Raw genomic sequence first — 56,690 nt, forward strand, 5'->3', positions numbered from 1 at the left:
GCTGGGTGGTCATCCCGTCGCCTGATTGAGGCCTATCACTTTGAGCCGGGCCCGCAATCTCGCGCTGTCACCCGCACGTAGCGCTCTGTGTTGCGGGCCCGGCTCAAAGTGATTTGACGGCCTCAGGCGACGGGATGACCACCCAGCTCCTTTACTGGGACAAGCGTCCGCGCGCCGGGACCGCCGTCAACAACGTGAACAGCACCGCTGCCAGCTGCACCAACAGGAGCAAGTTGCGCTCGGTGCCCGGGTACTCCACCGTCACCTCCGATGACGCCGGGGGCACCGATACCGCCACCTGGTGGCCCCAGGCCGGCACGATCGGGACCGGTTTGCCCGCCACCGTGGCTTTCCAGCCCGCTTCCTGCTCCGCTGCCAGCACCAGCAAGCGCCCCGTCGGGCCGTCGGACACCCGGACCCGGACGTCCGGGAGGTCCGCGCGGACCGGGGCCACGCCCGGGGCGTTGCCTGGTGCGGCGCCGCCCGTGACCGCTGCCTTGGCTTGCTCCGGGGAGATCAAGATCACCTGGCCCGCCGGGGGGAGCAGGCGCAGCACTCCGCGGCCGTCCGAAGTCGGGGCAGCCACCGAAAGGAGGTCCTTTGCCAGGGGCAGGTACGCCTGCGGGTCCACGCCGGGTGGGAGCACCACGTACTCCACGCCCGCCGCCGCCGCTGCGGCCACCGTGTGCTGGACCGCTGCCGTGTTGCCCTGGCCCAGGTCGTGGCGCCACGCCGCCAGGCGGGCCGGGGTGGCCGGGGGCGGGGCCAGCTCGTCGTCGCCGTAGTGCGGGAGGCGGCCGCCGATCTGGCGGGTGGCGTCCGGGGCCACGTCGAGCACCGACCGGCCGGACACCGCCAGCTCGGCCGCGACCTCCGGGGCCAGCGACGGCCGGTCGCCCGCCCGCAGCTGCCCCTGCGAGCCGACGATCACCGCGCCGGCCGCCAAGGCCAGGAACACCGCCACCCCGGCGACCGCGAACACCCGCGGCAGCCAGGTCGCCGGGACGCCGGCCGAGCCGTCGCGCTGCCACGAGCCGAGCACCACCCACAGCAGGCCCGCGCCGACGATCAGCAGCGGCACCCCCGCGTAGCCGTGCGCCGGGGCGCCGCCCTGCAGCGGTACCGCGGTGACCACCCGCACCAGCACCAGGCCGCCGCCGCCCAGCGCCGCCAGCGCGAGGCCGCCCGCCGCGAGCTTCGTCGGCCGGACGACCACGGCCACCAGCGCCGCGGCGATCACCGCGACGCCGATGGGCCAGGCACCCGGGCCGCCCGGGTCAAGGCCGGCGAGGTCGGTGCCGGACACCGCCGGCGCCGCCCCGCCGAGGCCCTGCACGAGCAGTTCCGGGTGCCGGAGCAGCACGGTCGGCCACGGCAGCAGCAACGCCAGCGGCAGCAGCACCACAATGCCGACCGACGCGATCCGGCGCGCCAGCCCGGTCGGCGCCGGCAGCACCACGAACCCGATCAGCAGCCCGGCGAGCGCGAGACCGTGCGCGAGCGGCGAGAACGCGCCGAGCAGCGCCATCCCTATCGCTGATAGAGCGGACACGTGCAGCCAGCGCGTGTCCGCGCGGACCAGCAGCCCGGCGATGCCCGCGGCCACCAGCGGCAGCACCAGGTGCACCACGACGACGTCGAGGCGGCCCTGCGCCACTCCGGCGGTCGCGGCCGGCAGGAGTGCGTATCCCGCGGCGACGACGGCACGCACCCAGCGTCGCACGCGCAGCTTCCGCGTTGCGGCGTACGCCCCTATCGCTGATAGAGGGATATCCCCGATCAGCAGGACGGCGACCAGTGCAGCCGGGCCACCGAGCGGGGCGAACACCGCGCCGAGCGTCCCTATCACCGGTAGGGACGCCGAGGCCGGTGCACCCGTGCCGCCCGCGATCGCGTGCCACGGCGACAGGTACGTCGACCACAGCTCCCCCAGCCCGGCGACGGGCAGCAGCTTGCCGCCGAAGACGTCGAGGCCGAGCCGGGCCCGGTTGACGACCAGGCCGAGCGCCGTCATCACGACGAGCAGCACCACCGGCGGCGCGAAGATCGTCGCCGCGAGCACGCGGCGGCGGTTCACCTCGACGAAGACGAGTTCCGGTTCCGGCTCCCCGGCTTCGGAGGTGTCCTCGGCCACCGGTGCCGGGGTTTCCGGCAGCGCGACGGCGACGAGCGTGCCCGGACGCCGCAGCCCGGACCCGCGTGCGCTGACGCCGCGCAGCGCGCCCGCGGGCAGCGCGTCGGGGCCGACCGGGCGGCTCTCGCGGGCGTCGAGCGCTTCCGGCGTCACCCACGCCGATTCGGTTTCGACGGTCTCGGGCACCCGCCCGAGCGCGACTTCGTTCTCGACGCCACGGCGCACCAGGCCGACGACGCCGGCGCGGACGGCGTTGCGCAGCCGGGTCCAGCGGCCGGTGAAGAGCCCGCGAACCGTGCCGGGCCGCGGATTCCGCCGTCGGTGGTCGCGGGCGGCGCGCAATCCGCCGCGTCCACTGAGGAGGTACGCGGCGGCGGCGAACTCGGCGCGCGCTTCGCCGGTGCGGCGCAGCAGCGCGAAGGCGAGCGCGCGCAGCACCGAAAGGAGCGGGAGCCGGATCATGCCGAGCCAGAAGGAAAACGGCGAGCAGTTCACCAGGAACACGCGCAGCCCGTGGGCGCGGTTCGCGGCGGGCAGCGGGCCGGGGAGCGCGTCCGCCGTCCGCCGCCCGGTGGTGACGGCGCGGGCGTGCCGCACCCGCGCGAGCGGCACGGACAGGACCACGCCGCCGGCGGCGTTCGCGCGCCAGCCGAAGTCGAGATCCTCGCGCAGCAGCGGGAAATCCGGGTCGAAGCCGCCGAGGGTGTCCCAGGCGTCGCGGCGGACGAGCGAGCCCGCGCTGGGCACCGCGAGCACCTCCACCGGGTCCTCGCCGGTCGCGGCGACCTGCTGGCGGTGGCCGGAGGCGTCGGTGGACAGGCCGGCTTCGACGATCAGCCGCGGGTCGGTCCAATCGAGACCGAGCGAGCCGAGCACGGTGGCCGACGGTTCCTTCGTCGCCGTCTGGAGCAGCTGTTCGAGGCAGTCGGGTTCGGGCGCGCAGTCGTCGTGCAGCAGCCAGAGCCAGGAACCGGGATCGCCCCAGCGTTCGGTGGCGTGCGCGACGGCTTCGGCGACGGCGGCCGCGAAGCCGGTTTCACGCGGCAGTGTGATGACGCCGGAGAGCACGGGAGAAGAATCCGGCCCGGGATCCTCGGCCGCTTCGGCCAGCAGCCGCGGGGTGGCGTCGGTGGAGCCGGTGTCCACGGCGAGCACGTGCCGGGGCCGGACGGTGCTGCGGCGCAGGGCGGAAAGCGCCAGCGGCAGCCAGTTTTCGCCGTCGTGACAGACCACAATGGCCAGAACGGGCGCGGTGCGCGGGACGGGCGGCACGGCGGTGCGGGGCAACGAACGCTCCAGATCAGGCGGGGAGTCGGTGCGGCCACCCTACGGCCCCGGTCCGTCACCCGATGGTGAACCCACGCCGGGCTCCCCGAAGAGAAATCACCGGCGACGCAACGCATCACCGGTGATTCCCGCGGTTCCACTGGGTGGACGCAACGCCGGGAGCGCGAGGCGGTTCGCGAACACACCCTCCCTCGCGCGCTCCCTACACGGCGCGTTTCTTCAGCTTGCGGCGCTCCCGCTCGGACAGACCGCCCCAGATGCCGAAGCGCTCGTCGTGGGCCAGTGCGTACTCAAGGCACTCGTCCTTGACCTCGCAGCCCAGGCAGATCCGCTTGGCTTCCCTGGTGGAGCCGCCCTTCTCGGGGAAGAACGCCTCCGGGTCCGTCTGCGCGCACAGGGCGCGTTCCTGCCAATCCTGCTCTTCTTCGGTGGCATCGATGAGCTCGGTGAGATCTCCCAGAGCCTGCTCCGGGATCTCGCCCCAACTCATGACGTGCCCCCATTCCTTCCCATCGGCTTCCAACCGCACGTCCGCCTCCTCGCTCCCTAGCACTCCCCAGGCTGGCGGTGGTGAAACGACACTCGCCGTCCCCTCTCGGCGGCGAATGACATCACTGTGATTACACCCGTGTAGTGCGGTCAGGTCAAGCGGAGTAGCGAGTTCGGGGGACGTTCCGGCCCGATCGCGCAAGGGGACACGCCGGTAACTTCACACCGGGCATACGGAAGACTGGAGCACGTGCAGAAGTCAGCAGTGCGCCCCAGCCCGGTCTTCCTCGGCATCCTCGCGCTCACCGTCGCCGGTGGCGTGATGGCCGCGTTCGGAGACGTCGACACCGTTTTCGCCCGCGACCGCGACCCGCTGCTCATCGCCGGTGTGGTGATCTTCGTCGCCGCCGGCTGGGTGGCGTCGCTGACGCTGCACGAGTTCGGGCACGCGATGGTCGCCTACCGCGGCGGTGACTACAGCGTCGCCCACAAGGGTTACCTGACGCTGGACGTGCGGAAGTACACCGATCCCGTCCTGTCGATCATCCTGCCGCTGGTCTTCCTGATCATCGGCGGCATCCCGCTGCCCGGCGGCGCGGTCTGGATCAACCGCGGGGCGCTGCGCTCGCGCGGGACGTCGTCGTGGGTGTCGCTGGCCGGCCCGCTGAGCAACCTCGCGGTCGGGGCGGCGCTGGCCCTGGTGGTCGCGGTGGTGCCGATGGCGGGCGGCCTGGCCATCGCGATCTCCTACCTGACCCTCCTGCAGGTCCTGACGTTCCTGTTGAACATCCTCCCCATTCCCGGCCTCGACGGCTGGGGTGCGCTCGAGCCGTACCTGCCGCCCCGAGCTCGTGAACTGGGCGCGCAGGTCCGCCCGTGGGCGCCGATCATCCTGTTCGCCGTCCTGTGGTTCTTCGACCCGGCGCGAGACGCCCTCTGGGCCGGCGCGGACTGGATCTTCGACGCGTTCGGCGGCTCCCGGCGGCTGGCCGTCTTCGGCAACTCGGTCTTCCAGTTCTGGCGCTGAGGTTTGAACCCGGCACCGCGCGGGAAGGATCAGCGCGGTGCCGTGGCGGGTGGCGCGTGCTCGGTCAGCCAGCCGTGCGCGCGCTTCCACACCACCCGCAGGCCCGACCGCTCCCCGAGGTAGTCGCCCGCCGCGCCGACGACCGGGAGCATGCCGAGCGCCCGGTGGAAGAGGTTGCCACGCGGGCGCTTCTCCAGTTCGCCCGTGATGCCGAGGAGGCCGCGGCCGAGCCGCCAGAGCGTGCGGCCCGCCGCCTTGACCGTCGCCTTGCCGTGCTTCTTCTCCGACTCCCGCAGTTCTTCGGTCAGCTTCGCCGCTTCGTTCGCCTCCGCGGCTTCGTCGTGCTCCGCGTGCCTGCCCGCCGCGAGGTCCGCGTCGATCTCGCGCTCGAACAGCACCCAAGCGATGAGGCGCACGCGCGTGCCCACGTCCGTGACGCCGTACTCGCCCGCGATCGCGCAGAGCAGCAGCCCCTGCGACGCCGCACCCAGCGCGTCCTGCACCGGGAGCCGATCCGCCAGGGCACCGCCCAGCCCGGGGATCGACGTCAGCAGCGCCGTGAAGCGGCCGACGCGGTTCATCCACCAGCTCGACCGGTCGTAGCCCGTCATCCGCGCCCACGCCGCCGTGCCGGGGACCTTCACCGACGTGACGCCGTGGATCAGCTTCGCCTTGAGCCCGGACTCGACCCCGGCGAGGTCGTCGGCCGCCCGCGCCTGCAGCCCGAACGGATCGGATTCGCGCAGCGCGTCGAGCATCGGCCCGCAGGCCCGCACGAACGGCCGCAGCACCGCCACGACCTGCCGGTCGGAGATCGCCTCAGCCACGTCCCGGTCTCCTTCCTGCCCGGCCCGGCCCGCCGCCGAGCACCATCGCGCCCGGCAGCGCACTCGCCCCGAGCAGCAGCAACGCCCGCCAGTCCTGGATCAGCACCAGGTCCCCGCCCGGGCCCAGCAGGCCGAACCCGAACACGACGAGCACCCACACCGCGAGGGGTACCCAGGAAAGGCCGGGCCGCACCAGCTTCGCCGTGGCCCACACCAGCCACGGCGTGGTGACGGCGCCCACGAGGACGGTCACCGGCACCGGGACCACGCCGATCCGCAGCGGCAGGAAGAACAGCTCCAGCAGGGCGAGCAGCACCGTGTCGAGGGCGAGCAGCGCGAGCAGCAGGCCCTGCCCGGGCGTCAGCCGCTCGTCCACGGTCACAGCCCGCCGAACAGGTCGTGCCCGGCGCCCTCGGCCGGGCCGTGGGCGAGCACGAAGCAGTCCCGCGCGAGGATCGGCTGGGCGAGCTCGTTCGTCAGCGCGAAGTAGGGGACGTCGCCGTCGACCACGGCCAGCTGCGTCGCGTGCGCGCGCAGCGCCGCCAGTTTCGCCGGCACGTACTCGGCGACGTCGAGCACCGTGGTGATCTCTTCGTCGGGCGTCGTGGGCAGTGCGTCGTCGGCCGGCACGTCGAACACCGGGTCGCCGGCCCGCAACGCGGCCAGCCCGGCACGCACCGCGGTCCGCGGCGCGACCGTGTGGAAGACCCGCTGCACCGAGGGTGCCTTGGGCGCCGCGGCCATCGTGATGTCGTGGACCCGGATGTGGTCGGGGTGGCCGTAGCCCCCGAAGGCGTCGTAGGTGACGACGACCTGAGGTTGCACCTCGGCCAGGATCTCCGCCAGCTGCGCCGCCTGCTCGTCGGCGGAACCGCCGGTGAACGCCCGCGGGTGCGCCGCCGACGGCGTGCCCGCCATGCCCGAATCACGCCACCGGCCGAGCCCGCCCAGATAACGGTGCCGGGACACCCCCAGCGCGGCGCACGCCGCCCTCAGTTCGGTGACGCGGTAGCCGCCCAGCTGGTCGGCGGTGTGGGCGCGCAGCCCCTCCAGCTCCCCGAGGCCGGCCATGACCTCGCCCTCTTCACCCAGCGTGCAGGTCACCACGGTCACGTCGGCGCCTTCGGCGGCGTATCGTGCGATCGAGGCGCCGGTGGTGATGCTTTCGTCGTCGGGATGGGCGTGGACGAACAGCAGCCTGCGCGATACCGGGGAGATCACGGGTTGAGCGTAATTCCCGTGCTCCGACCTTCGTCGGGGACACCCTCGGTTATCCTCGCGCGAGTCGCGACCGCCGCGTCGTGACGGTCTGTACCCCCACGAAGGGCATCTGGTGAGCACTGAAGCAACTTCGGCGGACGTCGCCGGCGTGTCAGGATCGGTCCTGTCCATCTCCGACCTCAGCGTGTCGTTCCAGACCGAGGACGGCGTCGTGGACGCCGTCAAGGGCATCGGGTTCGACGTGCAGCCCGGCGAGATCGTCGCCGTGGTCGGGGAGTCCGGGTCCGGCAAGTCCGTCACGTCGATGTCGGTGCTGGGCCTGCTGCCCAAGACCAGCCGGATCGCCGGCGAGCTGCGCCTCGGCGAGCGCAACCTGGCGGATCTCAAAGAGAAGGACATGCAGAAGATCCGCGGCAACCAGGTCGCGATGATCTTCCAGGAGCCGATGACGGCGCTGAACCCGGTCTACACGGTCGGCTGGCAGCTGCGCGAGGCCCTGCGGTCCCACCTCGACCTCGCCAAGGACGCCGCCGACAAGCGGGCGGTCGAGCTGCTCGACATGGTCGGCATCCCGAACCCCGAGCTGCGGTTCAAGCAGTATCCGCACCAGCTCTCGGGCGGCCTGCGCCAGCGCGTCGTCATCGCCATGGCGATCGCCTGCGACCCGAAGGTCATCATCGCCGACGAGCCGACCACGGCGCTCGACGTCACGGTCCAGGCGGAGATCCTGGGCCTGCTGCGCAAGCTGCGGGACACCCTCGACACGGCGATCGTGCTGATCACCCACGACATGGGCGTCGTCGCCGACATGGCCGACCGCGTGATCGTGATGTACCAGGGCGAGATCGTCGAAGAGGCGCCGGTGCGCGAGCTGTTCGCGTCGCCGAAGGAGGACTACACCCGGCGGCTGCTCGCCGCGGTGCCGGTGCTCGGCCAGCGCCCCGAGGGCCGTCGCCTGCTCGACGACGCGGGCATCGACGCCGACAGCACCGAGGCGGCCAAGATCGCCGAGGAGATCCGGCTGGCCGACGAAGAGCTCGAGGCCGTGATCGAAGAGGCCGCGCCGGCCCTGGAGATCAAGAACCTCGTGCTCGAGTACCCGGGCCGCCGTGGCCAGGCCAAGAACCGCGCGGTCGACGACGTCTCGCTGACCATCGCCAAGGGCGAGATCGTCGGCCTGGTGGGCGAGTCGGGCTCCGGCAAGTCGACGGTCGGCCGCTGCGCGGTCGGCCTGCTGCGCGCGACCGAGGGCACGATCGCGATCGCGGGCAAGGACATCACGAAGATGTCGGCGAAGGAGCTTCGCCCGCTTCGCCGGTTCTTCTCGATCGTGTTCCAGGACCCGGCGTCGACGCTGGACCCGAAGATGACGATCGGCGAGTCGATCGCCGAGCCGATGGTGCTGCACAAGGTGCTGTCCGGCAAGGCGCTGTCGGCGCGCGTGCGGTCGCTGCTCGACAAGGTCGAGCTGGGCGGCCACTACATGAACCGCTACCCGCACGAGCTCTCGGGCGGCCAGCGCCAGCGCGTGGCGATCGCCCGGGCGCTGTCGCTCGACCCGGCCCTGCTCATCGCGGACGAGCCGACGTCGGCGCTGGACGTGTCGGTGCAGGCGCGCGTGCTGGACCTGTTCCTGGACCTGCAGCAGTCGCTGCAGTTCGCCTGCCTGTTCATCAGCCACGACCTGGCGGTGGTCGACCTGCTCGCCGACCGCGTCGCGGTGATGCAGCACGGCAAGCTGGTCGAGGTCGGCACCCGCGACCAGGTGCTGCACTCGCCGCAGCAGGAGTACACGAAGCGCCTGCTGTCGGCGGCCCCGGTCGCGGACCCGATCCTGCAGGCCGAGCGCCGCGCGGCCTGGGAGGCCGGCCGGCTGGCCCCGGTGGCCGACTGACGCTCTGAAGACGCGGAAGGCCGCCACCCGGCTCGGGTGGCGGCCTTCCGGCGTTTCACGAGTGGTACGGCCGGTCGAAGGCCGGGTCCTCCTCATCCGGCTGTTCCGGGGCGTACTGGCGCAGTTCGCCGTCGCGGAACATCCAGACCCGGAAGAACAGCTGCTCCTGGTCCATCAGGAAGAGCTGGACGGCGTTCGGGGCCTGCCACGGGAGCGTCCGCACCCGATCCAGCACGGCCGCCAGGTCGGCGTGGTTGAGCGCGCCGGCCCAGACCGCGCACTCCGGGTACTTCCACCCACCCCAGGGCGGCTCCTCGCCGTCGGTCATCCTGCGGAGGAAGCCGCAGCCGCGCGCGGCGGGGTTGTGGCGGAGCGGCGCTTCGGTGCGCAGCCACTCGCTCAGGGTTTCGGCGGCTTTCCAGTCCTCCATGGCGGTGGACAGCATCAGGTTCGTCACCCAGCTCACCGCGTGAGTGTGCCCGGTCGCCGCCGGGCCGGGCCACGGGTTTCAGCCGACGCGGATGCGGGGGTCCAGGATGCCGTACAGGAGGTCGGCGACCAGGTTCGCGATGACCACGCTGGCCGCGATCACCACCAGCCAGCCCATCAGGACCTGCGGGTCGTTCTTGTTGACCGCCTCCACCAGCAGCGTGCCCATGCCGTGCCAGTTGAACACCGTCTCCGTGATGATCGCGCCCGTCACCGTGGCGCCGAAGTTGACCGAGAACAGCGTCATCACCGGGATCAGCGCGTTGCGGAACGCGTGGCGCCAGATCACGCGGCTGTTCGAGACGCCCTTGGCGCGCGCTGTGCGCACGTAATCGGCGCCCAGGACCTCCAGCATCGACGCCCGCTGGAACCGGCTGTACGCGGCGAACGTGATCGCCATGATCGACAGCGTCGGCAGCAGGAACGCGCCGACGTACTTCGCGAGCGCGTCGCCCACGCCGGTGGCCGAGAGGCTCTCCGGGCTCGTCGTGCGCAGCCACGGGTCGCCGAGGACGTCGGACAGGCCCAGGTCGCGGACCCAGATGTTGGCGCGGATCGCGTAGCCCTTGAGGACGATCGCCACGCAGAAGATCGGCATCGAGAACATCAGGAACGCCACGGTCGTCGCCAGGTAGTCCCAGATCGAGTACTGCTTGACCGCGGCGAGGACACCCACCAGCACCCCGAAGACCAGGGCCAGCACGGACGCCGTCAGCACCAGCTCCAGCGTCACCCGGAACGCCGCCATCACCTTCGGCTGGACCGGGGCGAACGCGTTGCCCTGGGCGATCGAGATGCCCCAGTCGCCGGTCAGGAAGTGGCCCAGCCAGCTGAAGTAGCGGGCGACGACGCTCTGGTCGAGGCCGAGCTTGTGCTCGGTCTCGGCGATGGCCGCGGCGCTGATTCCCGGTTTGCTGCGGATTTCGCCGAGCGGGTCGCCGGTGTTGGCCACCATGACGAAGCACAGGAACGTGCCCACCAGCAGGACCGGGATGGAGATGGCCAGCCGGCGGAACACGTAGAGCACGAGATTCATCCGAAACCCCCAGGTCCGGCGATCCCCGCGCGAAAAACGGACGCGGGGGCGACCGGAACCGGTCACCCCCGCGTCGCGCGTTCAGGCCTTCATTCTCCGCTGGCGCGGGTCGAAGGCGTCGCGGAGACCGTCACCGATGAAGTTGATCGTCAGTGAAATCAGCACGAGCACGACGAACGGACCGAAGAACAGCGCCGGCCGCGTCTGCAGCTGGGCGTAGTTCTCCAGGATGACGCGGCCGAGCGAGGTGTCCGGCAGCTGGACACCGAGGCCGATGAACGACAGCGCGGCTTCCGCCAGCACGGCCTGCGCGACCGCGAGGGTCGCGTTGACCGTGATGCTGCCGACCATGTTCGGCACCAGGTGCTTGAAGATGATCCGGAACGTTCCGGCGCCCGAGGCGCGGGCCGCGTCGACGAACTCGCGCTGGGACAGGGACATCGCCTCGGCGCGGGTGATCCGGGCGATCTGCATCCAGCCGAACGCCGCCAGCACCAGCGCGACGATGTACCAGGAACCGCCGCCGAACACCTTGGCGAGGATGGCCGCCGCGGCGATCTGCGGGATGATCAGGAACAGGTCCGTCACCCGGGAGATCGCCGAGTCGGAGAACCCGCGCAGGTAACCGGCGACCGCGCCGAACACGACACCGATCACGGTGGCCAGGATCGACACCGTGAGCGCGATCAGCAGCGAGTACTGCGTACCGCGCAGCACCTGCGACACCATGTCCTTGCCGACCTGCGTGGTCCCGAGCGGGAACTCGCCGCTGGGCTTGGCGAACGACGGGAACGAGCTGTCCTGGTAGCTGTGCTTCCAGAAGATCGGCAGCAGGATGCTGACCAGCACGATCAGGAGCAGCACGGCCGACGACGCCATCGCCAGCTTGTGGTGCAGGAACTTCCGCAGGACCAGCTTGCCCTGGCTGCGCGGTTCCGGCAGCGCCTCCGGGGGCAGCGTGCCTTCGACGGCAGCGGTTTCGCTCGCGAGAAGAGAGTTCAAGTCAGCCAACGCGAATCCTCGGGTCCAGGATGCCGTACATCAGGTCGGCGATCAGGTTGGCGACGATGACACTGCTGGCGATCACCACGAGCCAACCCATCATCACCTGAGTGTCGTTCTTCGTGACGGCTTCCACCAGCAATGTGCCCATACCGTGCCAGTTGAACACCGTCTCGGTGATGATCGCGCCGGCGAGCACCGAACCGAAGTTGACCGAGAACAGCGTCGACACCGGGATCAGGGCGTTGCGGAACGCGTGCCGGAAGATGACCCGGCCGTTGCCGAGGCCCTTGGCGCGCGCGGTGCGCACGTAGTCCGAGCCCATCACCTCGAGCATCGAGGCGCGCTGGAACCGGCTGTACGCGGCGAAGCTGATCGCCATGATGGACAGCGTCGGCAGCAGGTACGCGCCGATCGTGCTGGTGATGAAGTCGCCGACGCCGTCGGTCTTCAGCTGCTCCGGGCTGGTCGTGCGCAGCCACGGGTTGCCCAGGACGTCGGACAGGCCGAGGTCGCGGACCCAGCCGTTGATCTCGATCGCGTAGCGCTTCAGCACGATCGCGACGCAGAAGATCGGCATCGAGAAGAGCAGGAAGGCGAGGGTGGTCGCGAGGTAGTCGATGATCGAGTACTGCTTCACCGCGGCCAGCACGCCGACGATGATGCCGATGATCAGCGCGAGGATCTCGGCGCCGACGACCAGCTTCAGGGTGACGCCGAAGGCGGCCATCACCTTGGGGGCCACCGGCGCGAGGGCGTTGCCCTGCGCGATGGAGATGCCCCAGTTCCCGCTCAGGAAGTCACCGAGCCACGTGAAGTAGCGGGGGACGATGCCCTGGTCGAGACCGAGCTTGGCGGCCGTGGCGGCCAGCGCTTCCTTGCTGATCGTCGGGTTCTGGCGCAGCTCGCCCAGCGGGTCGCCGGTGCCGGCGACCATGACGAAACACAGGAAAGTCCCGACCAGCAGGACGGGAATCGATATCGCCAGACGGCGAAGGATGTAGATCACCAGGTTCAACGAACTGCTCCTCATCCGGGCCTGGTCGTCAGAAGTGCGCTGGACCGCTACCCGGTTGTCTACCGTAGTGGCGGTAACCCTACGGTCAACAGCTACTTCCGGTGGGTACCGGGGCCCGGCTCGTGGCCGGACCCCGGTACCCCCCAGGTCATTGGGAACGAGGGGATGGAAGAGGCGGGGCGAGCCCTACTTCTTCTGCTCCCACTCGCCGGCGTTCCACAGGACACCGTCGTACGACTGCATGTAGACGCGGTCGATGCCCTTGAACGCCCACATGCTCGGCGTCTGGAACAGCGGCAGGGTCGCGTAGTCGTCGGCGATGGCCTTGTCGGCCTCCTGGTACTTCTGCAGCTTGACCTGCTCGTCGGTCGCCTTCACCGCAGCGTTGTAGGCGTCGTCGATCTTCGGGTCGCACAGCGACTGGTAGTTCTGCTCGCCGCCCTTGTCCGGGCAGATGTAGATCGAGCGGGACTCCGCCTTGAACGGCTGGGCCGACCAGCCGAACAGCGCGACGTCGTAGTCACCGGTCGAAACGCGGCCACCCTTGAGGAAGTTGGCGTCGGTCTCGTCCTTGACCTCGATGCCGGCCGCCTTGGCCTGCGAGATGATGATCTCGACGGTCTGGCTGCGGCGCGCGTTCTGGTTGTGCGTGATCTTGAACGAAGCGCGCGTGCCGCCCTTGGCGAAGATGCCGTCGGCGCCCTTGGTCCAGCCGGCGTCGGTCAGCGTCTTGGCCGCCGCGTCGGCGCCCAGGCCGGCCTTGCTGCTGTACAGGTCGGTGTAGCCCTCTTCACCCTGGAAGAAGACGACGCTGTTCAGCGGCTCCGCGTCCGCCTGGACCTCCTTGAGCAGCTTGTCCGTGATCTCCTTGCGGTTGATCGACTCGATGAAGGCCTTGCGAAGGTCCTTGTCGGCGAACATGCGCTTGAAGTTCAGGTCGAGGTGCTCGTAGGTCAGCTGCGGGGCCGAACCGTAGACCACACCCTGGGCCGCGAGGCCCTTCATCGTCTGGGCCGCGGTGGCGTCCGGCTGGGTCGACGCGGCCACGTCGATCTCACCGTTCTGCAGCGCGGTCGCCATGGCCTTGGTGTCTTCCATGGCCTTGACGACGATCTTCGACGGGCCACCCTTGCCGCCGGCCCACATGGGGTTCTTCTCGAGGGTGACGGCCTTCTGGTTGGCGTCGAACGCCGTGAGCTTGTACGGGCCGGAAGCGGGCATGATGTCCGCCTTGAAGCCCTTCCACTCGTTCGTCCAGAAGTCACCGGCGGCCTTGATCTGGGCCGGGTCGCCGGTCGGGGCCAGCTTGGTGATGTCCGCGATGCCGGTCTTGGCCTCGAGGATGTGCGCGGGCATGATCGCCGGCGCGTTGAACAGGCCCTTGTAGTCCAGGTAGGGCTCGCTGTAGTCGGTGACGAAGGTCAGCGCGTCCTTGCAGGTGGCCTGCTTGATCAGCGAGTACCCGGTGGTCGAAGCCGAGTTGAACGGGTTCTTGCCGTCCGGGCCCTTCGCGAAGCCGCTCTGCGACAGCCACGCGAGGTACATGTCCTTGCAGTCGTACGGCTGGCCGTCCGACCACTTGATGTTCGGCTTGATCTTGTAGGTGACCTGCTGCGGGTCCTTCTGCGTGATGTCCCACGACTCGAAGATGTCGTTGTTCAGCAGCACCTTGTTGTTGCCGTCGAGCTTCAACGTACCGGAGAGCACCGCGGCCAGGACGTAGTTGTTGTACGAGCTGTTGGTGTCCGGGGTCTGGTTGTTGTACCCCGAGTACCCGTCGTCGATACCGATCGTGACGGTACCGTCGTAAGGCTTCGTGTCCGCGAGCTTGAACAGGTCGCCGGTCTCGGCCTTGCCGACAGCCATCGCCTTGACGTCGGTCGACGATCCGTTCTGGTCGGTGTTGCCCGAGCCCGAATCACCGCCACTGCAGGCGCTCAGCAACAGCGAAGCGCCGGCGACGAGCGACAAAGCGGAGACTGCTTTGGATCTCCTCATGAAGTGTGCCCTCCTAGCACTGAGCCCTTGAATATCGGGACAAGGGCCCACACCGCTCCGGTTTGGATGGGCCGGAGCCTACGACACGCCAAGCGACACTCAACTGGCGCACTGCGGGAGCACGCTAGAAAGGAAAAGCACCGACAGTCACCAGTTCAGGGTCGATCGTGACCAAAGGGTGACTTCCAGTCGACATCCAGAAATACGGCGGTTACCTCATGGATTCACCACGTCCCACTCGAACGCGTTGGTGAAGATCACCCGGTAGTACTGAATGCGTAGCCAAGCGATTACTTCGGGCCGCGGGTCCAGTTCACCGCCGACCCGAACGGGCCCACCATCGGGGGACCGGGGGTGACGCCCGAGATGCCCGATCCGATCGCCAGGGTGTCAGCCAATTGGAACAACGGGATTACCACGTTCTGACGCCAAAGTTCAGGCTCAAGGGTGGTGAGCGCCTCGGCGATCGGGGTCGATCCGGACAGCGCCGCGTCGATCGACGGCTGCAGCGCCGGGTCGCAGAAACCGGCCGAATTGCCCGGGACGACCGGCTTGGTCTTGTCCGCACCCGCGGCGGTCTGCTCCGGGCGGCAGCCGAAGGTCGAGGCGAGCACCGACGCGGTGTCGCCGCCGACCGCCTGCGGGACGACGGCGATGTCGACCCCGACGTTGCCCGCCGAGTCGCCGGTCGGCTGCTGGACCCCGCTGACGACCGGCATCGCGAGCAGCCCGCTGAACAGGTCGCGCGGCTGCGGCGCGATCGTGCTGACCTCGATGCCCTGCGCGGTGAGCTCGGCGGCGAGCTCCTTGGCGATGGTCGCGTACGGCTCCTGGGGGCCGGGCGAGGCGATGACCAGCGAAAGGGCCTTGCCGTTCTTGCGCCAGGTGCCCGCGGTCTTGCTGTAGCCGGCCGCCTTCAGGGACTCCTCGGCCTTGGCGACGTCGGGCGCGGTCGGCGGACCGGGCGGGATGGTCGCCGCGTAGCCCTTCACCGACGGCGCCGTCACCTGGGCGTCGGCGTGCAGCGCCGACGACGGACCCCCGTTGACCCCCTCGGTGATCAGCTTGGCGCGGTCGACCAGCGCGGCGACCCCGGCGCGGACCTGGGTGTCCTGCAGGGTCGCGCTGACCGGGCGCAGCAGCACGCCGGCCACGAGCGGCCGGGCCACCGTGTGCAGCTTGACGGCCGGGCCGAGTTCGCCGAGCAGCTTGAGCTCGTCGCCGGTCGTCCTGGCCAGCGCGAACTGGTCGTTGCCGCTGCGCAGCGCGGCCAGCAGGGTGCTCTGGTCCGACCGGCGGAGCACGATCCGGTCGATCGCGGCGGGCTTCTCCCAGTAGCGCTCGTTGCGCTCGAGGATCACTTCGCCGCGGGCGGTGTCGAGGCTCTTGATCGAAAACGGGCCGGCGACGGCCGGGAAGTTCGACGCGAGCGCGCCGCGCCAGCCGTCGGGCGCGTCCTTGAGCAGGTGCGCGGGCAGCAGGTCGGAAAACAGCGTCTGCCAGCCCGGGTACGGCTTGGCGAAGGTGACCTCGACGCGCTTGCCGCCCTCGCGGGACTGCAGGTCGGTGATCTGCCGGTACCCGGCCGGCTCGATCACGCCGGGCTGGTCGCGCAGCTGGGTCCGCAGGTAGTCGAAGTCCTCGGCGGCGATGGGCGCGCCGTCGGACCAGGACGCGTCCGGCCGGATGTCGTAGGCCACCACGAACGGCTGCTGCGAGATCACCGCGGCGGACTTCATCAGGTTCTTGTCGAGCTGGGTGGTGCCGTCGTCCTTCTGCCGGAACACCGAGGGCAGCAGCAGCTGCGAGAGGGCCGAAGTCACCTGGGAGGAGTCCGCCAGGTTGTGCGGGTTGTACCCGCCCAGCACGTCGTCGACGCCGACGACGATCTGCGACGGCGTCTTGCCGGTGGTCGAGACCGGCGCGACCGAGGACGACACGACCGGGGGCGGCGGGGTGTTCGAGCAGGCGGTGAGCAGCACGGCCGCGAGTGCCAGTACCGGCACCGCCTTGCGATTCACCCGCACGCCCCGTTCCTCCCAGAATCCACCGATCGGGTCAGCCATGCTCCCACGACCGCCTTCGCCGCCGGAACCGAGATTCCCATACCCGGATCGGCCGGGTCCGCCACCCCGTGGTGCCGCTACGGGGAAGGACGCGCGGACCGCCGTCCGGGTTCCCGGACCGTTCCGGAACGGCGGAACGAACACGGGCCGGACACGGAAAAGGTTCACCTCGGTGGCCGGCGCCAGGCGATGAGGCCGTCGGAACCCCTATAAAGATATAAGGAGAAGAACGGCGGAATTCGTGACGATGGGTTCGGGTCCGGCCGACCCAGCGTAAGGGAACGGACACGGAAAAACCTCCCGGCGGCACGCGCCGGGAGGTTTTTCCGAAGCAGCGGATCAGCTGTTGTCGCGGCTCTTCGCGCGCGAACGCTCCTTCGCGCGGGTGTTCACGTCCAGAATCACCTTCCGGACCCGGACGACCTCGGGCGCGACCTCGACGCATTCGTCGACGGAACAGAACTCGAGCGCTTCTTCCAGGCCCATCTTGCGCGGCCGGGCGAGGGTCTCCATCACGTCGGCGGAGGACTGACGCATGTTCGTCAGCTTCTTCTCCTTGGTGATGTTGATGTCGAGGTCCTCGAAGCGCGGGTTCTCGCCCACGACCATGCCCTCGTACACCTCGGCGCCCGGCTCGACGAAGAAGGTGCCGCGGTCGGCGAGCTGGATCATCGCGTACGCGGTGACCGGGCCGGTGCGGTCGGCGACCAGGGAGCCGCTGTGCCGGGTGCGGATCTCGCCCGCCCACGGGAAGTAGCCCTCGAACACGTGGTTCGCGATGCCGGTGCCGCGGGTCTCGGTGAGGAAGTCGGTGCGGAAGCTGATCAGGCCGCGCGACGGGAGCACGTACTCGAGCTTGATCCGGCCGGTGCCGTTGCCGCTCATGTCCTCCATGCGGCCCTTGCGGGCGGCCAGGAGCTGGGTGATCGCGCCGAGGTGCTCCTCCGGCGAGTCGATGTAGAGGCGCTCGAACGGCTCGTGCAGCTTGCCGTCGATCGTGCGCAGGACCACCTGCGGCTTGCCGACGGTCAGCTCGAAGCCTTCACGGCGCATCTGCTCGACGAGGATGGCCAGCGCCAGCTCGCCACGGCCCTGGACCTCCCAGGTGTCGGGGCGCTCGGTCGGCAGCACGCGGATCGAGACGTTACCGATCAGCTCCTGGTCGAGGCGGGCCTTGACCAGCCGCGCGGTGACCTTGTCACCGCCGTTGCGCCCGGCCAGCGGCGAGGTGTTGACGCCGATGGTCATCGAGATCGCGGGCTCGTCGACGGTGATCCGCGGCAGCGCCACCGGGTTCTCGGAGTCGGCGAGGGTGTCGCCGATGGTGATGTCCGGGATGCCCGCGATGGCGACGAGCTCGCCCGCGCTGGCCTCGGTCGCCGGGACGCGGGTCAGCGCCTCGGTGACCAGCAGCTCGGAGATGCGGACGTTCTGCGTCGTGCCGTCCGCGCGCATCCAGGCCACGGTCTGGCCCTTGCGCAGCTTGCCGGCGTGGATGCGGATCAGCGCGATGCGGCCGAGGAAGTTGGACGCGTCGAGGTTGGTGACCAGCGCCTGCAGCGGCGCGTCGAGGTCGGCCGCGGGCGGCGGCACGTGCCGGAGCAGCGTGTCGAACAGCGGGTCGAGGTTCTCGCTCTCGGGGACCTCGCCGTCGGCGGGCTGCTCCAGGCTCGCCTTGCCGGCGCGCGCGGAGGCGTAGACGACCGGGAGGTCGAGGATCGCGTCGTGGTCGGCGTCCTCGATGTCGCTGGCCAGCTCGAGCAGCAGGTCGTGGGTCTCCTCGACGACCTCGGCGATCCGGGCGTCCGGCCGGTCGGTCTTGTTGACCAGCAGGATCACCGGGAGGCCGGCTTCGAGGGTCTTGCGCAGCACGAACCGGGTCTGCGGGAGCGGGCCCTCGGACGCGTCGACCAGCAGCACGACGCCGTCGACCATGGCCAGGCCGCGCTCGACCTCGCCGCCGAAGTCGGCGTGGCCGGGGGTGTCGATGACGTTGATCGTCACCTGGCCCTCGGGCGTCTGGCGGTGGATCGAGGTGTTCTTCGCGAGGATCGTGATGCCCTTTTCGCGCTCCAGCTCGCCCGAGTCCATCACGCGGTCGACGACCTCGGCGCGCTCGGCGAAGGCGCCGGACTGGCGGAGCATCGCGTCCACCAGCGTGGTCTTGCCGTGGTCGACGTGGGCGACGATCGCGACGTTGCGCAGGTCGGGCCGGGTCTTACCGGTCGGCCGGCCGGTTTCGACGGTAGCGCTGGCTGCGGGCACGCGAGAACTCCTGAACTTCAAGGGTTGGATGGCCGCGCACGCCGCTCAGGCATCCCGTGACCGGCTCTGGTCACACGCGGACCTCACCCAGGATACCTGCCGCCCTGGTGTGAGCGGCCCCACGCCCCCTGACGGTTAGGTTGACCTAACGTGGGAACCCGGTGAACGTCGCCGATCCGGAAGGTGCGTGCGCGTGGGCAAGAAGCCGAAGGACCCGCGGAAGGTCGTGCGCAAGCTCATGAAGGCCGGCAAGGTCAAGAAGAAGTGCTGCCGGTCCAAGCCGCGCTGCAAGAAGTGCCCGGTATTGGCTCTGCAGAAGGCGAAGGAGGACTTGGCCGCTTAGTGCGGCACAGCCTCGTTGAGCAGCCGCAGTTCGGGTGCGGTCTTCGTCGGCGAGAACTCGATGACCTCGTACTGCGCGAGGTGCTTCACGCAGAACGGGTCGGACGCGAGGATCGCGTCGAGCTTCCCCCGGGCCATCGGCCGCGTGATGATCACGCCGCCGGTGCGCGGGTTCCGCCGCCCGGACGCCAGGAAGTGGCCGTGCTCGTACTGCTTGTTCAGCCACTCGGCGTGGTCCGGGAGCGCGTAGTCGATTTCCTCGATCGGTGCCGTGTAGTTCAGCAGGACGACATACATGGTTAAGACGGTAGACCCGTGCGGCCGATCCCGCGTCCGGACGATACCGAGTGGTGACGGTGGTCGGCTATGCTCGGTGTATGCACGCGCAGACGTCCAGCTGGTGGCCGCCCCCGGCGGCCGTCCCAGTCCTGCGCTGATCACCAGCGGCCGCCCCGGACGGGCGGCCTTTTTCGTGCCTTCTCCGGGGTGGCCCCACCCCGGGAGGAACCCACCATGAGCAAGCTGTCCGGCATCACCCCCTCCGGTCACGTCCACCTCGGCAACTACCTCGGGGCCGTCCGCCGCTGGGCGCGCGAGGGCGGCGCGGACGACCTGTACTTCGTCGCCGACCTGCACGGCATGACGACGCCGCACAACCCGGCGAAACTCCGGTCACTGGCCCGGGAGCAGCTGGCGGTGCTGATCGCCGCCGGCATCGATCCCGAGCGGGTGTTCGTCCAGTCCGACCTGGCCCGCGAGCTGGGCGCGCTGACCTGGGTCCTGGAGTGCACCTGCAACTACGGCGAGGCCGCGCGGATGATCCAGTTCAAGGAGAAATCCAAAGGACAGGCCGGGGTCAGGTTGTCGCTGCTGACGTACCCGGCGCTGATGGCCGCGGACATCCTGCTGCAGGGCGCGGACGAGGTGCCGGTCGGCGAGGACCAGCGCCAGCACGTCGAGCTGACGCGCACGCTGGCCAAGCGCTTCAACGGCACGTACGGCGACGTGTTCACCGTCCCGCGCGCGGTGCTGCCGCCGGCCGGCGCGCGGGTGAAGGACCTCGCCGACCCGACGCGCAAGATGTCGAAGTCGGCGCGGGACGCGGTGGGCGTGGTGTTCGCCCTCGACGAGCCCGACCAGATCCGCCGCAAGATCCGCCGCGCGGTCACCGACGGCGGTTCGGTGCCGGTCCACGCGCCGGAGACGCGGCCGGGGATGGCGAACCTCCTGGAGATCCTGGCCGCCTGCCGGGGCGGGTCGCCGAGCGACCTGGCCGACGAGTTCACGTCGTACGGCGCGGTGAAGGACGCCGTCGCCGACGCCGTGGTCGAGGAGCTGCGGCCGCTGCGTGAACGAGCGTTGACGCTGCTCGGGGACGTCGCGGAGCTGGACCGCGTGCGGAAAGCGGGTGCGGAACGCGCCCGGGAGCGCGGCTCCCACCGGCTCGACGCGGCCCTGCGGATGATCGGCGCTAACTGAGCAGCGCACGGAAGGCGGGGAGCAGGATCCGGTCCGCGGGCAGCCAGTCGACGTCGTCGAGGTCGTCGGGCCCGAGCCACTGCACGGCTCGGTGCTCGACGGCCCGCGGCTCTTCCCCCGGCGAAACGAGCGTCGCGGCGTAGATGCGCAGGACCTTCCCGCCCGGCAGCGGGACGTCCTCGCCGACGCGGCCACCGACCTCGATGACGACGTCGAGTTCCTCACTGCACTCGCGGGCCAGCGCGAACGCTTCGGACTCCCCCTCTTCGACCCGGCCGCCGGGCAGTTCCCACTGCCCCGCGTGCTTCGGCGGCCAGGCCCGCTGCTGGGCCAGCAGCTTGCCGTCCCGCACCAGGGCGGCTCCCACGATCACAGCGTTCACAGTCCCGGAACTTACCCGGAAGCCCCACCTCCGGCCGCACACCGGCGCCGGCCTGCCCCCGGGCTCGTCAGGCGGCCGGGACCGCGCGCCAGACGACCACGAACCGCGCGCCGCCGTCCGGGGAGTCGGTCACCTGGACCCGGCCGCCGCGGCGGCGGACCGTTTCCGCCACCATCGCCAGGCCCAGCCCCGTGCCGCCGGACGAGCGGGCCCGGTCGTCCGCGATCCGGTAGAACCGGTCGAACACCTTCTCGCGGTGCTCCGGGGCGATCCCCGGGCCGTCGTCGTCGACCACCACCCGCACCGAAGACCGGGACGCCAGCACCGACACCACGATCTGTCCCCGCGCGTAGCGGCACGCGTTGCGCAGCAGGTTGTCCAGCACCAGCTCCACCTCCGCGTGCGCCGAAGACGCCCATGCCTGCGCGACCGCGGTGCTCACCCGCGTCTCGGGCGCGCCCGGAGGCAGCCGCGCGACCGCCGACCGCACCTCGCTGACCAGCTCGACCGGCGAAGCGGGCGGCACCTCCCCCGCGTCCGAGCGGGCCAGCGACAACAGCCCGTCCAGCAGCGACGAGAGCCGCTCGGCCTCGGTCAGGATGTCCGACAGCGTCTCCTGCGCCAGTTCCGGATCCGGGTTGGTCACCGCCACCTCGGCCTGCACCCGGATCGACGCGACCGGCGAGCGCAGCTCGTGCGCCGCGTCGCCCGTGAAGCGCCGGAGCCGTTCGCTCGCCTGCTCCTGCCGTTCCAGGAGCGCGTTGAACTCCTCGGCCAGGGCCCGCAGCTCGTCGTGGGAGTCCGGCAGCGCCAGCCGCGCCCCCGGCGGCAGCGACCGCACCGAGCCCCGCATGCGCGCGACCGGCCGCAGCGACAGCCGCACCACCAGCCACGTCGCGAAGCCCGCCACCAGCGCGCCGACCGAGGCGACGACCACCAGCCACACGCCGCCGTAGTGCACCGCCGCCGCGAACCCGACGAGGCCGGCGCCCGCCACGACCAGGCGCTGCGACCCGTCCGGCGCGCTCACGACCGTGCCCAGGTAGCGCGCGCCGTCGCGCTGGACCGGCTGGCCTGCCTTGAGCGTCGAGACGTCCGCCGGGGAAAGCCCGGCCGGGGTGCCGCCGTCGACCGGGGTGCCCGCGATGTCCAGCACCCGCAGCGTCACCGGGGCCGCACCGGACAGCGGCCGGCCGGCGCTCACCTCGGCGCCGGCCGGGCCGAGGGCGCCGGACAGCTCGCGGTCGACCGAGCCGATGAGCAGCGGCGAAAGGTTCGCCGCGGCCAGTGCCGCCAGCCCGAGCAGGCAGGCCAGGGTGATCGTCGCGGCCAGCACGGTGATCCGGGCCTGCAGGGACCGGCCCCGCCACCACGACGTCACGGGGTGATGACCTCGTCGAGCTGCGCGTCGGAGGCCAGGTAGCCGTGGCCGCGCACGGTCCGCAGCAACGCGCCCGCGCCGACCGCGTCCAGCTTGCGCCGCACGTACCCGACGTAGACCTCGACGAGGTTGCGCGTCACGGCCTGCTCCTCGCCCCAGACCGCGCGCAGCAGCTCGTCCTTGGTGACGACCGTGCCCGCGCGCCCGACCAGCACCTCGAGCAGCGCGAACTCCCGCGGGCTCAGCCCGACCTCCTCGTCGTTCCAGTGCACCTGCCGCAGCCCGCGGTCGACGGCCAGCGCGCCGAGCCGCAGCGTGCCGCGGCCCGCCTCCGGCCCCGCCCGGCGCAGCACCGCGCGGACCTGCGCGACCAGCACCACGAAGGAGAACGGCTTGACGAGGTAGCCGTCGGCGCCGAGGTCGAGGCCGTCGGCCTGGTCGACCTCGCCGTCCTTGGCCGAGACGAGCAGCACCGGCGTGGTGACGCCGTCCTTGCGCAGCCGCTCCAGCACGCGGTAGCCGGACAGGCCCGGCAGCATGATGTCGAGCAGCACGACGTCGAACGAACCGGTACTCGCCAGCTGCAGCCCGGTGGGGCCGTCCGCGGCGGTGACCACGTCCATCCCCTCCGCGCGCAGCCCGCGCTGCAGCGCCTTCCGCACGCCCGGTTCGTCGTCGACCACCAGCACCCGAGGTTTCACGAGACTCATCATGGCCGGTTTTCGCAGGTCGCGTCTCGGTTCTCAGCGCGATCTCAGCCTGGGAGGGAGAACCTTCAGGGGTATCTCAGCCTCGAGAGGGAAGCGTCGGTGCCAGGGAGCCGGGCACACTCGAGCCCGGGAACACCACAGGGAGAGACGCATGAAACCGAAGACGAAGGGCATCACCGCCGCGGTGCTCGGCACGGCGCTCGGCGCCGGCGGGCTCGCGTTCGTCGCGATGCCGGCCAGTGCCGACGACAAGCCGGCGCTGCCGCAGGTGAGCGCCGAGGACCTGGTGCAGTCGGTGGTCAAGGCGAAGCCGGGGGCGTTCGACGGCACGGTGAAGGTCAGCAACGACCTGGGCCTGCCCGCGGTGGGGAACGCGGTGCCCGGTGCGTCGGCGCTGAACATGGACTCGGCGCACATCTTCAGCGACGGCGCGGGCAAGAGCCGGCTCGCCGTCACGCAGGGGGCCAGCCAGCAGACCGTGGTCCACGACGGCACCACCGTCTGGGACTACAGCTCCAAGACCAACACCGCGACCAAGGTGACCATCCCGGCCGACGTCGCCAAGCAGAAGGGCGCGGGCAGCGACAAGACGCCCGACCCGCTGACCGCTTCGACGGAGCTGCTGGCGAAGGTCCGCGAGAGCAGCACGGTGTCCGTCGACGGCACGGCGACCGTCGCCGACCGGCCGGCCTACGAGCTGGTGCTGACGCCGAAGCCGACCGAGCGGACGCTGCTGCGCGAGATCCGCGTGGCGGTCGATTCACAGACGCGGATGCCGCTGCGGGTGTCGGTGCTGAGCAACGGCACGGCGACGCCGGCGCTGCAGGTCGCGTTCACCGAGATCGAGTTCACCCAGCAGCCGGCCGACCTGTTCACCTTCACCCCGCCGAAGGGCGCGAAGGTGCAGGAGAAGACGCCGACGATCGACCAGCAGCACAAGGACCTCGCCGAGCAGGCCAAGCAGGACGTCAAGATCGTCGGCGACGGCTGGGACACCGTCGTCACCGGCAAGGTCCCGGCGGACGCGCTGAACGCGACGCCGAAGCAGTCCGGCCGCGAAGGCCGTGACGGCCGCAACGCCGACCCGAAGGCGCTGCTCGAGCGGTTCGCCAAGAAGGTCAGCGGCACCTGGGGCAGCGGCTACCTCGTCACCACGAAGGTGGGCACCGCGGTGCTGACCGACGACGGCCGGTTCGCCGCCGGTGCGGTGCCGGAGCAGGTCCTGTACGAAGCGCTGGGCCAGAAGTGACCAGCACGGCTGTCCAGTCCGGGGCGGATGTCTCTTCGGAGGCGTCCGCCCCGGCGGTCCCGCTCGCCGCGCGCACCCGGGGCCTGCGCAAGGTGTACGGCAGCACAGTCGCGGTGGACCACGTCGACCTCGACATCCCGCAGGGGGCGGTGGTCGGGATGCTCGGGCCGAACGGCTCGGGCAAGACGACGACCATCCGGATGCTGCTCGGCCTGGTCCGGCCGACCGAGGGCGAGGTCGAGCTGCTCGGCCGCCCGATGCCGGACGCGGCCGCGCACGCGCTGCCGGACGTCGGCGCGCTGGTCGAGGGGCCGGGTTTCCACCCGTTCCTGTCCGGGCGCGACAACCTGCTGCGCTTCGCCGCGGCGGAACCGCGGCTGTCCTCGGCCGGGATTCCGTCCGCTGTGGACTCCGCGCTGGAGCGCGTCGGGCTGACCGGGGCCGCGCGACGGCGGTACAAGGGGTACTCGCTCGGCATGAAGCAGCGGCTCGGGCTCGCTTCGGCGTTGCTGGTGCCGCGGAAGATGGTCGTGCTCGACGAGCCGACCAACGGCCTCGACCCTGCGGGTACCAGGGAGATCCGCAGGATCGTCGCCGAGCTGCACGCCGAGGGCGTCACCGTGCTGGTGTCGTCGCACCTGCTGGCCGAGGTCGAAGCGACCTGCACGCACGTGGCCGTGCTGCAGAGCGGGAACGTCGTCGCGCAGGGCGAGCTGGCGGAGCTGCTGGAGTCCGGGAACGCGGCCCTGCTGGTCCGCACGCCGGACGCGGAACAGGCGATGGAAGTGCTGCGGGAGCACCGGATCGGGGCCCGGCTCACGCCGGACGGCGTCCGGGCCGACCTCACCGCGGCGGAAGCGCCGCGGGTGCTGCAGGTCCTGGTGGGCGCGGGGGTCGCGGTCCACGAGGCGACGCGGGCGCGCACCGGCCTGGAAGACCTGTTCGCGCGGCTGACCGAATCCACCGGGGAGGGATCGGAATGACGGCGGTTCTCGAAGCACCGGCGGCCCGCACGGGCCACGACACGGTGCCGCTGCCCCGGCTGCTGGCCGCGGAGCTGCGCTGGATCTTCCGGCGGCCGCGGACGCTGGCCGTCCTCGGCCTGCTCGCGCTGATCCCGGTGGTGATCGGGATCGGCCTGACGCTGGTCAACGACCCGACGGACAACGGCGGCGGCCCGGACAACGGCGGCGGGGCGCTGCTGGCGTCCGCGGTCAACAACGCGTTCGTGCTGCCCATCGCGGCGATCGTGATGTCGCTGGCGCTGCTGCTCCCGCTGGCCTCGGCCATGGCGGGTGCGGACGCGATCGCGGGCGAGACCGCGCACGGCACGCTGCGCGGCTGGCTGATCGCGCCGGTCGGCCGGGGCCGGCTGCTGGCGGTGAAGGCGTTCGGCGTCGCGACCGTGTCGGTGGCCGCGGTGCTGGCGATGTGCGTGACGGGCGTGGTGACCGGGCTGATCATCAACGGCACGGATTCGCTGTTCACGCTGTCGGGCACGACGTTGTCGCTGGGTGGCGCGCTGGCGCGGATCCTGCTGGTGGCGGGCTGGGTGGTGCTCCAGATGTGGGCGGTCGGCGCGGTGGCGCTGGCGCTGTCCAGCTGGACCGAGCACCCGATGCTGGTGGTGGCGTCCGTGCTGGCGGCGGACATCGTGTTCACCATCCTCGGGTTCCTGTCCTCACTGGACTGGCTGCACCCGTTCCTGCTGACGCAGAACTGGTCGGTGGCGCCGGCGGAGGTGCTGCAGGACCCGATGGGCACGCAGCTGCTCGGCGAAGGAGCCCTCCGGGCCGTCTGCTACATCGTGATCGGGCTTTCGCTGGCGTACGCCCGGCTGTCCACCCGGGACGGTTGAGATCAGCGGTTCCCGTCGGCGGGTGCGATGTCACGGACACTGCGCACCCGCCGGTCGGCGACTGCTTCCTGGAACAGGGACAACGCCTGCCTCGCGGCGACGTTGAACAGGCCCATGGTGGTGTCCCGCTCGCCGAGCACGACCAGCAGGATGCCCTCCTTCGTGGGGAAAACGCCGACGTGGCCGTCCGCGCCTTCGAAGATGGCCGCCCGCGGCGCACCGACTCCGGCCCGGCCGGTGAACTGGACGGCCAGGCCCACCGCGGAGGCCGCCATCGCGGCCACGCTGTCGTCCTCGATGTCGCGGGTGTCGCTGCACAGCAGCAGCCCGTCCCGGCTGGCCGCCAGCAGTCCCTTGACGTTCTTCCAGTCGATCCGGCCGCGGATGTCCCGCAGCGCCGCGCTCGTCCTGGCCGCATCCTCGGGGGAAACCGCCGACGCCACCCGCCGCGCGTCCGGCCAGACCGGCGTGCTCCCGCGTTTGGGCAGCGCGGCACGTTCCGCGTGAGCTTCGCTCATACGACCAGATCGGCTTCGATGCGCTTGAGCTGCAGCCGCGCCATGGCCAGGTTCGCCCGGTCCCGGTCCAGCACGAGGTACAGGAACAGCGTCGATGTGTCCCGTTTGGACGGATCCATCAGCCGGATCACGTGGTACTGGCGGCGCAGGGTGATCAGGATGTCCTCGATGTCGTCGTTGAGCTGCAACGCGGCCATCACCCGCAGCTTCGAGCGGACGACCTCGGTGTTGCCCGCGGCGGCGACGTCCAGGTCCAGCCAGTCACCACCGCCCAGCGAGCCCAGCGACATCCCGCTGTCGTAGTCGACCACCGCGGCGCCCACCGCGCCGGCAATCGTCATCGCTTCTTTCAGCGCCGTGTCGATGTTCATCCAGAGGGCTCCTCGTTGATCAGCGTCCGGCCACTCTAGGCCGCGATCAGGAAGAGAACAGGCCCCGTTCGGAGTAAAAAAGCGCTTTCAGCCCACCAGCGCGACACCGTCCGCGTCGAACGCCAGCCGCACCGCGTCCCCGGCGCGCAGGTCCGCCGTGGCCGGGGCCACCGCGTCCACAGTGGAGTTTTCCAGCCGGACCACCAGCCGCACGTGCGCCCGCCGGTGCACCGCCGCCACGACCTCACCGGGAGTACCTTCGGCGGCCACCCGGAGCGCGTGGGGCCGCAGCCCCAGCCGCACCGGGCCGTCGCCGGCGTCCGGCAGCGTGACGTCTCCCAGCGCAGTGCGCACCTGCCCGCCCGCGGCGACGCCGTCGGCGAACGTCGTCACGCCGAGGAAGCGGGCCACGTCGTCGTCGGCCGGGTTGCGCCACACGCGCCGGACCGCGCCCTCCTGCCGGATCTCGCCGGTGTCGAGCACCGCGACCCGGTCCGCGAGGGTGAACGCCTCCTCCTGGTCGTGCGTGACCAGCAGCGTCGTGATCTTGCTGCGGCGCAACAGGTCGGCCAGGTCGATGGCCAGCTGTTCGCGCAGTCCGGCGTCCAAACCGGACAGTGGCTCGTCGAGCAGCAGCAGCCGCGGCTCCGGCGCCAGCGCGCGGGCCAGCGCGACCCGCTGCGCCTGGCCGCCGGACAGCTCGGTCACCCGCCTCTTCTCGAACCCGGACAGGCCGACCAGCGCCAGCAGCTCGGCGACCCGCGGCGCCCAGTCGCCGCGCGGGACGCCGTGCATCCGCAGGCCGAACGCGATGTTCGCGGCGACGTCGCGATGGGCGAACAGCTGGCCGTCCTGGAACACCAGCCCGAAGCCGCGCCGGTGCACCGGCACCGCGCCGAGGTCCTCGCCGTCCCAGCTCACCGCACCGCGCGCCGACGGCTCGAGGCCGGTGATCGCGCGCAGCAGCGTCGACTTGCCCGAGCCCGACGGGCCGAGCAGGGCCAGCACCTCGCCGTCGGCGATGTCCAGCCGGACGTCCCGCACCGCGGTGAACGATCCGTAGCGGACGGTCAGGTCCCGCACCGACAGCGCCATCAGAACTCCCCCACCCGGCCGCGGGCGGCCCCGAGCCGGTCGATCAGCGCGACGGCCAGCACCGTCACGAGCATCAGCAGCGCGCACGCCGCGTACGCCATCTGGTTGTTCAGCTCGCCCGGGCGTGCCATCAGCGTCGCGACGGCGACCGGCAGCGTCGGCGCGGCCGGGCGGGCGAGGAAGCTCGTCGCGCCGAACTCGCCCAGCGCCACGACGAACCCGAACCCGGCCGCGGCGACCAGCGGTCGCAGGGTGAGCGGCAGGTCGATCTCACGCCAGACGCGCAGCGGGCTCGCGCCGAGCGTCGACGCGGCCTGCCGCAGCCGGACGTCGACCGAGCGCAGCACCGGCAGCACCATCCGGACGATCAACGGGATGATCACCAGCGCCTGGGCCAGCGGCACCAGGTACGGCGAGGTCCGGAGGTCGCCGGGCAGCGCGTCGAGCGTGACGAGGTAGCCGAACCCGACGGTGACCGCCGAGACCCCGAGCGGCAGCATCAGCACGGCGTCCATCGTCTCGCCCAGCCCGCGCGCGGCTCTGGCCGGCGAGCGCCGCAACGCCACCAGGACGACGGACGCGAGCACGCCGACGACCATCGCGAGCAGGGTCGCGTCGATCGCCACCTTCAGCGAGTTCAGCGCGGCGTCCCAGCCGGACACCTGCAGCGCCCCCTTCTCACCGGTGCTCGTGAGGGCGCGGTACCCGGCGAAGCTCCATCCGTCCTCTGTGGACAGGGACTCGGCGAGCAGCGCGACGATCGGCGTCACCAGCGTGGCCAGCACGACACCCGCGGCACCGACGACCCACCACTCGCCACCCCGGGGGCGCCGCGCCGGGCCCGAGCCGGTCCGGGCGCCCTCCTTCCGCCGCCGCGCCAGCCCGCCGAGCACCAGCGCGGCGACCACGGCCGCGAACTGGATCAGCGACAGCGCCGCCGCCCCGGAAAGGTCCAGCAGGTCGACGGTCCGCAGGTAGATCTCGGTTTCCAGGGTCCGGTACCGGGCCCCGCCGAGGATGAGGACGACCCCGAAACTGGTGGCGCAGAACAGGAACACGACGGCCGCGGCGGACGCGATCGCGGGAGCCAGCGCGGGCAGCGTCACCGACCGGAAGGCCCGCCACGGCGAGGCACCGAGCGCGCGGGCGGCATCGGTCGTCCGCGCGTCCAGCCGCGCCCACAGCCCGGCGACGGTCCGCGCGACGACGGCGACGTTGAAGAACGCGTTGGCCAGCACGATCGGCAGCACGCCGCCGTCCGGCCACAGCGCGCGGAACGCCAGCCCGACGACCACGGTCGGCAGGACGAACGGCACCAGCACCAGCGTCCGCACCAGGCCGACGCCGGGCAGCCGCACCCGGGCCAGCAGGAACGCCACCGGCAGCCCGGCCAGCACCGCGACGGCCGTCGACGCGGCCGCGCTGCCGAGGGTGAACGCGGCCAGCTGCCAGGTCCGTGGATCACCGAGCACGACGTCGAGGCCGCCGTCGGCGAACCCGCGGCCGACGATCGCGACGACCGGCCAGGCGAAGAACACCACCAGGAACCCGATGGGGGCGAGCCCGAGCAGCGCCAAGCCGAACCCGCGGGACGTCCGGGGCGGGGCCACTGCCGCTGTCCGGGGGCTCCGGGTGGCGGAGCCCCCGGAGGTCACTGCTGCACGAGCGTGCGCCATTCGCCGATCCACTTCTCGCGGCCCGCCTGCACCTGGTCCGCGGGCAGCGTCTGCGGCTTCTGCGGCAGCGGCGCGACCTGCGCCCAGCCCGCGGGCAGGTCGACGCCCTGGCGGGCCGGGTAGACGTACATGTTGGCGGCGACCGTCGCCTGGAACTGCTGGGAGAGCAGGAAGTCGACGACCTTGTGCGCGTTGTCGGCCTGCTTGCCGTTCGCCAGCACGCCGGCGTACTCGACCTGCCGGTAGCAGGTGTCGAGCAGCGCCTTGGTGCGCGGCTTGCCGTCGTCGCCGACCTCGGCGGCGGGCGACGACGCGTACGAGACGACGATCGGCCGCGGGCCCTTGCCGGACGAGCCGGAGAACTGCTTGGTGTAGGCCTCTTCCCAGCCGCTGACCACCTTGACGCCGTTGGCCTTCAGCTTCGCCCAGTAGTCCTTCCAGCCGGATTCGCCGTACTTGGCGATGGTCCCGAGCAGGAACGCCAGGCCGGGCGACGCCGTGGCGGGGTCCTCGGCGACCAGCAGGTCCTTGTACTTCGGGTCGGCCAGGTCGTCGTAGGTCGACGGCGCCGGGATCCCCTTGGCGGTGAAGTAGTTCGTGTCGACGTTGACGCAGACGTCGCCGACGTCGACCGCGGACAGCCGGTGTTCCGGGTCGACGGCGTAGCGCTGCGGCCCGCGGTCGGCCTCCGGGCTGGTGTAGGGCTCGAAGACGCCCTCGCTGAGCGCGCGCGAGGCGAAGGTGGAGTCGACGCCGTACGCGACGTCGCCGATCGGGTTGGCCTTCGTCAGCACGAGCTTGTTGGTCAGCGAGCCGGCGTCACCCTGCTTGAGCACGGAGATCTTGATGCCCGACTGCTTCTGGAAGGCGTCGAGCACCTCCTGCGGCGCCAGGAAGGAATCGTGCGTCACGAGGGTGACGGTGGGCGTCTGCTGCGTGCCACCGGACCCGTCCGACAGCGAGCACGCCGCGGCGACGGCACTGACGGCGGCGATGGCCGTCGCGGCGCGCACAGCCCTGCGTTTCATCTACCCTCCTGCACTTCGCCGGACGAGGAGGGCAGCCCTCCCTTCGCCGGCATGATCCGGTCAGGTGCGAACGGTCGCGGGTGACCCGCCTCTCAGCCCGGCTCACCGGACTCCCGTGGCAACCGTGCAGCGTAGTCCAGGACGCAGGACGATGGAGACATGACGGAAATCTTGAGCGACTCCGAGGCCGACCGGCGGCTGGGCTTCCGCGCAGGCTGGGTCCGCACCGGCGCGGTGATCTCCCGCGAGGTGGAGCTGGAAAGCTTCCCCCGGGCGATCGAGGTGGTGAACCGGGTGGCGGAGCTCGCCGAGGCCGCCGACCACCACCCGGACATCGACATCCGCTGGCGGACGCTGACGTTCCGGCTCTCCACGCACTCGGCGGGCGGCCTGACGGCGAAGGACTTCGACCTGGCCGAACAGATCGACGCGGTGCTGTGATCCTGGCTACGCTGAGTGCACCATGAAGCCGCTCCGGCGTCTCCCGGTTACCGCAACCTTCGGGAGGGAGACACAGATGACTCAGGCAATCGTGGTCGGCACGGCGGCGTTCGCGACGATGGTGGCGGCGGCCGGCGGGGTGCTCTGGTTCACCGCCCGCCACCGCCGTCACCTGGACGGCTGAGAGTTCGATCACAGCCGCTAACGCGGGGCATGATCGGCGCGAGGTTCCTGCGGAAGCATTCGGTTCGCCCGTAGGGAACGCCCATGAACACCGCCCCCACCGCCGCTCAGCGCGCCTGGATCAACGCCCTCGCCCCCGCGGTGGTGCTGATCGCGATCGCCCTGCTGGGCCTGCTCGGCTAGCGGATCCGCCCGGGCGGCGGGAACTCGGCGGGCGGCTCGTCGGCCGTCGTCCAGTACTCGAGGCACGACAACCGGCCGTCGTCGACGAACACGATGAGCCCGCCGCCGGGTGCGTCGGCTTCGATCGCGACCGGGTCGTCGGCGACCGCCGCGACCGGCAGCGTCCGGTCGACCTGCAGGTTGATGCTCGGGCACCCGCAGCCGCACCGCCCGGTCACCCGGGCGGTGGCGGCCTGCGCCCGCAGTTCCGCGGCACCTGGGAAGTCCTTCGCGAGCAGCGTGTCCAGCGTCGTCCGCTCGGTGGCGGTCAGCGGGCGGGGCGCCATCAGTACCGCGACATGTTCGGGATCGTCTTCTCGGCGACCCCGATCAGGTCCTCGACCTTCGCCACATCGGCCGTCACGTCCGCGGCGGTCACCGAAGGCGCCTCGGACGACCGGTAGGCGACTTCGTTGCGCCGGATCCGCATCCGGTTGAAGGGACGCAGCAGCGGCCCCAGCGGCGGATCGAGCTGCGCGAGAACCGCTTCGTAGACGGCGATGTGGCCACCCCGGCTCGTCGCGCGCAGACCTTGGTTCTGGAGGACGGCCGCCAACGCGCGGCGCGCGCCGTCGTACGCCAGCGTGTAGGCGCCTTCCGGATCCGAGCCCAGCAGCTGCCGCGCCGAAGCGACGTGCGTGCGGGCCCTGGCGATCTCCGCCTCCGCGGCCTCCCGCGACGCCGGGACGCGTTCGAGGGAGCCGCGGGCGATGAGCGCGTCGACCGTGGCGCGCCCCTGGTTCCACCGGGTCATCGGGCCTCCTGGTCGAGGAGCAACGGGGCCAGCGGACGCTCACGCACGCTGGTGACGAACGGGTCCGTGCTGCTGGCCGCCCACGACTCGGGCGAGATCCGGTGGACGCTGACCTCGCGGCCCAGCCGCCGCGACACGTCCTCGGCCAGGTCGAAGAGCGTGTCCGGATCGGGCGAGCCGACGACGAGGACGTCGACGTCCCCGGGCGGCGGCCCCGGTTCACCGAGGTAGCGCGCAGCCCATGACCCGTAGATGTAGGCCTCGCGCACGCCCTGCAGACCGGAAAGGGCCTCGGCAAGCAGCGGCAGCGGCCCGAAGGTGACCGCCATGAGCTCGCTCAGCGGCCGGTAGAGCGGGGTGTCGGTCCGGGCCTTGACGAGCCGGCTCCGCCCGACCCGCCGGTCTTCCAGGATGCCGCCCTCGACGAGCCGTTCGACCTCCCGCAGGACGGCCGTCGGCGAGACTCCGCAGGCTTCGGCGAGCTCGGTGATGCTGTACTCGCGCTCCGGGTGCAGCAGGAGGATCGCGAGCAGCTCACCCTGCATGCGCGAACGCAGGAGCGGCAGGAGACTCGGCGAAGCTTTCATTGGACGCAGTATATCCTGCGCCCAATGAAAACAACAATCAGTAGTTGACCGTTACACGTTGAAGCGGAACTCGACCACGTCGCCGTCGGCCATGACGTAGTCCTTGCCCTCCATGCGGACCTTGCCCGCGGCCCTCGCCGCCGCCATCGAGCCCGCCTCCATCAGGTCGTCGTACGAGACGATCTCCGCCTTGATGAAGCCGCGCTCGAAGTCCGTGTGGATGACGCCCGCCGCCTGGGGGGCCGTGGCGCCCTGCGGGATCGTCCACGCGCGGGATTCCTTCGGGCCCGCCGTCAGGTACGTCTGCAGGCCGAGCGTGTGGAAGCCCGCGCGGGCCAGCGAATAGAGGCCCGGCTCCGGCTGGCCCACCGACTCGAGCAGCTCGCGGACCGACTCCTCGTCGTCCAGCTCCAGCAGCTCCGCCTCGACCTTCGCGTCGAGGAACACCGCGTCCGCCGGCGCGACCAGCTTCGTCAGCTCCTCGCGGCGGGCGTCGTCGGTCAGCACCGATTCGTCCGCATTGAAGACGTACAGGAACGGCTTCGTCGTCAGCAGGCTCAGCTCGCGCAGCGCGTCGAAGTCGACTTCCTTCTGCGCCTGGAACAGCGTGCGGCCGGCGTCGAGGATTTCCTTCGCCTTCTGGGCGTTGTCGAGCGCGGGCTTGTTCTCCTTCTTCGTCCGCGCTTCCTTCTCCAGCCGCGGCAGGGCCTTGTCGAGGGTCTGCAGGTCGGCGAGGATCAGCTCGGTGTTGATCGTCTCGATGTCGCTCGACGGGTCGATCCGGCCGTCGACGTGCACCACGTCGGGGTCGTCGAACACGCGGATGACCTGGCAGATCGCGTTGGCCTCACGGATGTTCGCCAGGAACTTGTTGCCCAGCCCGGCGCCCTCGGACGCGCCCTTCACGATGCCCGCGATGTCCACAAAGGACACCACGGCCGGCACCGTCTTCTCCGACTTGTACAGCTCGGCCAGCTTGTCCAGCCGGGGGTCCGGCAGCGGCACGACCCCGACGTTCGGCTCGATCGTCGCGAACGGGTAGTTCGCGGCGAGCACGTCGTTGCGGGTCAGCGCGTTGAACAGGGTGGACTTGCCGACGTTGGGCAGGCCGACGATACCGAGGGTGAGGCTCACGACCCCGCAGTCTACGTGGCGGCCCCGGTCCCGCCCCACGCACCCAACGCCGTGGCGGATTTCCGCCAGCGACGGCGCTGACCTGCTGGCATGCTCGGAGCAATGGTCACCGAAACCCTCTGGCGCGACGCCGAACGCTGCTACCGCGTGGTCACCGCCCGCGACTCGCGCTTCGACGGCCAGTTCATCATGGCCGTCCGCACCACCGGGATCTACTGCCGCCCGTCGTGCCCGGCGTCGACGCCGAAGGTGCAGAACGTCCGCTTCTTCCCGACGTCGGCGGCCGCGCAGGCCAACGGCTTCCGCGCCTGCCGGCGCTGCCTGCCGGACGCGGTCCCCGGCTCGCCGGACTGGAACGTGCGCGCCGACCTGGCCGCGCGGGCGATGCGCCTGATCTCCGACGGGACCGTCGAGCGCGAAGGCGTCCCCGGCCTCGCCCGGCGGCTCGGCTACTCGGAACGCCAGCTCGGCCGGGTGCTCACCGCCGAGCTGGGCGCGGGCCCGCTGGCCCTGGCCCGGGCGCACCGCGCGCACTCGGCGCGGTTGCTCATCGAGATGTCCGGGCTGCCGCTGACGGACGTCGCCTTCGCGGCGGGCTTCTCCAGCGTGCGGCAGTTCAACGAGACGATCCGCGAGGTGTTCGCGACGACGCCTTCGCAGCTTCGCGCCTTCGCTGCTTCACGACGGGGACGGCAGAGCGACGTGACCGGGACGCGGCTCAGCCTGCGGCTGCCGTTCCGGCCGCCCTTCGACGCTTCGGGGTTGCTTCGCTTCTTCGCGGACAACGCGATTCCGGACGTCGAGGAAGTCACTTCGGAGTCCTACGCGCGCACCCTGCGGCTCGCGCACGGCACCGGCGTGGTGCGCCTGACGCCGTCGCCGGACCACGTGCGCTGCGAGCTGATGCTCACCGACCTGCGCGACCTCGGCAGCGCCGTCAGCCGGGTGCGCCGGCTGCTCGACCTCGACGCCGACCCCGTGGCCGTCACCCGCGTCCTCGGCGGCGACCCGGTTCTGGCTCCGCTGGTCGCGGCCATGCCGGGAGTCCGGGTGCCGGGAGCGGTGGACGGCGAGGAGGTGCTGCTTCGCGCCCTGCTGCGTGAAGTGCCTCTGGGCGAGGAGGTGCCGGGCGAGTGGGGCGTGACCCGGCTCTTCCCGACCGCGGCCCAGATCGCGAAGGCCGGGCTCGGCGAGACCGTCACCGGCGTCGCCGCCGCTCTGGCCGAAGGGCGCCTGGACGTCCACGTCGGCCGGGAGGCGGCCGAACTGCGGGCGGAGCTGCTGGCGTACGTCGACGCGTCGACGGCGGACCACGTGCTGATGCGCGTCCTGGGTGCCCCGGACGTCCTGCTCACCGGCGACCCCGAGGTCCGCCGCGGCGCCGAGGCGCTGGGCCTCGCGCCGGACACGCTCGGCGAACGGGCTCGGGCGTGGACACCGTGGTGTTCCTACGCCGGGAGGTACCTAGCCTTGTTTTCCTTGCCAAAGCACGGCCTGGGCGACGACGACCTGGTCGCCGTCGAACGTCGCCGCCGGTGAGCCGTACAGGCGGTAGCCGAGTTCCAGGGCCTCGCTGACGCGGTGGCAGAACTTCGCGTCGTCCGGGCCGGTGAGCATGCGGTAGCGGGGCAGGCCGTTCGGCGGCTGGTCGGTCATGGCTTCATCTTGGCCGGGCGCTCAGCCGGCGCGCACCTCCAGCGTCGAGCCCGTGCGGGCCTTGCGGACCCGCAGCCGGGTCGGGATGCGCTGCCGCAGCTCCTCGACGTGCGACACGAGCCCGACGACCCGGCCGCCGGCCCGCAGCTCGTCGAGGATGTTCATCACGACGTCGAGGGTTTCGGCGTCCAGCGTGCCGAAGCCCTCGTCGACGAACAGCGTGTCCAGGAGCGCGCCGCCGGTCTCCCCCGCCACGACGTCGGCCAGCCCCAGCGCGAGGGCCAGCGAGGCGAGGAAGGACTCGCCGCCGGAGAGCGTCTTCGCCGGGCGGATGGTGCCCGAGTAGTCGTCCAGGACGTCGATGCCGAGCCCGCCGCGGGTGCCGCGCGCCCCGGCCGCGTCCGAGTGCACGAAGGAGTACCGGCCCTGGCTCATCGTCTGCAGCCGGTGCGTGGCCGCCACCGCGACTTCTTCGAGCCGCGCCGCCAGCACGTACGAGCGCAGCGACATCTTGCGGCTGTTCTGCCCGCGCCCGTTGACGACGTCGGCGAGCGCCCGCAGCTCGGCGTACTCCGCTTCGGCCGGCGCGAGCCCGGCGAGCGTCTCGCGCAGCCGGGCGGCGAGCCGGGTCAGCTCCTCGTGCTGCGCCGTGGCCACCCGCAGCGCCGCATACGCGGAATCGGCACGCGCCCGGGCCAGCTGGGCCGCGTCGGCCGCGCGGCCGACGTCCGCGACGTCGTCCGGCGAGATCCCGAACAGGTCCGGCTCGGCGAGCAGCGCCCGCGCGCCCGCCGCGGCCGCCTCAGCCTCGGCGATGCCCTGCTCGAGCTTCTCGATCTGCTCGTCGGGCAGCATCGCGGCCCGCGCCTTCTTCAGCGACGTGAACCCCTTCGCCTGCACTGCGGCCTCGACCAGCGTTTTCTGCTGGGCGACCCGCTCGCGGGCGCCCAGGACGGCCGTTCGCGCCTCCGCGACGGCTTCCAGGGCCTCAGCCAGGCTGAGGAGGTGCGTCCGCCGCGCGCCGACGTCGGCGAACTCGCCGCGGCCGGCGACCAGCCGTCGCTCGCGCTCGGCCAGCCGTTCCTCCAGGGCGCGGACGTCGGTGGTGGCTTCGATCGCCGCCTGTTCGGCCTGGCGGAGGCGTTCGGTCCGGGCTTCCAGGTCGCGCTCCAGCAGGACGACCTGCTGGCTCAGCTTCGCCTTCGCGGCCGCCTTCCCGGTGAGCGCGGCGACGGTGGCCCGGGCCTCCGCGAGCTCGGCGGTGATCGACCCGGCCGTGCGCCCGGCGAGCCGTTCGGCCAGCCCGGCCAGCCGGGCCTTCGCCTCTTCCAGCGCGACGACGACCCGCTGCCGCACCGCGTCCGCCGCCTGTTCGGCTTCTTCGGCCGCACGTTCCTCGGCCGGGTCGACCTGCTCGACGTCTCGCGTCGCCTTCGCCGGGTGCTCGGCCGCCCCGCACACCGGGCACGGCGTGCCGTCGGGCAACGCGGCGGCCAGCTCGGCCGCCATCCCGTCGAGCCGCCGCTCCCGCAGGTCGAGCCGCCGCTGCCGGGCCGCCTGGTGCGCGTCGACGACCTCGCGCAGTTTCGCTTCGCCCCGCTGGACCTTCGCCTGGGCCTCGGGCAGCTCGGCCGCGTCTTTCGCGAAGGCCCGCAGCTCGTCGACCTTCGCCTTCGCGCCGTCGAGCTTCGCTTCGGCTTCGGCCGCTTCGAGGGCGTCCGCGCGGAGTTTCGCCAGCTGGCCGGGAATCGCGGCCAGCTCGGCGGTCAGGGCCTCGGCCTGCTGCTGCGCCGTGACGGCGGCGAGCTTGCGGTCGTCGCGCCGCATGACGTCCAGCTCCTGCTGCTCGGCCTCGGCGACCAGCTCCGCGACCGCGCCTGCCTCCTCGCGCGCGGCGGCGGCACGCGCCTTGAGGTCGCCCGTCGCCCGCGTGCCGAACTCCCGCAGCCGGGCGCCTCGGGCCTTCTCCGTCTGCTCGGCCTCGGTCAGCTCGGCGGCCCGCCGGTCCAGCAGGTCCGCCTCGACGGCGACACCGGCCGCCCGGCGGGCCGCCGCGACCTCCTGCGCCCACTCCGCGCGCTGCGGCGCCTGTTCGGTGATCTCGAGCAGGCGCAGGTGTGCGGTGCGGACGCGGCGGATCTTCTCCGCGCCCGCGCGTTCTTCCTGCAGGTACGCATCCGCCCGCTGCGCGGCCGCTCGCGCCCGCTCCTCCTCGGCCGTCACCTGCGCGACTCGTTCCTGCGCCTCGGCGAGCACGGCGTCGACCCACTCGGGCACGTCCTGATCGGGGACCTCTTGCTGGGCCTCCTGCGCGTACCGGGCCAGCAGCTCGCGCACGTCCCGCTGCCGGGTCTCCAGCTGACGGCCGCGCTCGGCCCGCAGGTCGGCGAACCAGCGTTCGACGTCGGCGAAACGCTCGGTGCCGAACAGCCGTTCCAGGAGCTTCTCGCGCTCGGCGGTGTCCGACCGCAGGAAGCGGGCGAACTCGCCCTGCGGCAGCAGCACCACCTGGAAGAACTGGGCCGCGGTCATCCCGAGCAGCCGCTCGACCGTGCGCGCGACCTCCTCGATCCGGATCAGGCCCTCCGGCGCCAGGCCGGCGGGCGCGGTGCCGATCCAGCTCAGCGACACCCGCGCCTGCTGGGTGGTCGTGCCCTCGCCGCGGCGCTTCGGCCGCTGGTACTCGGGGTTGCGCACGATCTTCAGCCGGTGCCCCTGCACGGTGAGCTCCAGCGCGACCTCGGTGACCTGGTCGGGCTCGGCGAGGTCGCAGCGCAGCCGCTTGGCTTCGTTGCGCGCGCCCGGGACCACGCCGAACAACGCGAACGCGATCGCGTCGAGCAGCGTCGTCTTGCCCGCGCCGGTTTCGCCGTGCAGGAGGAAGAGACCGTCGGCGCCGAGCACGTCGAAGTCGACGACCTCGCGTGCGCAGTACGGCCCGAAGGCTTCGACCTCCAGCCTGTGCAGCCTCATTTCGCGAGGGCCCCCCGGTCGGCCGCCTCCAGGGCCTCGAACAGGAGCCGCTCTTCGCGCTCGGTCGGCGGGGCGCCGCGGCAGTCGTCGAGGAAACTGCGCGAGACCTCGATGTCGGACCGGCCGCGGACGGCGTCGGAGTAGCGCAGCGGGACGCCGGCGTGGCCGCCCGCGGGCGCCCATTCCAGGTGCACGGCGTACGGGAACCGCTCGCGCAGCCGCCGCATCGCGTCGACCGGGCGGACGCGGTCGGTGACCGTGACCGAGAGGAAGTGGCCGAGGTAGCGGTCGTGTTCCGGGTTCGCGAGGAGGTCCTCGATGTCGCCTTCGAGGGTGGCGAGGGCTCTCGGCACGGGCAGTTCGTGGCGCCGGACGTCGTGCAGGCCGTGTTCGTCCAGGTCGACCAGCCAGACCGATTTGCGTTGGCGCGCTTCGGAAAACGAGTACGCCAGCGGGCTGCCGGAGTAGCGCAGGTGCCCGGCGAGCGTCTGCGGGCCGTGGAGGTGGCCCAAGGCGACGTAGTCGACGCCGTCGAAGACCGAGCCCGGCACCTGCTCGACCCCGCCGACCGCGATGGTCCGTTCGCTGTCGGTGGGTTCGCCGCCGGTGACGAACGCGTGCGCGAGCACGACCGACCGGGCTTCGGGCCGGGTTTCGAGGTCGGCGCGGATGCGGCGCATGGCCTCGGTGAGCACGCCGGTGTGGCCGCGCGCCTCCGGCACGCCGAGGGCGTGCCGCGCCGGTTCCGGCTCCAGGTAAGGGATTCCGTAGACGGCGACCGGGCCGTGGGCGTCCTCGAACAGGACCGGTTCGGCCAGCCCGGCGACGGTGGTGCGCAGGTGCAGGCCGCCGGCCGCGGCGAACTCCGCGAAGGCGCCGAGGCGGGGCGCCGAGTCGTGGTTTCCGGGCGTGACGACCAGTTGTGCGCCCGCCGCGCGGATCCGGGCGACGGCTTTCGTGGCGACCCGCACGGCTTCGGCGGAGGGGACCGCGCGGTCGTAGATGTCGCCTGCCACCAGGACGGCGTCGATCGCCTCGCCGGCCACGAGGTCGGCGAGGTGCCCGAGCACCGCTTCCTGTTCCGCGAGCAGGTCGGCGCCGTGGAACGTGCGGCCGACGTGCCAGTCGGAGGTGTGCAGGAATCTCACGAGGGGCAACGGTACGACCCCGCTCCGACGAAATCGCGCAGGCACGCCGTCGGCTCACTCGAACGTGTGTACTAACACGAGCGGGCAAGATCGGACACGCCCTGTGTGGAATCGATGTGTTCGCAGGTCAGCTACCCAGAGCGACGGTTCGGTGCGGTTTTTGTCGGTGAGGTCCGCCATGATGTCTGCGAGCCCGGAGATCGGACGGAGGAGGCGAAGTGGCGACAGTGCTGACGACGGCGGCGATCGTGCTGGCCGTCCTGCTGCTGTTCGCCGTCGCGCTGTTGTGGCGGCTGTACCAGGACGGGATGCGCCGGGCGGACGCGGCGGCCCGGCTGGTGGCGGCCGAGCGGGCCAAGGCGGACCAGCAGCAGCTGGCGCTGCGGCGCTACGAGGTCGCGTTCGCCTCGATCAGCGGGCGCGGCGAGCTGGGCGAGCAGGTCCTGGTCGAGACGGCGCGCGCCCTCGGGCTGCGCGAGGACCTGCACTTCACGCTGCAGACGGACCTGGGCGGCGGCGGCTCGGCGAAACCGGACATGGTGCTGCGCGTCGGCGGCGACCGCACGGTGCCGGTGGACGCGAAGGCGAGCATGGCGACGTGGTCCGAGGCGGTGGAGACGGACGACCCGGACGAGCGCCTGGACGCGTTGCGCGCCCACGTGCGCCAGATCCGCTCGCGCGCGGCGGAGCTGGCGGGCAAGGGCTACCAGCGCTGGGCGGACGCGATCTACGGAACGATCATGTTCGTCCCCTCGGACGCGGCGGTGGTCGCGGCCCTGGACACGGACCCGGAGCTGCTGCGCTGGCTGATCGACCGCCGGGTGTTCCTGTGCGGCCCGACGGGCTTCGGAGTCCTGGCCTCGGCGGCGCTGTTCGCGGCGAGCGACCGGACGCTGGAGGCAGACGTGGAGCAGGTCCGAGCCGGAGCGGCGGCGGCCCACCGGGCGGCGGGCGGAGCGGTGGAGGCGTTGAACCTGTCGAGCACGCATTTGCAGCGGTTCCTGTCGGCGCGGCGGCGGGAGCTGGAGGCGCTGGAGACGTTCCGGGCGACGGTGGCACCGCTGACCGAGGCATCGGGGAGCCCGGCTGCGCTGCCTGCGGTGCGGAAGGGGGATGAGCTGGCGGCGAGCTGAGGGAAGGGATTCGGGGTCGAGGCCGGGCCGAAGCCGGGCCGCCCGCGAGGGCCGACTGAGGCCGGGGCGCAGCCAGGCCGGGGCCGGGCCAGAGCAGGCCGGGGCCGAGCCGCCCGCCAGGGCCGACCGAGGCTGGGGCGCAGCCAGGCCGGGGCCGAGCCAGGCCGAGGCCAGGGCTGAGCCGGGGCCAGGGCCGAGCCGGGGCGAGGCCGAGCCGGAGCCAGGCCGAGGCCGAGCCAGGCCGAGTTCAGGGCTGAGCCGGGGCCAGGGTCGGCCCGGGGCCGGGCCGGCGCCAGGCCGGGGCCAGGACCGGAGCCAGGCCAGGCGGCGCCAAGCCGGAGCTAGGCCGGGGCCGGGGCCGGGCGAGCATGTCCCGTGCGGCGAGGGCACCGCAGCCTGCGCGGTGCCGCAGTCTTGCGCGGTGCCGCGGCGGTCGGCTCAAGGCCGCGGGTGCAGCGGTCCGGGCTGAGCCAGCGGAACCGCGGGGTCTCGCCCGTCGATCGCGGCGTTGGCTGCGCCACCTGGAGCCGAAGCCGGGGCCGGGGCCGGGCGAGCACGTCCCGTGCGGCGAGGGCTCCGCAGCCTGCTCGGTGCCGCGGCGGTCGGCTCAAGGCCGCGGGTACAGCGGTCCGGGCCGAGCCAGCGGAGCCGCGGTGGCTCGCCGGTCGATCGCGGCGTCGGCTGTCCCACCGGTACGCGACTCCGGGCCCCGCTGAGCACAACCACCACAGCGCGCGGCCCTGACCAGCGGCTTTCCCCTGCCGTGGCGACCTTTGCCGACCACCGCGGCCAACCGAGAGCGCCCGGCGAACCGCGCCCGGTCCGCCGGATTCGACCGCCCTCACCAGCCGCTACCGGGCGCCACGGGATCGTCCCCCCGGGTGGCTGTCGGCCCATGTCGGCGGCGGTGCTGGCAAGATCTTCACAACCACGAGATACGGTGTTCGCTTGTGACCGCGATTCGCGATCGCCAGAGCGATCCAGATGCCGACGACGTCCCCGTGCCGTGGGATGAGCGTCCTGTCGTCGGTTCGAGGCGGGGACTGCCCTGGTGGGCCGCGGTCCTGGTCGGCCTTGGCCTGGCGGTGGTGGGCGCCCTCCTCGGCAAGCCGAGCCAGTCGAACATCCCCGTGGTCTTCGTCGCCTGCTTCATCGCCGGAGCCGTGATCGCGGTCTGCGCCGTGAAGCGCCGGGGGCTGTTCGGGCCCATGGTGATGCCGCCGCTGGTGCTGGCCGTCACCGTGCCCACCGTGATCCTGCTGACCTCAGGGTCGCAGGCCACGGGCGACGACATGCTGTCGAAGGCCCTCAGCATCGGCACCCCGCTGATCAACAGCTTCCCCATGATGGCCATCACCACCGGCATCACGCTGCTGATCGGCGTTGTCCGCATCGTCCGCGAGCGCGACCCGGACGCCCCGAAAAAACTCAAGAAGACCAGCGAGGACGACGACGAACAGCCGCGCGCTGCCGCCCGTCCGCGGCCGGCCGGCTCGAACCGCACCGGGCAGACGCCCCTGCCGGCCGGGGCCCGGCGGGGGCGGGACGGCGAACCGCCGCGGCGGCCGCGGCCGCCCGCCGACGGGGAACGCCGCGCACCTCGGGCCGGCGCGCCCGCCGAACGCGACCCCGGGACCCGCGGCACGCGCAAGCCGCCGCCGGCCACCCGGCGCACCCCCCGCCCCGAAGAGGGCCGGCGCGAGCCGCGTGGTGACGCTCCGCGACGGCGTCCGCGGCCGCCCGCCGAGGACGGCCGCGACACTCCGCCGCCCCGCCGGCCGTCCGGCGGCCGGACCGCTCCGCCACGGCGGAACCGGCCCTGGGACGACGAAGAACGCTGAACAGAAACGGCGGTCACCAAAGCGGTGGCCGCCGTTTCGCATGCGCCGAAGGGCATCACGTGTGATCAGAGAGTCATCACGCGTGATTGAAAGGACATCACGCGTGATTGGAGGGGCGACACGGCGGCGAGCCTCGGGAGGGGCTCGCCGCCGGACGGCGGAACTCAGACCTTCCGCAGTTCCTTGGGCGGGGCGAAGGAGATCTTCTCGTTGGCCGTCGTGACCTCGTCGACGTCGCCGTAGCCGCGCTCGGCGAGCCAGTCCAGCAGCTCCATGACCAGGATGTCCGGCACCGACGCACCCGAGGTGACCCCGACCGTCGTCACTCCGGACAGCCACGCCTCGTCGACCTCGTGCGCGAAGTCGACCAGGTAGGACGCACGAGCGCCGGCCTTCAGCGCCACCTCGACCAGGCGCTTCGAGTTGGACGAGTTCGTCGACCCGACCACCAGCACCAGGTCGCACTCCGCGGCCATCGCCTTGACCGCGACCTGGCGGTTCGTCGTCGCGTAGCAGATGTCGTCGCTCGGCGGGTCCGCCAAGCCCGGGAAGCGCTCGCGGAGCTGGTCGACGCGCTCCATCGTCTCGTCGACCGACAGCGTCGTCTGGGACAGCCAGATCACCTTCGACGGGTCGCGGACCTGGACCTTGTCGACGTCCTCGGCCTTGTCGACCAGCTGGACCTTGTCCGGCGCCTCGCCGGCCGTGCCCTCGACCTCTTCGTGGCCTTCGTGGCCGATCAGCAGGATGTCGTAGTCGTCCTTCGCGAACCGGTTGACCTCCTTGTGCACCTTCGTCACCAGGGGGCAGGTCGCGTCGATCGTGCGCAGGTTCCGCTCGGCCGCCTCCGCGTGCACCATCGGCGAGACGCCGTGGGCGGAGAACACCACCAGCGCGCCCTCGGGCACCTCGGACGTCTCGTCGACGAAGATCGCGCCGCGCTCGCGCAGCGTCTCGACCACGTGCTTGTTGTGGACGATCTCCTTGCGGACGTACACCGGGGCGCCGTAGACCTCGAGGGCCTTCTCGACGGCGATCACCGCGCGGTCGACACCCGCGCAGTAACCACGGGGTTTGGCGAGCAGCACCCGCTTGCCGGAAGCGGTTCCGGTGATCGTGGGGGTACCCGCGGGCTCGATTCCGGGACTCGCTGCACTCATGCCACCCAGGGTACGGGCAGCCCCGAGACGAACTCGAAGTCCCTTTCGGGTGAGCTTCGTCCCCCTGCCGGGCTGTGCCGCCGGTCACGCGCTGCGCCCATTCGGTTGGGCAGGAGCGGCGGTCATGCGGCAGGCTGGACCCATGAAGCCATTCCCGCTCCCCCTCCGGGTCGCCGCGGGCCTCGCCGTCTCCACCGCCGAGCGGGTTCGCGAACTTCCCCGGCAGCTGGCCGGGCTCCCGGTGACCGTGGTCAGCCAGGTCCTGCAGGCCTCCATGCGCGTGCAGCAGCACGTCACCGAGCTGGCGATCAAGGGTGACAGCGCCCTGTCGAGCCTGCGCCCGGTGGAAGACACGCCGAGCTGGGCGACGTTCGACGAGGACGCCGAGCCCGGTGTCTCGCCCGCGCGGCCGAACCTGGCCCCGGTCGCCGACGTGCCCGAGCCGCGCTCGGAGATCAACGGCCGCGTTCCGTCGGCCGCCGAGCTCGAGGCGGAGCTCGGCGATCCGTGGGCCGAGGAGGAGCGCGCGCTCGCCGAGGACCACGCCGACGGCGAGCACGACAGCGAAGCCGAACCGCCGAAGACGCCGAAGCCCGGCACGCCCAAGGTCGACAAGAAGACCAAGAGCGAGACGCCCCGGACCAGCGCCGCGGGCTACGAGGGTCCGGCCGGCCTGACCGGCTACGACCAGCTCACCCTCCCGCAGCTGCGGGCCCGGCTGCGCCAGTTCTCGATCGAGCAGCTCGAGACCATCCTCGAGTACGAACGCGCCCACGCCGACCGCTCGTCGTTCACCGGCATGCTGTCCCGCCGGATCGCCAACGCCCGCAAGGCGGAGCAGAACAAGGAAGACGGCGCGGAAGACCGGTGAGCACCGAGTCCGCACAGGCTCCCGCGAGCACCGCGGAAGCGCCGTGGCCGGTCCGGACCGTCGCGCGCAAGATCGGCGACTGGATCCACCGGCTCGGCACCGTCTGGGTCGAAGGCCAGGTCACGCAGGTCAGCTCGCGCCCGAACACGCAGACGGCGTTCCTGACCCTGCGCGACCCTTCGGCCGACGTCTCGATGTCCGTGACCTGCCCGAACTGGCTGATCCGTGAGATGGAGCCGCCGCTGCGCGAGGGCGCCAGCGTGGTGGTGCACGCGAAGCCGTCGTACTTCTTCGGCCGCGGCACGATCAGCCTGCGCGCCGACCAGATCCGCGCCGTCGGCATCGGTGAGCTGCTGGCCCGGATCGAACGGCTCAAGAAGCTCCTGACCGCCGAAGGGCTGTTCTCGGCCCAGCGCAAGCGGCCGATCCCCTTCCTGCCGAAGGGCGTCGGGCTGATCACCGGCCGCGCGTCGGCGGCCGAGCGGGACGTCCTGGCCAATGCGCAGGGCCGGTGGCCGCACGTGCGGATCAAGGTGCTCAACACGGCCGTCCAGGGCTCGCAGGCCGTCCCGCAGGTGATGCGGGCGCTGCGGATCTTCGACGCCGACCCCGAGATCGACGTCATCGTCATCGCCCGCGGCGGCGGCAGCGTCGAGGACCTGCTGCCGTTCTCCGACGAAGCGCTCTGCCGCGCGGTGTCGGCCGCGGGCACGCCGGTGGTCAGCGCCATCGGGCACGAGCCCGACACCCCGCTGCTCGACTACGTCGCCGACCTGCGCTGTTCGACGCCGACCGACGCCGGCAAGCGGATCGTGCCCGACCTGCGTGAGGAGACCGAGCGGGTCCGGCAGATGCGTGACCGCGGCCGCCGGGCGCTGCACGGCTGGGTCGATACGCAGGCGCGGCTGCTCAACCAGATCCGCAGCCGCCCGTCGCTGGCCGACCCGCTGGGCCCGGTCCAGCGCCGCCAGGACGACGTCGACGTCCACCGCGAGCGTGCCCGCCGCGCGATGCTCACGCTGCTCGCCAAGGACCAGGCCGAAATCGCGAGCGCGCGGGCCCGGCTCACCGCGCTCGGCCCGGCGGCGACGCTGGCCCGCGGGTACGCGGTCGTGCAGTTCGTCGACGCCGAAGGCAACCTCCAGGTACTCCGCTCCGTCTCCGAAGTCGAGGCCGGTGCCCAGCTGCGCGTGCGCGTGGGCGACGGCGCGATCAAGGCGGTGGCGGAAGGAGAGCAGGAGTGAAGGTGACGTTCCTCCCGCTCACCGTGGACGCGGCCAGGAGACTCGGCGCACGCCCGCTGCTGGACCAGGCGGTGCGCACCGACCGGGCCGCCGCCGAGTGCTGGACGGCGCTGCTCGCCGGCTGCGGCACCGCTGCCCGCCGCGACCTGGGGCCGCAGCTGCGGCGGCTGTCGGAAGCGACGTCGATGCAGGTCGGCTCGCGCTGGTGGTTCGCCGAGGGCGCGGGACACCGCAGGCGGGTGGCCGGCGCGCAGGAGAACCTCGAAGAGGCGATCGCGGACGGTGACGGGCAGGAGTTCGCGCTGGCGTTCGTCGGGTACGACCACGCCATGGCCAGCGCGGTAGTGTGCGCGAACAGCGTGCAGGCCCGGAAGGTCGGAGAACACCGAGCGTGAGTGAAACAACCGGCGAGGAACTCGGCTACGAGCAGGCTCGCGACCGCCTCGTCGAGGTCGTCCGCGAGCTGGAGGCGGGCGGGCTTTCGCTCGAGCAGTCGCTGGCGTTGTGGGAGAAGGGCGAGAAGCTCGCGAAGGTCTGTGAGCGCCATCTCGAAGGCGCCCGCGAGCGCATCGAGGCCGCTCTGGCGTCCGTGGAGTCTTCGGAGGACGAACCCGCCGCCGGTCAGTGACGTTTGCCATGCTCTCGGCACCGGGAAACCGGACAGCGATCTGACAGACTGGCTACCCGCCAGTTCCACGATCCGGGAGGCAAGGATGTCCGCCGCAGAGAGTCGTCGTGAAGCGCCCGACCGCAACCTCGCGATGGAGCTGGTCCGGGTCACCGAAGCCGCCGCCATGGCCGCCGGCCGCTGGGTCGGCCGCGGCGACAAGATCGGCGGGGACGGCGCGGCCGTCGACGCGATGCGCCAGCTCGTCTCGACGGTGTCGATGCGCGGGGTCGTGGTGATCGGCGAGGGCGAAAAGGACGAAGCGCCCATGCTGTTCAACGGCGAAGAGGTCGGCAACGGCGACGGGCCGGACTGCGACGTCGCGGTCGACCCGGTCGACGGCACCACCCTGATGGCGAAGGGCATGCCGAACGCCCTCGCCGTGCTCGCCGTCGCCGAACGCGGCGCGATGTTCGACCCGTCCGCGGTCTTCTACATGGAGAAGCTGGCCGTCGGGCCCGAAGCCGCCGGCAAGGTCGAGCTCGGCGCGCCGATCGCGGAGAACATCCGCCGGGTCGCCAAGGCGAAGAACAGCAGCGTCGGCGACGTCACCGTGTGCATCCTCGACCGCCCGCGCCACGAGCAGATCATCAAGGAGGTCCGCGAGGCCGGCGCGCGGATCCGGTTCATCTCCGACGGCGACGTCGCGGGCGCGATCGCCGCGGCCCGCCCGACCACCGGCGTCGACATGCTGATCGGCATCGGCGGCACCCCCGAGGGCATCATCGCGGCCTGTGCGATGAAGTGCCTCGGCGGCGAGCTGCAGGGCCGGCTGTGGCCGAAGGACGACGCCGAGCGCGAGAAGGCCCTCGCCGCCGGGCACGACCTCGACCAGATCCTGCTCAACGACGACCTCGTGCGCGGCGACAACGTCTTCTTCTGCGCCACCGGCGTCACCGACGGCGACCTGCTGCGCGGCGTCCACTACCGCGAGGGCGGCGCGACGACGCAGTCCATCGTGATGCGGTCCAAGTCCGGGACCGTCAGAATGATCGACGGCTACCACCGGCTGAACAAGCTGCGGGCGTACTCCTCGGTCAACTTCGACGGCCACCTGGACGCGCCCGACGACGACGTCGTGCCCCCGCTGCCGTAAGGAGTTCCGTGACCAGGCGACTGCTGGTTCTGCTGGCCCTGCTGTCGGTACTGGTCCCGGGCACGGCCGCGGCCGCCCCCGCCATCGTCGGGGGCGTCGCCGCGGACCAGCAGTACCCGTTCACGGTCTCGCTGCACACCACGTCGGGCAAGCTGTTCTGCGCCGGCGCGCTGATCGCGCCCACCTGGGTGGTCACGGCCGCGCACTGCGCGTTCGGCAAGACCCCGGCCGCCATTTCGCTGCGCCTGGGGACGAACGACTCGGGCCAGGGCGGCGAGGTCGCCCAGCCCGCCGAGATCATCGTCAACCCGGCGTTCAACACGCAGAGCCCGGCCGGGGACATCGCGCTGCTGCGGCTGCCGGCGCCGGTCACCGCGGCGCCGATCGCCCTGGCGGCGGCCGCGTCCCCCGGTACCGCGACCCGGATCCTCGGCTGGGGCCAGACCTGCCCGAAGGTGAACTGCGGCACGATCCCCACGACGCTGCAGCAGCTCGACACGCACATCGTCGAGGGCTCGAAGTGCACGTCGGTGTTCGACGGCACGGCCGAGCTGTGTACCGACAACCCGGGCGGCAAGGCCGGAGCCTGCTTCGGCGATTCCGGCGGTCCGGAGATCGTGCGCGCCGGCGACCACTGGCTGCTCGTCGGCGTCACCAGCCGGCCGGGCAACAACGACCCGGAATGCGCGACGGCACCGTCGATCTACACCTCCGTCGTCGCCTACGCGCCGTGGATCGCGGAGAAGACGAAGGTCTGACCTACTCGGCGTTGCTCGAGTGGCCCGGGAACAGGTGGGCTTCCGGGTCGAGCGCGACGGCGATGTTGTTGACGGCCGTCGCCGCCTCGCCGAAACCGGTCGCGATCAGCTTGACCTTCCCCGGGTACGCGGCGACGTCGCCCGCGGCGTAGACGCGTTCGCGCGCGGTCGCCATCGTCGAGTCGACGGCGATGGCGCGGTGGTCGATCTCCAGGCCCCAGCTTTCGATCGGGCCGAGGTCGGCGGTGAACCCGAGGGCCGCGACGACCGCGTTGGCCGGGAGCCGCTCGTCGCCGGCGCCCTTGATCGAGACGTCGACGGCTTCGAGGGTGCCGTCCGCGGCTTCGACGAACCGTGTCACCTCGGCGTCGGTGATGATCCGGGTGCCCAGCTCGCGGGCCTGCCGGACGATCGACTCGGCGGCGCGGAACTTCGCCCGCCGGTGCACCAGCGTCACGCTCGCCGCGACGGGGTGCAGCGCGAGGATCCAGTCGAACGCCGAGTCGCCGCCGCCGACGACCACGACGTGCTGCCCCGCGTGCGCCTGCAGCGACGGCACGAAGTGCACCATGCCGCGGCCGAGCCAGCCGTCGCCGGCCGGCAGCGGGCGCGGGGTGAACTCGCCGATGCCCGCGGTGATCAGCACCGCGCGGGCCCGCAGCGTCTCGCCGCCGTCGAGGGTCAGCTCGACGCCGTCGGCGGCCGGCTCCAGCTTCTCGGCCTTGCGCCCCAGCAGGTACTTCGGCTTGAACGGCGCGGCCTGCTTCACCAGGCCCTCGACCAGATCGCGGCCGCGGACCTCGGCGAACCCGCCGACGTCGTAGATCATCTTCTCCGGGTACATCGCGGTCACCTGGCCGCCGGGCTCGGGCAGCGAGTCGACCACCGCCATCGAGAGGCCGCGGAACCCGGCGTAGTAGGCGGCGAACAGGCCGGTCGGGCCCGCGCCGATGATCACGAGGTCGTACGGATCCCCAGCAACGTCAGTCATGCTCGCTCCAGCCAGTGGTGGATGGCGGTGATCGAGAACACACCCGATCCTAGCGTCGCGCGCCGCCGAGGGTGGGCGACGCCACCACGCGGGGCGGCGCGAACAGGTCCAGAATCGGTGTCATGGCTGACCAGGAATACCGGATCGAACACGACACGATGGGCGAGGTCCGCGTGCCCGCCGACGCGCTCTACCGCGCGCAGACCCAGCGGGCCGTCGAGAACTTCCCCATCTCCGGCCGGGGCCTGGAACGGGCCCAGATCCGCGCGCTCGGCCTGCTCAAAGCCGCCGCCGCGCGGGTGAACCTCAAGCTGGGCGTGCTCGACGCCGACGTCGCGAACGCCATCGCGGCCGCCGCCGACGAGGTCGCCGAGGGGGCGCACGACGCGCACTTCCCGATCGACGTGTTCCAGACCGGCTCGGGGACGTCGTCGAACATGAACGCCAACGAGGTCATCGCCACCCTGGCTACGCGGGCCCTCGGCCGGGACGTGCACCCGAACGACCACGTCAACGCGTCGCAGTCGTCGAACGACACCTTCCCGACGACCATCCACGTGGCCGCGACCGAAGCCGTCACCAAGGACGTCATCCCCGCGCTCGAATACCTGGCCGGCGCCATCGAGGTGCGCGCCGCCGAATGGGCCGACGTGGTGAAGTCCGGCCGCACGCACCTGATGGACGCCGTGCCGATCACGCTCGGCCAGGAGGCCGGCGCGTGGGCGTCGCAGATCCGCTACGGCGTCGAACGGCTGAAGTCGGGCCTGCCGCGGCTGGGCGAGCTGCCGATCGGCGGCACGGCCGTCGGGTCGGGGCTCAACGCGCCGGACGGCTTCGGCGAGGCGGTCGCGGCCGAGCTCGCCACCGTCACCGGCCTGCCGCTGACCGAGGCGCGCGACCACTTCGAGGCGCAGGCGACGCAGGACAGCGTCGTCGAGACCTCCGGGCACCTGCGCACGATCGCGGTGTCGCTCAACAAGATCGCCAACGACCTGCGCTGGCTGGGGTCCGGCCCGCGCACCGGGCTGGCCGAGCTGGCGCTGCCGGACCTGCAGCCGGGCTCGTCGATCATGCCGGGCAAGGTGAACCCGGTCATCCCGGAGGCGACGCTGCAGGTGGTCGCCCAGGTGATCGGCAACGACGCGGCCGTCGCGTTCGCCGGTGCCGCGGGCAACTTCCAGCTCAACGTCAACCTGCCGGTGATCGCCCGGAACGTCCTCGAATCGGCGCGGCTGCTCGCGGCCGTTTCCCGGCTGCTGGCGGACAAGGTCTTCGCGGGCATCACCGTGAACACCGACCGCACGCGGACCTACGCCGAGGGCTCACCGTCCATCGTGACGCCGTTGAACAAGTACATCGGCTACGAAGCCGCGGCCGCGGTCGCGAAGCAGGCGCTGAAGGAACTGAAGACGATCCGCGAAGTCGTCATCGAACGCGGTTTCGTCAAGGACGGCAGGCTCACCGAAGAGCAACTCGACGAGGCGCTCGACGTGCTGCGCATGGCCCGCGGCGGAAAGGGATGAGCGACGCGGCCCAGCTCGGCGCGTTCCTGAAAGCGCGCCGCGCGGCCCTGGATCCCGCCGAGCTGGGCCTGCCGCCGGGGGTCACCCACCGGCGGGTCAAGGGCCTGCGCCGCGAAGAGCTGGCGCAGCTGGCCGGGATCAGCGTCGACTACTACACGCGGCTGGAGCAGGGCCGCGCGAAGAACGTCTCGGACGCCGTCCTCGGCTCGCTGGCCCGCGCGCTGCGCCTCGACGACGGCGAGGAGTCCTACCTGCACAACCTCGCCGCGCCGGACCGGCGGCAACGTCCCGCGCCGCAGCGGATCCGGCCCGAACTGCAGCAGCTGCTCGACGCCATCCAGGCGCCGGCGTTCGTCTTCGGCCGGTACCTGGAGGTGCTGGCCTGGAACCCGCTCGGCGGCGCGGTCGCGTTCGACTTCGGCCGGCTCGAAGAGCGCAGCATGCCGAAGCTCGTCTTCACCGACGAACGCGCGAAGCAGCTGCACCCGGAGTGGGACGCGGTGTGCCGCGAGCTGGTCGCGAACCTGCGGGCGGAGGGCGGCCGGCACCCCGGCGACCCGGCGTTCACCCGGCTGGTGGCGGAGCTTTCGGCGGCCAGCGCGGAATTCCGGCAGCTGTGGGCCGAGCACGCGGTCCAGGAAAAGGCCCAGGGCTGGAAACTGTTCGCGAACCCCGTCGTCGGCGAGCTGCGGCTGCGCTACCAGACGCTGCGCCTGCCCGACGACCCCGACCAGGGCATGGTGATCTACCACGCCGAACCCGGGTCGGAGAGCGACCGCGCGCTCGGCCTGCTGGCCAGCTGGATCGCCGCCGGTGAACGACCGGTGAACACTCACCGATAGCCGTCCCGCGCGGCGTTCCCGCTGCCTACGCTGCTTCTTCTGGGGAGCCGGGGGCAGAGGAGCGGGCACGGTGGGCGTCGGCGCGACGATGCAGTCACTCGCCGAGATCCTCAGCTCGGACTCGGGCAGTCTCGTGCTGGGGCTCGCCGCGCTGGTCGCGATGGCCGCGCCGTTCGTCGACCGCTACTTCATCCGGCGGCGCCGGCTGGCGTTCCGGGTGCTCTACAACTCGAAGATCGGCCTGTCCCCGATCGACCTGCACGACGGCGAAAACGGTTCCGCGCAGGCGGATCCGCAGCTGGAACGCACCGCGCGGCTGCTGAGCCGGATGAGCGTGGTGGTGATCCGGATCCGCAACACGGGCGGGTTCGACATCGCGCCGGGCGACTTCGAGATCCCGCTGTCGTTCACCTTCGGCAGCCGGATCGTCTGGGACGCGCGGGTGTCCGACGCCACCGACGACGGCCTGCGCCGCCACGTCCGCGAAGGGCTGGAGTTCTTCACGCGGGAAACCCCGCAGCCGGTCGAAAGTGCGAAGCTGTCGCGCGTACGCGCCCTGCTGCCCAAGCGGCTGGCCGGCGTACCCGCGCCCGAAGCGCCCGAGTGGCACGGCGTGCGGCTGGCGCGGCTTTCGCTGAAGCGCCAGGAGAAGTTCAAGCTGGTCGTCGTGCTGCGCGAGCCCGGTGACGGCGACGGCGAGATCAGCAAGGAGATCGACCACCACGCCCGGCTCGCCGCCGGCCGGATCAAGGACGAGCGCAAGCAGCGCCGGATCACCTGGCCGATCGTCACGACGGCGGTCGGGGTGCTGCTGACCGGTGCGCTGCTGGCGACGCTGCTCGTGTCGTGGTCCCGGCCGGGCGGCTCCGCGCAGTGCGCCGCCGGGAAGCTGTCGGTCGAAGGGTCGAGCGCGTTCGTCCCGATCATGGACGGCATCGCCGCCGAGTACCACGCCCAGTGCGACGACGCGGCCATCACGACCCGCGCGACCGGCAGCGTCACCGGCGTCCGCGCGCTCGCCCCGCTCGACGCGGCGGGCAAGGACGGGCTCGCGGTGCTCTCGGACGGCCGCTCGGGTGAAGCGGGGCCCGATCTCGAGGCGAAGGCCGTCGCGGTGGTCGTGTACAGCCTGGTCGTCAACCGCGCCGCCGGGGTCGACCGGTTGACGACCCAGCAGGTCAAGGACATCTTCAGCGGCCGGGTGCGCAACTGGGACCAGCTGCGGCCGGGACCGTCGGTGCCGATCGGGATCGTCGGGCGCGGGCAGGAGTCGGGCACGCGCAAGACGTTCGAGCAGAAGGTGCTGGGCGGCGCGGAGGACCGGCTGACGTCGGACTCCTGCCGCAGGCCGGAACGCGACCCGGCCGCGGCGACCACCCGCTGCGAACGCGGTACGACCGCCGAGGTGCTCACCGAAGTCGCCGCGGTGCCGGGCGCGATCGGGTACGCCGACGTCCCGGCGGCGAAAACGGCAGCCTCCCGGAACCCGCAGGTGGGTGTCGTGCAGCTCGACGGCCGCTACCCCGACGTCACGGCCATCGACGGCGGCTACCGGTTCTGGACCGTCGAGTACCTGTACACGAAGGGCGTGCCGGACGGCGAGAGCGTGCTGAAGCGGTTCCTGGACTACCTGGCGAGCCCGGCCGCGCGGGCCGAGCTCCAGGACGCCGGGTACACGCCCTGCGTGGCCAAGGACGGGCTGCTCGACCCCCTCTGCACCAGGGCGGACAGCTAGCCGCTCGGAAATTGTCGGTGGTCCGGGTCATGATGTCCGGGTGCTGCTGAACGAGTTGGTCCGCGCGTCCGCCGAGCTGGCGGCGACCCGGTCCAGGAAGGCGAAGATCGCCCTCCTGGCCGCGGTGCTGCGCGCGGCGGAGATCGCCGAGCTGCCCGCCGTGGTCGCCTACCTCACCGGGCAGACGGCCCAGGACAGGCTGGGGGCGGGCTGGCGCACCCTGGCCGCGCTGGGCGCCTCGCCGGCCGCGGAGCCCGTCGTCACGGTCACCGAGGTCGACGCGGCCCTGACCGCGGCCGCCGGCGTCGCGGCGGGCACGGGGTCGAACGCGCGGCGGCAGGAGGTGCTGCGCGCGCTGTTCGTCCGGCTGACCGAGGACGAACAGCGGTTCCTGTTCCGGCTGGTCACCGGCGAACTGCGGCAGGGCGCGCTGGAAGGCGTGATGGTCGACGCCGTCGCGGCGGCGGCCGAGGTGCCGGCCGCGGACGTGCGGCGGGCCTTCATGCTGTCCGGCAAGCTCGGCGTCACCGCGGTCGCGGCGCTGACCGGCGGGCAGGCGGCGCTGGCGGAGTTCCGGCTCACCCTGGGCACGCCGGTCAAGCCGATGCTGGCGTCGCCGGCGGAGTCGCTCGACGAGGCCGTCGCCGAGCACGCCGAGGCGATCGTCGAGTACAAAATGGACGGTGCGCGGATCCAGGTGCACCGCCAGGGCGACGAGGTGCACATCTGGACGCGGACCCTGCGCGAAATCACCGCCAGCGTGCAGGAGCTGGTGGAGCTCGTGCGGGCGCTGCCGTGCGAGTCGGTGGTGCTCGACGGCGAGACCCTGGCCCTGACCGACGCCGGTCGGCCGCGCCCGTTCCAGGACACGCAGAGCCGGTTCGGCAGCACCCGCGAGGAACAGGTCAAGGCCCTGCTGCTGCGGCCGTACTTCTTCGACTGCCTGCACCTCGACGGCGTCGACCTGCTGGACGCGCCGCTGTCCGAACGCAACGCGGCGCTGCGCAAGGTCGCCGGGGCGCACGTGATCCCCGGCGAGGTGGGCACCGAGCGCGCGGACGCCGTGCTGGAGGCGGCGATGGAAGCGGGCCACGAAGGGGTGATGGTCAAGGACCTCGCCTCGCCGTACGCGGCCGGGCGGCGCGGGCGGGCGTGGCTGAAGGTCAAGCCGGTGCACACGATCGACCTGGTGGTGCTCGGGGCGGAATGGGGCCACGGCCGGCGCACCGGCACGCTGTCCAACCTGCACCTGGGCGCCCGCGACCCGGACGGCGGCCCGCCGATCATGGTGGGCAAGACGTTCAAGGGCATGACCGACGAACTGCTGGCCTGGCAGACCAGGACGTTCCAGGAGATCGAGACCCACCGCGACGACTGGACGGTGTACGTGCGGCCGGAGATCGTGGTGGAGATCGAGCTGGACAGCGCCCAGCTTTCGACGCGCTACCCCGGCGGCCTGGCCCTGCGGTTCGCGCGGGTGGTCCGCTACCGCCCGGACAAGGACCCGGCGGACGCCGACACGATCGACACGGTCCGCGGGCTGCTGCACGGCGACCGTTCGGAAGGGAGCTGACGCAAGGACAGACGAAAGTCGCTGGTGCCCGCGGTCCGCACCGGCCACAGTGGAGCGAGGTCGGGCCCGGAACGCCGTTCGACGAATTCGACGTGCGGTGACGAGAATTTTCCCGACACGGCCGGTGCCGAAGATTCCCTAAAGTGCGCTCCTTCACAGGGATTCCGCTCACTTCCCGAGCGGTCACGGAGGAGCAACCAGTGGTCAGCAAGGAACAGATGAAGGCGGCCATCCACGCCGCTTTCGACGGCGCCGTCGACGGCGGAGCGAGCTACACCAAGGTGTACGCCGCGGAGATCCGGCAGAAGAACTACCTCATCTTCCGCACCACCAGCGTCGCCAACTTCGCGCTGGGCTTCCGGCCCGGGCAGACCGATCTCGTCCTCGTCCCGCTCGAGGAGAAGAACGGCACCGTCACCGCGGGCACGCCGCTGACGATCACCGACACGAACCGCGCGTCGGTGAAGAAGCGTGACCTGCAGGGCCGGTTCGTCATCAAGACGACCGACGGCCGGACGTTCCGGCTCAGCATCCTCCCCTCCGTGAACAAACTCCTCGCCGCCGCCTACCAGCTGCCGGTCGAGCAGAAGGCGGAGTACGAGGCGTTCATCGCGCTCCGGGACTCGCTGCTCGCGGCGTGACGAGCGGGCGCCCCGGTGCGGACGGCACCGGGGCGCACCCGGCAGCGATCGGTCCACAGTGGAGTTAAGCTCCCCCGATGCGCAGCGAGAAGCTCACCCGCGCCTGGTTCGCGGTCACCGCCCTGGTCGCCCTCACTGGCCTCGGCACCCAGGTCGCCGCCACCGCGAGTGCCGCGGACGGGCGGGTCGCGAACCTGCTCTGCTTCTTCACGATCGACTCGAACCTGCTGGTCACGCTCACCTCGGCGCTGGTCGCGCTGGGCGTGGCGCGCGGCAGGCTGTTCACCGTCCTCTGGCTCGACGCCCTGGTCGGCATCATCGTGACCGGCATCGTCTACCAGGTCGCCCTGGCCGGCCTCTACGAACTGCACGGCCTCTCGCTGTTCGCCGACACGATGCTGCACAAGGTGACGCCGATCCTGTTCGTCCTCGCCTGGCTGCTCGCCGCCCCGCGAGGCGTGCTGAGCCGGCGCACGGTCTGGTGGTCGCTGCTGTACCCGCTGGCCTGGCTGGCGTTCACCCTCCCGCGTGGGGCGATCACCGGCTTCTACCCGTACCCGTTCGTCGACGCGGGCGCCCTCGGCTACGGCCAGGTGACGCTGAACTGCGTCTTCATCGGGCTCTTCTTCACCGCCCTGGCCGCCGGCGCGTTCCTGTACGACCGCCGGCTCGCGC

General features: G+C 71.8%; 53 protein-coding genes and 1 riboswitch (1 of these 54 running past the window's edge). Of the genes, 23 read left to right on the plus strand and 30 right to left on the minus strand.

Annotated features, from left to right (window positions below):
• Positions 1-151 precede the first annotated feature (151 nt).
• Together AB0J55_RS39810 and AB0J55_RS39815 are read right to left on the minus strand one after the other, a co-directional pair.
• Complete coding sequence (locus AB0J55_RS39810; protein ID WP_364261198.1) at positions 152-3,421, minus strand: glycosyltransferase family 2 protein; 3,270 nt, start codon at positions 3,419-3,421, stop codon at positions 152-154.
• A gap of 202 nt (positions 3,422-3,623) precedes the next feature.
• Positions 3,624-3,911 (minus strand): WhiB family transcriptional regulator, encoded by a 288-nt coding sequence (locus AB0J55_RS39815; protein ID WP_161790928.1) that lies wholly within the window; start codon positions 3,909-3,911, stop codon positions 3,624-3,626.
• Positions 3,912-4,175: 264 nt separating this feature from the next.
• Here AB0J55_RS39815 and AB0J55_RS39820 point away from each other — a divergent pair, with 264 nt between their 5' ends.
• The gene (locus AB0J55_RS39820) at positions 4,176-4,937 is read left to right on the plus strand and encodes a site-2 protease family protein (RefSeq protein WP_364261663.1); all 762 of its coding nucleotides are present in this window, start codon (positions 4,176-4,178) and stop codon (positions 4,935-4,937) included.
• Positions 4,938-4,966: 29 nt separating this feature from the next.
• Here the strand turns inward: AB0J55_RS39820 and AB0J55_RS39825 are convergent, their stop codons facing one another.
• Genes AB0J55_RS39825 through mshB form a run of 3 tightly spaced genes read right to left on the minus strand, consistent with a single transcriptional unit; the run spans position 4,967 to position 6,985 of the window.
• Entirely contained in the window at positions 4,967-5,764 is a 798-nt protein-coding gene (locus tag AB0J55_RS39825) for a hypothetical protein (RefSeq protein ID WP_364261201.1), read from the minus strand.
• Positions 5,757-6,146, minus strand: a complete 390-nt coding sequence (locus tag AB0J55_RS39830) for a hypothetical protein (RefSeq protein WP_364261204.1) — start codon at positions 6,144-6,146, stop codon at positions 5,757-5,759. The genes AB0J55_RS39825 and AB0J55_RS39830 overlap by 8 nt, the downstream gene beginning before the upstream one ends.
• Positions 6,143-6,985 carry an N-acetyl-1-D-myo-inositol-2-amino-2-deoxy-alpha-D-glucopyranoside deacetylase gene (mshB, locus tag AB0J55_RS39835; protein WP_364261207.1) on the minus strand — a complete coding sequence of 281 codons (843 nt, stop codon included), beginning with the start codon at positions 6,983-6,985 and terminating at the stop codon, positions 6,143-6,145. The genes AB0J55_RS39830 and mshB overlap by 4 nt, the downstream gene beginning before the upstream one ends.
• 112 nt (positions 6,986-7,097) lie before the next feature.
• Here mshB and AB0J55_RS39840 point away from each other — a divergent pair, with 112 nt between their 5' ends.
• Positions 7,098-8,879: an ABC transporter ATP-binding protein gene (locus tag AB0J55_RS39840; protein ID WP_364261210.1), complete on the plus strand. Its 1,782-nt coding sequence runs from the start codon at positions 7,098-7,100 to the stop codon at positions 8,877-8,879.
• Between the two features lie 55 nt (positions 8,880-8,934).
• Here the strand turns inward: AB0J55_RS39840 and AB0J55_RS39845 are convergent, their stop codons facing one another.
• The 7 genes from AB0J55_RS39845 to typA form a co-directional block, all read right to left on the minus strand.
• Complete coding sequence (locus AB0J55_RS39845; protein WP_364261213.1) at positions 8,935-9,345, minus strand: hypothetical protein; 411 nt, start codon at positions 9,343-9,345, stop codon at positions 8,935-8,937.
• Positions 9,346-9,387: 42 nt separating this feature from the next.
• A complete protein-coding gene (locus AB0J55_RS39850) occupies positions 9,388-10,404 on the minus strand; it encodes an ABC transporter permease (protein WP_364261216.1) in 1,017 nt (338 codons plus the stop codon).
• Between the two features lie 81 nt (positions 10,405-10,485).
• Positions 10,486-11,415, minus strand: coding sequence for an ABC transporter permease (locus AB0J55_RS39855; protein WP_364261219.1), 930 nt, complete (start codon positions 11,413-11,415; stop codon positions 10,486-10,488).
• Entirely contained in the window at positions 11,408-12,424 is a 1,017-nt protein-coding gene (locus tag AB0J55_RS39860) for an ABC transporter permease (RefSeq protein ID WP_364261222.1), read from the minus strand. The genes AB0J55_RS39855 and AB0J55_RS39860 overlap by 8 nt, the downstream gene beginning before the upstream one ends.
• Positions 12,425-12,610: 186 nt before the next feature.
• On the minus strand, positions 12,611-14,422 hold the full coding sequence (locus AB0J55_RS39865) for an ABC transporter family substrate-binding protein (RefSeq protein ID WP_364261225.1): 1,812 nt from the start codon (positions 14,420-14,422) through the stop codon (positions 12,611-12,613).
• A gap of 290 nt (positions 14,423-14,712) precedes the next feature.
• Positions 14,713-16,449, minus strand: coding sequence for an ABC transporter family substrate-binding protein (locus AB0J55_RS39870; protein WP_364261666.1), 1,737 nt, complete (start codon positions 16,447-16,449; stop codon positions 14,713-14,715).
• A 378-nt stretch (positions 16,450-16,827) separates the two neighbouring features.
• A complete protein-coding gene (gene typA / locus AB0J55_RS39875) occupies positions 16,828-18,753 on the minus strand; it encodes a translational GTPase TypA (RefSeq protein WP_364261228.1) in 1,926 nt (641 codons plus the stop codon).
• Between the two features lie 193 nt (positions 18,754-18,946).
• On the opposite strand from typA, the gene AB0J55_RS39880 reads away from it, so the two are divergent.
• Positions 18,947-19,096: a hypothetical protein gene (locus tag AB0J55_RS39880; protein ID WP_364261231.1), complete on the plus strand. Its 150-nt coding sequence runs from the start codon at positions 18,947-18,949 to the stop codon at positions 19,094-19,096.
• On the opposite strand, the gene AB0J55_RS39885 is transcribed toward AB0J55_RS39880, so the two are convergent.
• Positions 19,093-19,392 carry a YciI family protein gene (locus AB0J55_RS39885; RefSeq protein WP_003090171.1) on the minus strand — a complete coding sequence of 100 codons (300 nt, stop codon included), beginning with the start codon at positions 19,390-19,392 and terminating at the stop codon, positions 19,093-19,095. The two genes, AB0J55_RS39880 and AB0J55_RS39885, sit on opposite strands and share 4 nt — an antisense overlap.
• A 216-nt stretch (positions 19,393-19,608) precedes the next feature.
• On the opposite strand from AB0J55_RS39885, the gene trpS reads away from it, so the two are divergent.
• Complete coding sequence (gene trpS, locus AB0J55_RS39890) at positions 19,609-20,574, plus strand: tryptophan--tRNA ligase (protein WP_364261234.1); 966 nt, start codon at positions 19,609-19,611, stop codon at positions 20,572-20,574.
• On the opposite strand, the gene AB0J55_RS39895 is transcribed toward trpS, so the two are convergent.
• From AB0J55_RS39895 to AB0J55_RS39905, 3 genes are all read right to left on the minus strand, one after another.
• Entirely contained in the window at positions 20,567-20,956 is a 390-nt protein-coding gene (locus tag AB0J55_RS39895) for an NUDIX domain-containing protein (protein WP_033261316.1), read from the minus strand. The two genes, trpS and AB0J55_RS39895, sit on opposite strands and share 8 nt — an antisense overlap.
• A 67-nt stretch (positions 20,957-21,023) precedes the next feature.
• Positions 21,024-22,337, minus strand: coding sequence for a HAMP domain-containing sensor histidine kinase (locus tag AB0J55_RS39900; protein ID WP_364261237.1), 1,314 nt, complete (start codon positions 22,335-22,337; stop codon positions 21,024-21,026).
• Positions 22,334-23,050: a response regulator transcription factor gene (locus tag AB0J55_RS39905; RefSeq protein WP_364261240.1), complete on the minus strand. Its 717-nt coding sequence runs from the start codon at positions 23,048-23,050 to the stop codon at positions 22,334-22,336. The genes AB0J55_RS39900 and AB0J55_RS39905 overlap by 4 nt, the downstream gene beginning before the upstream one ends.
• A gap of 148 nt (positions 23,051-23,198) precedes the next feature.
• On the opposite strand from AB0J55_RS39905, the gene AB0J55_RS39910 reads away from it, so the two are divergent.
• The 3 genes from AB0J55_RS39910 to AB0J55_RS39920 are packed head-to-tail and all read left to right on the plus strand — an operon-like array spanning position 23,199 to position 26,154.
• Positions 23,199-24,296 (plus strand): sigma-E factor regulatory protein RseB domain-containing protein, encoded by a 1,098-nt coding sequence (locus tag AB0J55_RS39910; RefSeq protein ID WP_364261243.1) that lies wholly within the window; start codon positions 23,199-23,201, stop codon positions 24,294-24,296.
• Entirely contained in the window at positions 24,293-25,279 is a 987-nt protein-coding gene (locus AB0J55_RS39915) for an ABC transporter ATP-binding protein (protein WP_364261246.1), read from the plus strand. Before AB0J55_RS39910 ends, AB0J55_RS39915 begins: the two co-directional genes overlap by 4 nt.
• Positions 25,276-26,154, plus strand: coding sequence for an ABC transporter permease subunit (locus tag AB0J55_RS39920; protein ID WP_364261249.1), 879 nt, complete (start codon positions 25,276-25,278; stop codon positions 26,152-26,154). Before AB0J55_RS39915 ends, AB0J55_RS39920 begins: the two co-directional genes overlap by 4 nt.
• 2 nt (positions 26,155-26,156) lie before the next feature.
• Here AB0J55_RS39920 and AB0J55_RS39925 read toward each other — a convergent pair whose 3' ends face one another.
• From AB0J55_RS39925 to AB0J55_RS39945, 5 genes are all read right to left on the minus strand, one after another.
• A complete protein-coding gene (locus tag AB0J55_RS39925; protein ID WP_364261252.1) occupies positions 26,157-26,672 on the minus strand; it encodes a roadblock/LC7 domain-containing protein in 516 nt (171 codons plus the stop codon).
• Complete coding sequence (locus AB0J55_RS39930) at positions 26,669-27,043, minus strand: hypothetical protein (protein ID WP_364261255.1); 375 nt, start codon at positions 27,041-27,043, stop codon at positions 26,669-26,671. Before AB0J55_RS39930 ends, AB0J55_RS39925 begins: the two co-directional genes overlap by 4 nt.
• An 87-nt stretch (positions 27,044-27,130) precedes the next feature.
• Positions 27,131-28,138 carry an ABC transporter ATP-binding protein gene (locus tag AB0J55_RS39935; protein WP_364261258.1) on the minus strand — a complete coding sequence of 336 codons (1,008 nt, stop codon included), beginning with the start codon at positions 28,136-28,138 and terminating at the stop codon, positions 27,131-27,133.
• Positions 28,138-29,814, minus strand: coding sequence for an iron ABC transporter permease (locus AB0J55_RS39940; RefSeq protein WP_364261261.1), 1,677 nt, complete (start codon positions 29,812-29,814; stop codon positions 28,138-28,140). Before AB0J55_RS39940 ends, AB0J55_RS39935 begins: the two co-directional genes overlap by 1 nt.
• Complete coding sequence (locus AB0J55_RS39945) at positions 29,790-30,842, minus strand: thiamine ABC transporter substrate-binding protein (RefSeq protein WP_364261264.1); 1,053 nt, start codon at positions 30,840-30,842, stop codon at positions 29,790-29,792. Before AB0J55_RS39945 ends, AB0J55_RS39940 begins: the two co-directional genes overlap by 25 nt.
• Positions 30,843-30,862: 20 nt before the next feature.
• Positions 30,863-30,969, minus strand: a riboswitch (TPP riboswitch).
• A 32-nt stretch (positions 30,970-31,001) separates the two neighbouring features.
• Between AB0J55_RS39945 and AB0J55_RS39950 the strand changes: the two genes are divergently transcribed.
• Positions 31,002-31,283, plus strand: coding sequence for a 4a-hydroxytetrahydrobiopterin dehydratase (locus tag AB0J55_RS39950; RefSeq protein WP_364261267.1), 282 nt, complete (start codon positions 31,002-31,004; stop codon positions 31,281-31,283).
• 362 nt (positions 31,284-31,645) lie between these two features.
• Here the strand turns inward: AB0J55_RS39950 and AB0J55_RS39955 are convergent, their stop codons facing one another.
• From AB0J55_RS39955 to ychF, 4 genes are read right to left on the minus strand one after another with little or no spacing between them, the layout of a single operon-like run.
• The gene (locus AB0J55_RS39955; protein ID WP_364261270.1) at positions 31,646-31,975 is read right to left on the minus strand and encodes a hypothetical protein; all 330 of its coding nucleotides are present in this window, start codon (positions 31,973-31,975) and stop codon (positions 31,646-31,648) included.
• Positions 31,975-32,442 carry a hypothetical protein gene (locus tag AB0J55_RS39960; RefSeq protein ID WP_364261273.1) on the minus strand — a complete coding sequence of 156 codons (468 nt, stop codon included), beginning with the start codon at positions 32,440-32,442 and terminating at the stop codon, positions 31,975-31,977. Before AB0J55_RS39960 ends, AB0J55_RS39955 begins: the two co-directional genes overlap by 1 nt.
• The gene (locus AB0J55_RS39965) at positions 32,439-33,029 is read right to left on the minus strand and encodes a winged helix-turn-helix transcriptional regulator (RefSeq protein ID WP_364261276.1); all 591 of its coding nucleotides are present in this window, start codon (positions 33,027-33,029) and stop codon (positions 32,439-32,441) included. Before AB0J55_RS39965 ends, AB0J55_RS39960 begins: the two co-directional genes overlap by 4 nt.
• Positions 33,030-33,080: 51 nt before the next feature.
• Positions 33,081-34,163, minus strand: coding sequence for a redox-regulated ATPase YchF (gene ychF / locus AB0J55_RS39970; RefSeq protein WP_361096063.1), 1,083 nt, complete (start codon positions 34,161-34,163; stop codon positions 33,081-33,083).
• Positions 34,164-34,265: 102 nt separating this feature from the next.
• Here ychF and AB0J55_RS39975 point away from each other — a divergent pair, with 102 nt between their 5' ends.
• Entirely contained in the window at positions 34,266-35,702 is a 1,437-nt protein-coding gene (locus AB0J55_RS39975; protein ID WP_364261280.1) for an AlkA N-terminal domain-containing protein, read from the plus strand.
• Here AB0J55_RS39975 and AB0J55_RS39980 read toward each other — a convergent pair.
• The 3 genes from AB0J55_RS39980 to AB0J55_RS39990 are packed head-to-tail and all read right to left on the minus strand — an operon-like array spanning position 35,628 to position 39,940.
• Positions 35,628-35,819, minus strand: a complete 192-nt coding sequence (locus AB0J55_RS39980) for a DUF1737 domain-containing protein (protein ID WP_364261283.1) — start codon at positions 35,817-35,819, stop codon at positions 35,628-35,630. The genes AB0J55_RS39975 and AB0J55_RS39980 overlap by 75 nt on opposite strands.
• Positions 35,820-35,840: 21 nt before the next feature.
• Positions 35,841-38,792 (minus strand): SMC family ATPase, encoded by a 2,952-nt coding sequence (locus AB0J55_RS39985; RefSeq protein WP_364261285.1) that lies wholly within the window; start codon positions 38,790-38,792, stop codon positions 35,841-35,843.
• Positions 38,789-39,940, minus strand: coding sequence for an exonuclease SbcCD subunit D (locus tag AB0J55_RS39990; protein WP_364261288.1), 1,152 nt, complete (start codon positions 39,938-39,940; stop codon positions 38,789-38,791). Before AB0J55_RS39990 ends, AB0J55_RS39985 begins: the two co-directional genes overlap by 4 nt.
• Positions 39,941-40,158: 218 nt before the next feature.
• Here AB0J55_RS39990 and AB0J55_RS39995 point away from each other — a divergent pair, with 218 nt between their 5' ends.
• Both AB0J55_RS39995 and AB0J55_RS40000 read left to right on the plus strand, forming a co-directional pair.
• The gene (locus AB0J55_RS39995) at positions 40,159-41,073 is read left to right on the plus strand and encodes a DNA recombination protein RmuC (RefSeq protein ID WP_364261291.1); all 915 of its coding nucleotides are present in this window, start codon (positions 40,159-40,161) and stop codon (positions 41,071-41,073) included.
• A gap of 1,088 nt (positions 41,074-42,161) precedes the next feature.
• On the plus strand, positions 42,162-42,914 hold the full coding sequence (locus AB0J55_RS40000; protein ID WP_364261294.1) for a DUF6542 domain-containing protein: 753 nt from the start codon (positions 42,162-42,164) through the stop codon (positions 42,912-42,914).
• Between the two features lie 164 nt (positions 42,915-43,078).
• Here AB0J55_RS40000 and AB0J55_RS40005 read toward each other — a convergent pair whose 3' ends face one another.
• Positions 43,079-44,074: a 4-hydroxy-3-methylbut-2-enyl diphosphate reductase gene (locus AB0J55_RS40005; RefSeq protein ID WP_364261297.1), complete on the minus strand. Its 996-nt coding sequence runs from the start codon at positions 44,072-44,074 to the stop codon at positions 43,079-43,081.
• A 142-nt stretch (positions 44,075-44,216) separates the two neighbouring features.
• Here AB0J55_RS40005 and AB0J55_RS40010 point away from each other — a divergent pair, with 142 nt between their 5' ends.
• From AB0J55_RS40010 to AB0J55_RS40035, 6 genes are all read left to right on the plus strand, one after another.
• Positions 44,217-44,945, plus strand: a complete 729-nt coding sequence (locus tag AB0J55_RS40010) for a lipid droplet-associated protein (protein WP_364261300.1) — start codon at positions 44,217-44,219, stop codon at positions 44,943-44,945.
• Positions 44,942-46,189 carry an exodeoxyribonuclease VII large subunit gene (gene xseA / locus AB0J55_RS40015; RefSeq protein WP_364261303.1) on the plus strand — a complete coding sequence of 416 codons (1,248 nt, stop codon included), beginning with the start codon at positions 44,942-44,944 and terminating at the stop codon, positions 46,187-46,189. Before AB0J55_RS40010 ends, xseA begins: the two co-directional genes overlap by 4 nt.
• Positions 46,186-46,584, plus strand: a complete 399-nt coding sequence (locus AB0J55_RS40020; protein WP_364261306.1) for a hypothetical protein — start codon at positions 46,186-46,188, stop codon at positions 46,582-46,584. Before xseA ends, AB0J55_RS40020 begins: the two co-directional genes overlap by 4 nt.
• Positions 46,581-46,817: an exodeoxyribonuclease VII small subunit gene (locus AB0J55_RS40025; protein WP_364261309.1), complete on the plus strand. Its 237-nt coding sequence runs from the start codon at positions 46,581-46,583 to the stop codon at positions 46,815-46,817. The genes AB0J55_RS40020 and AB0J55_RS40025 overlap by 4 nt, the downstream gene beginning before the upstream one ends.
• 85 nt (positions 46,818-46,902) lie before the next feature.
• Entirely contained in the window at positions 46,903-47,952 is a 1,050-nt protein-coding gene (glpX, locus tag AB0J55_RS40030; RefSeq protein WP_364261312.1) for a class II fructose-bisphosphatase, read from the plus strand.
• A gap of 8 nt (positions 47,953-47,960) precedes the next feature.
• A complete protein-coding gene (locus AB0J55_RS40035; protein ID WP_364261315.1) occupies positions 47,961-48,710 on the plus strand; it encodes a serine protease in 750 nt (249 codons plus the stop codon).
• A 1-nt stretch (position 48,711) separates the two neighbouring features.
• On the opposite strand, the gene AB0J55_RS40040 is transcribed toward AB0J55_RS40035, so the two are convergent.
• Positions 48,712-49,701: an NAD(P)/FAD-dependent oxidoreductase gene (locus AB0J55_RS40040; RefSeq protein ID WP_364261318.1), complete on the minus strand. Its 990-nt coding sequence runs from the start codon at positions 49,699-49,701 to the stop codon at positions 48,712-48,714.
• Positions 49,702-49,823: 122 nt separating this feature from the next.
• Between AB0J55_RS40040 and AB0J55_RS40045 the strand changes: the two genes are divergently transcribed.
• From AB0J55_RS40045 to AB0J55_RS40070, 6 genes are all read left to right on the plus strand, one after another.
• Entirely contained in the window at positions 49,824-51,224 is a 1,401-nt protein-coding gene (locus AB0J55_RS40045; RefSeq protein ID WP_364261320.1) for a class II fumarate hydratase, read from the plus strand.
• Positions 51,221-52,066, plus strand: a complete 846-nt coding sequence (locus AB0J55_RS40050; protein ID WP_364261323.1) for a helix-turn-helix transcriptional regulator — start codon at positions 51,221-51,223, stop codon at positions 52,064-52,066. Before AB0J55_RS40045 ends, AB0J55_RS40050 begins: the two co-directional genes overlap by 4 nt.
• A 70-nt stretch (positions 52,067-52,136) precedes the next feature.
• On the plus strand, positions 52,137-53,801 hold the full coding sequence (locus tag AB0J55_RS40055) for a substrate-binding domain-containing protein (protein ID WP_364261326.1): 1,665 nt from the start codon (positions 52,137-52,139) through the stop codon (positions 53,799-53,801).
• Positions 53,802-53,841: 40 nt separating this feature from the next.
• Positions 53,842-55,374, plus strand: coding sequence for an ATP-dependent DNA ligase (locus AB0J55_RS40060; RefSeq protein WP_364261329.1), 1,533 nt, complete (start codon positions 53,842-53,844; stop codon positions 55,372-55,374).
• A 200-nt stretch (positions 55,375-55,574) separates the two neighbouring features.
• The gene (locus AB0J55_RS40065; protein WP_364261332.1) at positions 55,575-56,015 is read left to right on the plus strand and encodes a hypothetical protein; all 441 of its coding nucleotides are present in this window, start codon (positions 55,575-55,577) and stop codon (positions 56,013-56,015) included.
• A 77-nt stretch (positions 56,016-56,092) separates the two neighbouring features.
• Positions 56,093-56,690, plus strand: the 5' portion of a protein-coding gene (locus AB0J55_RS40070; RefSeq protein WP_364261335.1) for a Pr6Pr family membrane protein. The gene runs 17 nt beyond the window's last position; only the first 598 of its 615 coding nucleotides appear in the window; it begins with the start codon at positions 56,093-56,095; its stop codon lies off the right edge, out of view.

The organism is Amycolatopsis sp. NPDC049688, assembly GCF_040674975.1.
In the GTDB taxonomy this organism is placed as follows: domain Bacteria; phylum Actinomycetota; class Actinomycetes; order Mycobacteriales; family Pseudonocardiaceae; genus Amycolatopsis.

What these genes read in the sequence shown, in the direction of transcription:
- AB0J55_RS39815 (WP_161790928.1), bottom strand. Translation starts at nt 3,911, where the DNA reads ATGAGTTGGGGCGAGATCCCGGAGCAGGCTCTGGGAGATCTCACCGAG.
- AB0J55_RS39850 (WP_364261216.1), bottom strand. Translation starts at nt 10,404, where the DNA reads ATGAATCTCGTGCTCTACGTGTTCCGCCGGCTGGCCATCTCCATCCCG.
- AB0J55_RS39865 (WP_364261225.1), bottom strand. Translation starts at nt 14,422, where the DNA reads ATGAGGAGATCCAAAGCAGTCTCCGCTTTGTCGCTCGTCGCCGGCGCT.
- AB0J55_RS39885 (WP_003090171.1), bottom strand. Translation starts at nt 19,392, where the DNA reads ATGTATGTCGTCCTGCTGAACTACACGGCACCGATCGAGGAAATCGAC.
- trpS (WP_364261234.1), top strand. Translation starts at nt 19,609, where the DNA reads ATGAGCAAGCTGTCCGGCATCACCCCCTCCGGTCACGTCCACCTCGGC.
- AB0J55_RS39905 (WP_364261240.1), bottom strand. Translation starts at nt 23,050, where the DNA reads ATGATGAGTCTCGTGAAACCTCGGGTGCTGGTGGTCGACGACGAACCG.
- AB0J55_RS39910 (WP_364261243.1), top strand. Translation starts at nt 23,199, where the DNA reads ATGAAACCGAAGACGAAGGGCATCACCGCCGCGGTGCTCGGCACGGCG.
- AB0J55_RS39920 (WP_364261249.1), top strand. Translation starts at nt 25,276, where the DNA reads ATGACGGCGGTTCTCGAAGCACCGGCGGCCCGCACGGGCCACGACACG.
- AB0J55_RS39925 (WP_364261252.1), bottom strand. Translation starts at nt 26,672, where the DNA reads ATGAGCGAAGCTCACGCGGAACGTGCCGCGCTGCCCAAACGCGGGAGC.
- AB0J55_RS39930 (WP_364261255.1), bottom strand. Translation starts at nt 27,043, where the DNA reads ATGAACATCGACACGGCGCTGAAAGAAGCGATGACGATTGCCGGCGCG.
- AB0J55_RS39935 (WP_364261258.1), bottom strand. Translation starts at nt 28,138, where the DNA reads ATGGCGCTGTCGGTGCGGGACCTGACCGTCCGCTACGGATCGTTCACC.
- AB0J55_RS39940 (WP_364261261.1), bottom strand. Translation starts at nt 29,814, where the DNA reads ATGGCGCACGCTCGTGCAGCAGTGACCTCCGGGGGCTCCGCCACCCGG.
- AB0J55_RS39945 (WP_364261264.1), bottom strand. Translation starts at nt 30,842, where the DNA reads ATGAAACGCAGGGCTGTGCGCGCCGCGACGGCCATCGCCGCCGTCAGT.
- AB0J55_RS39950 (WP_364261267.1), top strand. Translation starts at nt 31,002, where the DNA reads ATGACGGAAATCTTGAGCGACTCCGAGGCCGACCGGCGGCTGGGCTTC.
- AB0J55_RS39955 (WP_364261270.1), bottom strand. Translation starts at nt 31,975, where the DNA reads ATGGCGCCCCGCCCGCTGACCGCCACCGAGCGGACGACGCTGGACACG.
- AB0J55_RS39960 (WP_364261273.1), bottom strand. Translation starts at nt 32,442, where the DNA reads ATGACCCGGTGGAACCAGGGGCGCGCCACGGTCGACGCGCTCATCGCC.
- AB0J55_RS39965 (WP_364261276.1), bottom strand. Translation starts at nt 33,029, where the DNA reads ATGAAAGCTTCGCCGAGTCTCCTGCCGCTCCTGCGTTCGCGCATGCAG.
- AB0J55_RS39975 (WP_364261280.1), top strand. Translation starts at nt 34,266, where the DNA reads ATGGTCACCGAAACCCTCTGGCGCGACGCCGAACGCTGCTACCGCGTG.
- AB0J55_RS39980 (WP_364261283.1), bottom strand. Translation starts at nt 35,819, where the DNA reads ATGACCGACCAGCCGCCGAACGGCCTGCCCCGCTACCGCATGCTCACC.
- AB0J55_RS39985 (WP_364261285.1), bottom strand. Translation starts at nt 38,792, where the DNA reads ATGAGGCTGCACAGGCTGGAGGTCGAAGCCTTCGGGCCGTACTGCGCA.
- AB0J55_RS40005 (WP_364261297.1), bottom strand. Translation starts at nt 44,074, where the DNA reads ATGAGTGCAGCGAGTCCCGGAATCGAGCCCGCGGGTACCCCCACGATC.
- AB0J55_RS40010 (WP_364261300.1), top strand. Translation starts at nt 44,217, where the DNA reads ATGAAGCCATTCCCGCTCCCCCTCCGGGTCGCCGCGGGCCTCGCCGTC.
- glpX (WP_364261312.1), top strand. Translation starts at nt 46,903, where the DNA reads ATGTCCGCCGCAGAGAGTCGTCGTGAAGCGCCCGACCGCAACCTCGCG.
- AB0J55_RS40040 (WP_364261318.1), bottom strand. Translation starts at nt 49,701, where the DNA reads ATGACTGACGTTGCTGGGGATCCGTACGACCTCGTGATCATCGGCGCG.
- AB0J55_RS40045 (WP_364261320.1), top strand. Translation starts at nt 49,824, where the DNA reads ATGGCTGACCAGGAATACCGGATCGAACACGACACGATGGGCGAGGTC.
- AB0J55_RS40050 (WP_364261323.1), top strand. Translation starts at nt 51,221, where the DNA reads ATGAGCGACGCGGCCCAGCTCGGCGCGTTCCTGAAAGCGCGCCGCGCG.